Origin of the sequence: Stenotrophomonas sp. ZAC14D2_NAIMI4_7 (genome assembly GCF_003086675.1) — a bacterium.
Lineage (GTDB): Bacteria > Pseudomonadota > Gammaproteobacteria > Xanthomonadales > Xanthomonadaceae > Stenotrophomonas.
The window spans coordinates 1,324,838-1,380,616 of sequence record NZ_CP025995.1; the positions used below are offsets into that span (position 1 = coordinate 1,324,838).

The 55,779-nt window shown below is 67.2% G+C and carries 54 protein-coding genes (2 of these 54 only partly in view); 29 read left to right on the forward strand and 25 right to left on the reverse strand.

The features are described 5' to 3' along the window. Positions 1–317, forward strand: partial view of a hypothetical protein gene (locus C1922_RS06165; protein WP_159091873.1) — the 3' portion only. The gene continues 970 nt to the left of window position 1, outside the view; 317 of the gene's 1,287 nt are visible here — the last part of the coding sequence; its start codon lies beyond the left edge, outside the window; its stop codon occupies positions 315–317. 35 nt (positions 318–352) lie between these two features. On the opposite strand, the gene C1922_RS06170 is transcribed toward C1922_RS06165, so the two are convergent. The 3 genes from C1922_RS06170 to C1922_RS06180 all read right to left on the reverse strand — a co-directional run bounded on the left by C1922_RS06170 (position 353) and on the right by C1922_RS06180 (position 1,860). Continuing rightward, positions 353–712: a hypothetical protein gene (locus C1922_RS06170; protein ID WP_108748960.1), complete on the reverse strand. Its 360-nt coding sequence runs from the start codon at positions 710–712 to the stop codon at positions 353–355. Positions 713–750: 38 nt separating this feature from the next. Further along, on the reverse strand, positions 751–1,107 hold the full coding sequence (locus C1922_RS06175; protein WP_108748961.1) for a hypothetical protein: 357 nt from the start codon (positions 1,105–1,107) through the stop codon (positions 751–753). A 414-nt stretch (positions 1,108–1,521) separates the two neighbouring features. Beyond that, positions 1,522–1,860: a hypothetical protein gene (locus C1922_RS06180; protein WP_108748962.1), complete on the reverse strand. Its 339-nt coding sequence runs from the start codon at positions 1,858–1,860 to the stop codon at positions 1,522–1,524. A 338-nt stretch (positions 1,861–2,198) separates the two neighbouring features. Between C1922_RS06180 and cyoA the strand changes: the two genes are divergently transcribed. The 4 genes from cyoA to cyoD are packed head-to-tail and all read left to right on the forward strand — an operon-like array spanning position 2,199 to position 6,215. Continuing rightward, positions 2,199–3,239: a ubiquinol oxidase subunit II gene (gene cyoA / locus C1922_RS06185; RefSeq protein ID WP_108748963.1), complete on the forward strand. Its 1,041-nt coding sequence runs from the start codon at positions 2,199–2,201 to the stop codon at positions 3,237–3,239. A gap of 2 nt (positions 3,240–3,241) precedes the next feature. Continuing rightward, on the forward strand, positions 3,242–5,239 hold the full coding sequence (gene cyoB / locus C1922_RS06190) for a cytochrome o ubiquinol oxidase subunit I (RefSeq protein WP_108748964.1): 1,998 nt from the start codon (positions 3,242–3,244) through the stop codon (positions 5,237–5,239). After that, positions 5,236–5,874 (forward strand): cytochrome o ubiquinol oxidase subunit III, encoded by a 639-nt coding sequence (gene cyoC / locus C1922_RS06195; protein ID WP_108748965.1) that lies wholly within the window; start codon positions 5,236–5,238, stop codon positions 5,872–5,874. Before cyoB ends, cyoC begins: the two co-directional genes overlap by 4 nt. After that, complete coding sequence (gene cyoD / locus C1922_RS06200) at positions 5,874–6,215, forward strand: cytochrome o ubiquinol oxidase subunit IV (protein WP_108748966.1); 342 nt, start codon at positions 5,874–5,876, stop codon at positions 6,213–6,215. The genes cyoC and cyoD overlap by 1 nt, the downstream gene beginning before the upstream one ends. Positions 6,216–6,332: 117 nt before the next feature. Here the strand turns inward: cyoD and C1922_RS06205 are convergent, their stop codons facing one another. Next, entirely contained in the window at positions 6,333–8,390 is a 2,058-nt protein-coding gene (locus tag C1922_RS06205; RefSeq protein WP_108748967.1) for an EAL domain-containing protein, read from the reverse strand. 206 nt (positions 8,391–8,596) lie between these two features. Between C1922_RS06205 and radA the strand changes: the two genes are divergently transcribed. The 3 genes from radA to C1922_RS06220 all read left to right on the forward strand — a co-directional run bounded on the left by radA (position 8,597) and on the right by C1922_RS06220 (position 14,407). Beyond that, positions 8,597–9,973, forward strand: a complete 1,377-nt coding sequence (gene radA, locus C1922_RS06210) for a DNA repair protein RadA (protein WP_108748968.1) — start codon at positions 8,597–8,599, stop codon at positions 9,971–9,973. 218 nt (positions 9,974–10,191) lie between these two features. Further along, positions 10,192–12,048, forward strand: coding sequence for an ATP-binding protein (locus C1922_RS06215; protein ID WP_108748969.1), 1,857 nt, complete (start codon positions 10,192–10,194; stop codon positions 12,046–12,048). 52 nt (positions 12,049–12,100) lie between these two features. Beyond that, positions 12,101–14,407 carry a tetratricopeptide repeat protein gene (locus C1922_RS06220; protein WP_108748970.1) on the forward strand — a complete coding sequence of 769 codons (2,307 nt, stop codon included), beginning with the start codon at positions 12,101–12,103 and terminating at the stop codon, positions 14,405–14,407. Positions 14,408–14,522: 115 nt separating this feature from the next. Here the strand turns inward: C1922_RS06220 and ccsA are convergent, their stop codons facing one another. Then, on the reverse strand, positions 14,523–15,317 hold the full coding sequence (gene ccsA, locus C1922_RS06225; protein WP_108748971.1) for a cytochrome c biogenesis protein CcsA: 795 nt from the start codon (positions 15,315–15,317) through the stop codon (positions 14,523–14,525). Between the two features lie 122 nt (positions 15,318–15,439). Between ccsA and ffh the strand changes: the two genes are divergently transcribed. The 10 genes from ffh to C1922_RS06275 all read left to right on the forward strand — a co-directional run bounded on the left by ffh (position 15,440) and on the right by C1922_RS06275 (position 22,446). Then, the gene (ffh, locus tag C1922_RS06230; RefSeq protein WP_108748972.1) at positions 15,440–16,816 is read left to right on the forward strand and encodes a signal recognition particle protein; all 1,377 of its coding nucleotides are present in this window, start codon (positions 15,440–15,442) and stop codon (positions 16,814–16,816) included. A gap of 91 nt (positions 16,817–16,907) precedes the next feature. Continuing rightward, positions 16,908–17,984, forward strand: a complete 1,077-nt coding sequence (locus tag C1922_RS06235; RefSeq protein ID WP_108748973.1) for a nitronate monooxygenase — start codon at positions 16,908–16,910, stop codon at positions 17,982–17,984. Further along, on the forward strand, positions 17,981–18,793 hold the full coding sequence (locus C1922_RS06240; RefSeq protein WP_108748974.1) for an aminotransferase class IV family protein: 813 nt from the start codon (positions 17,981–17,983) through the stop codon (positions 18,791–18,793). Before C1922_RS06235 ends, C1922_RS06240 begins: the two co-directional genes overlap by 4 nt. A 97-nt stretch (positions 18,794–18,890) precedes the next feature. Continuing rightward, positions 18,891–19,151: a 30S ribosomal protein S16 gene (gene rpsP / locus C1922_RS06245; RefSeq protein WP_108748975.1), complete on the forward strand. Its 261-nt coding sequence runs from the start codon at positions 18,891–18,893 to the stop codon at positions 19,149–19,151. Between the two features lie 45 nt (positions 19,152–19,196). Beyond that, positions 19,197–19,709 (forward strand): ribosome maturation factor RimM, encoded by a 513-nt coding sequence (rimM, locus tag C1922_RS06250; RefSeq protein WP_108748976.1) that lies wholly within the window; start codon positions 19,197–19,199, stop codon positions 19,707–19,709. Positions 19,710–19,717: 8 nt separating this feature from the next. Then, a complete protein-coding gene (gene trmD, locus C1922_RS06255; protein WP_108751498.1) occupies positions 19,718–20,476 on the forward strand; it encodes a tRNA (guanosine(37)-N1)-methyltransferase TrmD in 759 nt (252 codons plus the stop codon). 154 nt (positions 20,477–20,630) lie between these two features. Then, the gene (gene rplS / locus C1922_RS06260) at positions 20,631–21,032 is read left to right on the forward strand and encodes a 50S ribosomal protein L19 (protein WP_005408597.1); all 402 of its coding nucleotides are present in this window, start codon (positions 20,631–20,633) and stop codon (positions 21,030–21,032) included. A gap of 82 nt (positions 21,033–21,114) precedes the next feature. Then, entirely contained in the window at positions 21,115–21,495 is a 381-nt protein-coding gene (locus C1922_RS06265; RefSeq protein ID WP_108748977.1) for a DUF6404 family protein, read from the forward strand. A 78-nt stretch (positions 21,496–21,573) separates the two neighbouring features. Further along, positions 21,574–22,005, forward strand: a complete 432-nt coding sequence (locus tag C1922_RS06270; protein WP_108751499.1) for a DUF1801 domain-containing protein — start codon at positions 21,574–21,576, stop codon at positions 22,003–22,005. A gap of 42 nt (positions 22,006–22,047) precedes the next feature. Continuing rightward, complete coding sequence (locus tag C1922_RS06275) at positions 22,048–22,446, forward strand: DUF1801 domain-containing protein (protein ID WP_108748978.1); 399 nt, start codon at positions 22,048–22,050, stop codon at positions 22,444–22,446. An 80-nt stretch (positions 22,447–22,526) separates the two neighbouring features. On the opposite strand, the gene C1922_RS06280 is transcribed toward C1922_RS06275, so the two are convergent. Continuing rightward, complete coding sequence (locus tag C1922_RS06280) at positions 22,527–23,984, reverse strand: MATE family efflux transporter (protein ID WP_108748979.1); 1,458 nt, start codon at positions 23,982–23,984, stop codon at positions 22,527–22,529. 62 nt (positions 23,985–24,046) lie between these two features. On the opposite strand from C1922_RS06280, the gene C1922_RS06285 reads away from it, so the two are divergent. The 3 genes from C1922_RS06285 (at position 24,047) to C1922_RS06295 (ending at position 26,054) form a co-directional block, all read left to right on the forward strand. Beyond that, the gene (locus tag C1922_RS06285; RefSeq protein ID WP_108748980.1) at positions 24,047–24,286 is read left to right on the forward strand and encodes a hypothetical protein; all 240 of its coding nucleotides are present in this window, start codon (positions 24,047–24,049) and stop codon (positions 24,284–24,286) included. A gap of 9 nt (positions 24,287–24,295) precedes the next feature. Continuing rightward, positions 24,296–24,703, forward strand: a complete 408-nt coding sequence (locus C1922_RS06290; protein ID WP_108748981.1) for an RNA-binding S4 domain-containing protein — start codon at positions 24,296–24,298, stop codon at positions 24,701–24,703. A 157-nt stretch (positions 24,704–24,860) separates the two neighbouring features. Beyond that, positions 24,861–26,054, forward strand: a complete 1,194-nt coding sequence (locus tag C1922_RS06295) for a cellulase family glycosylhydrolase (RefSeq protein WP_234413470.1) — start codon at positions 24,861–24,863, stop codon at positions 26,052–26,054. 290 nt (positions 26,055–26,344) lie between these two features. On the opposite strand, the gene katG is transcribed toward C1922_RS06295, so the two are convergent. From katG to C1922_RS06315, 4 genes are all read right to left on the reverse strand, one after another. Further along, positions 26,345–28,585 carry a catalase/peroxidase HPI gene (gene katG / locus C1922_RS06300; RefSeq protein WP_108748982.1) on the reverse strand — a complete coding sequence of 747 codons (2,241 nt, stop codon included), beginning with the start codon at positions 28,583–28,585 and terminating at the stop codon, positions 26,345–26,347. Positions 28,586–28,728: 143 nt separating this feature from the next. Next, positions 28,729–29,328 carry a DUF937 domain-containing protein gene (locus tag C1922_RS06305; RefSeq protein WP_108748983.1) on the reverse strand — a complete coding sequence of 200 codons (600 nt, stop codon included), beginning with the start codon at positions 29,326–29,328 and terminating at the stop codon, positions 28,729–28,731. Positions 29,329–29,441: 113 nt separating this feature from the next. After that, positions 29,442–32,033: a DNA mismatch repair protein MutS gene (gene mutS / locus C1922_RS06310; protein WP_108748984.1), complete on the reverse strand. Its 2,592-nt coding sequence runs from the start codon at positions 32,031–32,033 to the stop codon at positions 29,442–29,444. Between the two features lie 112 nt (positions 32,034–32,145). Further along, the gene (locus C1922_RS06315) at positions 32,146–32,550 is read right to left on the reverse strand and encodes a barstar family protein (protein WP_108748985.1); all 405 of its coding nucleotides are present in this window, start codon (positions 32,548–32,550) and stop codon (positions 32,146–32,148) included. A gap of 154 nt (positions 32,551–32,704) precedes the next feature. Here C1922_RS06315 and C1922_RS06320 point away from each other — a divergent pair, with 154 nt between their 5' ends. Continuing rightward, positions 32,705–33,067, forward strand: a complete 363-nt coding sequence (locus C1922_RS06320; protein WP_108748986.1) for a glycine zipper 2TM domain-containing protein — start codon at positions 32,705–32,707, stop codon at positions 33,065–33,067. Between the two features lie 129 nt (positions 33,068–33,196). Continuing rightward, positions 33,197–34,582 carry a hypothetical protein gene (locus tag C1922_RS06325; RefSeq protein ID WP_108748987.1) on the forward strand — a complete coding sequence of 462 codons (1,386 nt, stop codon included), beginning with the start codon at positions 33,197–33,199 and terminating at the stop codon, positions 34,580–34,582. Here C1922_RS06325 and C1922_RS06330 read toward each other — a convergent pair. From C1922_RS06330 to C1922_RS06345, 4 genes are read right to left on the reverse strand one after another with little or no spacing between them, the layout of a single operon-like run. Beyond that, positions 34,579–35,700: an ABC transporter permease gene (locus C1922_RS06330; protein WP_108748988.1), complete on the reverse strand. Its 1,122-nt coding sequence runs from the start codon at positions 35,698–35,700 to the stop codon at positions 34,579–34,581. The genes C1922_RS06325 and C1922_RS06330 overlap by 4 nt on opposite strands. Next, positions 35,697–36,884 (reverse strand): ABC transporter permease, encoded by a 1,188-nt coding sequence (locus C1922_RS06335; protein ID WP_108748989.1) that lies wholly within the window; start codon positions 36,882–36,884, stop codon positions 35,697–35,699. The genes C1922_RS06330 and C1922_RS06335 overlap by 4 nt, the downstream gene beginning before the upstream one ends. Beyond that, positions 36,869–37,882, reverse strand: coding sequence for an efflux RND transporter periplasmic adaptor subunit (locus C1922_RS06340; RefSeq protein ID WP_108748990.1), 1,014 nt, complete (start codon positions 37,880–37,882; stop codon positions 36,869–36,871). The genes C1922_RS06335 and C1922_RS06340 overlap by 16 nt, the downstream gene beginning before the upstream one ends. After that, positions 37,875–39,224 carry a TolC family protein gene (locus C1922_RS06345; protein WP_234413505.1) on the reverse strand — a complete coding sequence of 450 codons (1,350 nt, stop codon included), beginning with the start codon at positions 39,222–39,224 and terminating at the stop codon, positions 37,875–37,877. Before C1922_RS06345 ends, C1922_RS06340 begins: the two co-directional genes overlap by 8 nt. A gap of 169 nt (positions 39,225–39,393) precedes the next feature. Between C1922_RS06345 and C1922_RS06350 the strand changes: the two genes are divergently transcribed. Next, the gene (locus tag C1922_RS06350; RefSeq protein WP_108748991.1) at positions 39,394–39,945 is read left to right on the forward strand and encodes a hypothetical protein; all 552 of its coding nucleotides are present in this window, start codon (positions 39,394–39,396) and stop codon (positions 39,943–39,945) included. A gap of 177 nt (positions 39,946–40,122) precedes the next feature. Then, positions 40,123–40,791: a hypothetical protein gene (locus tag C1922_RS06355; protein ID WP_108748992.1), complete on the forward strand. Its 669-nt coding sequence runs from the start codon at positions 40,123–40,125 to the stop codon at positions 40,789–40,791. Here C1922_RS06355 and map read toward each other — a convergent pair. The 8 genes from map to C1922_RS06395 form a co-directional block, all read right to left on the reverse strand. Next, the gene (map, locus tag C1922_RS06360) at positions 40,788–41,570 is read right to left on the reverse strand and encodes a type I methionyl aminopeptidase (RefSeq protein WP_199912253.1); all 783 of its coding nucleotides are present in this window, start codon (positions 41,568–41,570) and stop codon (positions 40,788–40,790) included. The two genes, C1922_RS06355 and map, sit on opposite strands and share 4 nt — an antisense overlap. A gap of 9 nt (positions 41,571–41,579) precedes the next feature. Continuing rightward, positions 41,580–41,792 carry a ParD-like family protein gene (locus tag C1922_RS06365; RefSeq protein WP_108748994.1) on the reverse strand — a complete coding sequence of 71 codons (213 nt, stop codon included), beginning with the start codon at positions 41,790–41,792 and terminating at the stop codon, positions 41,580–41,582. Between the two features lie 122 nt (positions 41,793–41,914). Continuing rightward, positions 41,915–43,045 (reverse strand): metallophosphoesterase, encoded by a 1,131-nt coding sequence (locus C1922_RS06370; protein WP_108748995.1) that lies wholly within the window; start codon positions 43,043–43,045, stop codon positions 41,915–41,917. A gap of 67 nt (positions 43,046–43,112) precedes the next feature. After that, positions 43,113–45,320: a TonB-dependent siderophore receptor gene (locus C1922_RS06375; protein WP_108748996.1), complete on the reverse strand. Its 2,208-nt coding sequence runs from the start codon at positions 45,318–45,320 to the stop codon at positions 43,113–43,115. A gap of 17 nt (positions 45,321–45,337) precedes the next feature. Beyond that, positions 45,338–45,637, reverse strand: a complete 300-nt coding sequence (locus C1922_RS06380; protein ID WP_108748997.1) for a DUF3325 domain-containing protein — start codon at positions 45,635–45,637, stop codon at positions 45,338–45,340. Continuing rightward, positions 45,634–47,223, reverse strand: coding sequence for a PepSY-associated TM helix domain-containing protein (locus C1922_RS06385; RefSeq protein ID WP_108748998.1), 1,590 nt, complete (start codon positions 47,221–47,223; stop codon positions 45,634–45,636). Before C1922_RS06385 ends, C1922_RS06380 begins: the two co-directional genes overlap by 4 nt. Continuing rightward, a complete protein-coding gene (locus C1922_RS06390; protein ID WP_199912235.1) occupies positions 47,220–47,555 on the reverse strand; it encodes a DUF3649 domain-containing protein in 336 nt (111 codons plus the stop codon). The genes C1922_RS06385 and C1922_RS06390 overlap by 4 nt, the downstream gene beginning before the upstream one ends. 93 nt (positions 47,556–47,648) lie before the next feature. Further along, the gene (locus tag C1922_RS06395) at positions 47,649–48,077 is read right to left on the reverse strand and encodes a helix-turn-helix domain-containing protein (RefSeq protein WP_108748999.1); all 429 of its coding nucleotides are present in this window, start codon (positions 48,075–48,077) and stop codon (positions 47,649–47,651) included. 77 nt (positions 48,078–48,154) lie between these two features. Here C1922_RS06395 and C1922_RS06400 point away from each other — a divergent pair, with 77 nt between their 5' ends. After that, positions 48,155–49,321: an MFS transporter gene (locus C1922_RS06400; RefSeq protein ID WP_108749000.1), complete on the forward strand. Its 1,167-nt coding sequence runs from the start codon at positions 48,155–48,157 to the stop codon at positions 49,319–49,321. Between the two features lies 1 nt (position 49,322). Here the strand turns inward: C1922_RS06400 and C1922_RS06405 are convergent, their stop codons facing one another. Continuing rightward, positions 49,323–50,738, reverse strand: coding sequence for a diguanylate cyclase (locus C1922_RS06405; RefSeq protein ID WP_108749001.1), 1,416 nt, complete (start codon positions 50,736–50,738; stop codon positions 49,323–49,325). Between the two features lie 201 nt (positions 50,739–50,939). Here C1922_RS06405 and C1922_RS06410 point away from each other — a divergent pair, with 201 nt between their 5' ends. Then, the gene (locus tag C1922_RS06410; RefSeq protein WP_108749002.1) at positions 50,940–51,905 is read left to right on the forward strand and encodes a cation diffusion facilitator family transporter; all 966 of its coding nucleotides are present in this window, start codon (positions 50,940–50,942) and stop codon (positions 51,903–51,905) included. A gap of 64 nt (positions 51,906–51,969) precedes the next feature. Next, complete coding sequence (gene gpmA / locus C1922_RS06415; protein WP_108749003.1) at positions 51,970–52,719, forward strand: 2,3-diphosphoglycerate-dependent phosphoglycerate mutase; 750 nt, start codon at positions 51,970–51,972, stop codon at positions 52,717–52,719. Between the two features lie 127 nt (positions 52,720–52,846). Here gpmA and C1922_RS06420 read toward each other — a convergent pair whose 3' ends face one another. Beyond that, positions 52,847–53,269, reverse strand: coding sequence for a hypothetical protein (locus tag C1922_RS06420; protein WP_159091875.1), 423 nt, complete (start codon positions 53,267–53,269; stop codon positions 52,847–52,849). 104 nt (positions 53,270–53,373) lie between these two features. Here C1922_RS06420 and C1922_RS06425 point away from each other — a divergent pair, with 104 nt between their 5' ends. Next, positions 53,374–55,467 (forward strand): M13 family metallopeptidase, encoded by a 2,094-nt coding sequence (locus C1922_RS06425; RefSeq protein ID WP_108749005.1) that lies wholly within the window; start codon positions 53,374–53,376, stop codon positions 55,465–55,467. A 131-nt stretch (positions 55,468–55,598) separates the two neighbouring features. Here C1922_RS06425 and C1922_RS06430 read toward each other — a convergent pair whose 3' ends face one another. Further along, on the reverse strand, positions 55,599–55,779 hold the final stretch of the coding sequence (locus tag C1922_RS06430) for an HD domain-containing phosphohydrolase (RefSeq protein ID WP_108749006.1). The gene runs 425 nt beyond the window's last position; only the last 181 of its 606 coding nucleotides appear in the window; its start codon lies off the right edge, out of view; its stop codon occupies positions 55,599–55,601.

Consider the following 55,779-nt stretch of genomic DNA (forward strand, 5'->3'; position numbering starts at 1 on the left):
TGCGCGATGGCAAGGAGTACAGTTCGGTAATGCTGCTCGCCATTGACCGCTTGTATGCCATCAAGCTGCGCTACAGCGTGCCGACTGCAACGGTGAACCGTAAGGCGGCGCGCGGCGAGGTTGAAACCTTTGCTGCGGCCCTCTTGCCGCAGCTGGATATCAGTAATTCCGGTGGCTGTGGCAGTGTTCCCGTTACCGCACGTGATCGACTGCGCCTGGGCTGCACCGGCACCGACCCGGTGCTACCGGTGGTAGGCGAGGGGCAGCGGGAAATGCGCTTCGAATACCCACCGCCACGTGAGGCCGCGCGGCACTGAAGCAGGCTGGGCAGCTCCCTACTCGCCACCTATCTTCACCCGCCGGCGCCATGCCGCACGAACTGACCACGCTGGCGCATGGCCCGCCACCATTCATGTTCCAGCTCCCACAGATCCGGTACATGCTCGCGCGAATTCTCGAACACGATAATCACCATGCGCTTCGGCGAGTTATCGACCAGTAATACCGGTTTATCCCCGGCATAGAGTTCGAAATGGCGCGCCCCGCGCGCGGCGGGGCTGACGCGCAGCCCGTCGGCGCTGCGTTCCTGCGCAAACTGCGCGGCTTCCTGCCACATCTGCAGGAAGTTCGGCACGGTCTGCTTGCTGTAGCTGTTTACGCGGAGTGCCGGTTCCGGCAGATACAGATGGCCGGCAAGCAGGCCTAGCAGCATCACGACGGCTGTCGGAATGGACGCCGCCGCGCCCCCGGCTACGGTTGCACCTGCAGGCAGGTGGCCGCATGCGCGGTCAGTGCAATGCAGGCCAGCATCAAACCTTCCATGCTGCGGTCGCCCAGCGTGTCTCCGGGCTGGCCGGCCTGCCGGGTGCGCTCGGCCGCCAGCAGCATCTGCTGCACGGTAGCCAGGCCGGCCAGGGCGCAGTCGGCGTCGGCCAGTTGCAGGCGCCGGCCGGGCGGCAGGGCGCGTTCGGGCCAGGGCTGGCCATTGGCGGCCGCACCGGCCTGGATGCGCCGCAGCGTGGGGATGAAGGTGCTGGGGTCGGTGGCGGGTTCGCCAACGGGCGCCGCGCGGCGGGCGTTCAGATCAGGAAATTCCGATGCGTTCATGGCAGATGCTCCGTGCAAAACACAAAGCGCCACCGCAGGGGTGGCGGACGGTACGTGGCGGCAAAAACCGGGTCTGACGAATCCGGCGGGTGCATGCGAACACGCACCCCCACGCACCGCCCGCCAAAGAACGCGGACGGATTGCCAGCCGGCGCCACGCAGAGGTGGCGCCGACTGGCAAGCGTAAACACTCGTCAGACATTGGGTTTGCCGACCCGGCCACTCGCTTTCAGTGGCATGCCATGGTGTGCACAGCCCGCGAGCGGCTGCCAAGGGCAGATTGCGTCAACGCAGGGGTGCTTTACGCTTCGGCGGCATTTTGGCACGCCGGCCCGCCGCCCGAAACGCCCGCCCGGCAAGGCCGGGGGCTATCAGGCCCGGTTCAAAAGGCCAGCGCCGCCCGCATCGAACAGGTCAGCCCGCCCGGCGAACCCAGAGCCCAAACCCAAGGCGATCACGACAAAACGGCGCCAACTGCCGCAGATAGCCGCCCGCGGCCCCGGCCAGTGCGCCGCAGGCCAACCGCCCCGCGACCCGCAGCCCGCGCCCGGCGTGCAGCCGCAGCCAGGGCAGGGTGGCTAGCAGTTGCGCCCCCAGCAGCAGCGCCAGCACGTCCAGCCCCAGCACATCCATCAGCCCCAGCAGCGGCGCCAGTTCCGGGTTGCAGGCCAGCAGTACCACCAGCGCGGCGCCCAGCAGGGCAAGGGTGCGGCGCACGGCGGGTGTGCTGAGCCAGCGGAGCAGGGCAGTCATCAGGGCATCCTTGCGAAGAGGGGCATCTGTCACGCAGTCTTGGTGCGGCAGCGGCTCAGTTCAAGTACGCTGAACAGGTTCAGCATACTTTGCCGAATCCGGTCCCCAGCGCCCGCAAACGGGGCGCCCTGCGCGCGGTGCGACAACGTGTCGCAGCGATATCCGGCCGATTCCTGCGCTGGATCATTGTCAATGCCTTTCTTAAATGATGCGTGACGGCCTAAAATTGAAAGGCTGACTCGACCCCACCTCACTGCCTGTCTCAACCACAGGCGGGACCGGCTTTTGCCGGAGCGGGCAGGACGGGGAACGGCATTCCCTCGCAATTGGATCGACCGATGATTCCGTTGAAAACCCTTGGGCGCTGGTTGCGCCCGGGCCTGCTGCTCGCACTGCTGGTGATGCTCACCGGCTGCGATGCCGTGGCCATCCTCAGTCCGAAGGGCCAGATCGGCCAGGACGAGAAGACCCTGCTGATCACGGCTGTCGTGCTCATGCTGCTGGTCGTCGTCCCGGTCATCGTCATGACCCTGACCTTCGCGTGGAAGTACCGCGCTTCCAACACCAAGGCCCGTTACGAGCCGAAGTGGTCGCATTCCACGGCGATCGAGGTGGTGGTGTGGTCGATCCCCTGCATGATCGTGCTGGTGCTGGCGGTCCTGACCTGGCGTTCGTCGCACGCACTGGACCCGTACAAGCCGCTGGAATCGGACGTCAAGCCGGTCACCATCGAGGCGATCTCGCTGGACTGGAAGTGGCTGTTCATCTATCCGGAAGAGAAGGTTGCGGTCGTCAACGAGATCAAGTTCCCGGTGAACACCCCGCTGAACTTCAAGATCACGTCGGACACGGTGATGAATGCGTTCTTCATTCCGCACCTGGGCAGCATGATCTATTCGATGGCGGCGATGGAAACCAAGCTGCACCTGATCGCCAACGAAACCGGTGAATTCCCGGGCATGTCCTCGCACTACAGCGGCGCGGGCTTCGCCAAGATGCATTTCACCGCCTATTCGGTAACCGATGCCGAGTACCGCCAGTGGCTGGACCAGGTACGTGCCGGCGAGCAGACCCTGGACAAGACCAGCTTCAAGGCCCTGGGTGATGCGAAGAATTCCGAGTGGTACCCGGTCACCTACTTCGGCAAGACCGAAGAAGGCCTGTTCGACTGGGTCATTGCCAAGCACATGGGCGACAACCAGCACTACGGCATGAAGCATTCGCATGCCGGTGCGGCTTCCGCCGATGCTGCCAGCCATGAAGCGCACGAGGGGCACACCCCCAGTGACGCGCATGATTCCAAGGAATCGGGTGAAAACCTGGATGCCACCGAACACGAACACGCAGGCCATGCCGGCCACGCGGGTTCGGGAGAATGAACATGTTGGGAAAACTCTCTCTTGAGTCGATCCCCCACGATCCGATCGTCCTGACGACGTTGATCGGTGCAGTGCTGGGTGGTCTGGGCGTGATGGCCCTGATCACCAAGTTCAAGCTGTGGGGTTACCTGTGGAAGGAGTGGTTCACCTCGGTGGACCACAAGAAGATCGGCGTGATGTACCTGATCGTCGCCTTCGTCATGCTGCTGCGCGGCTTCTCCGACGCCATCATGATGCGTACCCAGCAGGCGCTGGCAGTGGGCGGTTCGGAAGGCTACCTGCCGCCGCACCACTACGATCAGATCTTCACCGCCCACGGCGTGATCATGATCTTCTTCGTGGCCATGCCGCTGATCACCGGCCTGATGAACCTGGCCGTGCCGCTGCAGATCGGCGCGCGCGACGTCGCGTTCCCGTTCGTGAACTCGCTCAGCTTCTGGCTGTTCGTGGCCGGTGCGGTGCTGATCATGCTGTCGCTGTGGATCGGTGAATTTGCCGCCACCGGCTGGCTGGCGTTCCCGCCATTGTCGGGCATCGAATACAGTCCAAGCGTCGGCATGGACTACTACATCTGGGGTCTACAGGTCGCAGGCCTGGGTACCACGCTGAGCGGTATCAACTTCTTCATTACCATCCTGAAGATGCGTACCCCCAGCATGAAGCTGATGCAGATGCCGGTGTTCACCTGGACGGCGCTGGTCACCAACGTGCTGATCGTCGCCGCCTTCCCGGTGCTGACCATCACCCTGGTGCTGCTGACTCTGGACCGTTACCTGGGTACGCACTTCTTCACCAATGATGGTGGCGGCAACGCCATGCTGTACATCAACCTGATCTGGATCTGGGGCCACCCGGAAGTCTATATCCTGGTGCTGCCGGCCTTCGGCGTGTTCTCCGAAGTGATCGCGACCTTCTCGCGCAAGGCGCTGTTCGGCTACAAGGGCATGGTCTACGCCACCGCCTGCATCGGCGTGCTGTCGTTCATCGTGTGGCTGCACCACTTCTTCACCATGGGTTCGGGTGCCAACGTCAATGCCTTCTTCGGCATCACGACGATGATCATCTCGATTCCGACCGGCGTGAAGATCTTCAACTGGCTGTTCACCATGTTCCGCGGTCGAGTGCAGTTCACCACGCCCGTGCTGTGGACCATCGGCTTCATGGTCACCTTCACCATCGGCGGCATGACCGGCGTGATGCTGGCGATCCCGGCCATCGACTTCGTGCTGCACAACAGCCTGTTCCTGATCGCCCACTTCCACAACGTCATCATCGGCGGCGTGGTGTTCGGCATGTTCGCCGGTATCACCTACTGGTGGCCGAAGATGTTCGGCTTCCGCCTGAACGAGTTCTGGGGCAAGTGCGCCTTCTGGTGCTGGTTCATCGGCTTCTATGTGACCTTCATGCCGATGTACGTGCTGGGCTTCATGGGCATGACCCGTCGCCTGCAGAGCACCGTGAACCCGGCCTACGAGCCGCTGCTGCTGGTGGCTGCCGCAGGTGCCTTCATCGTGGGTGCCGGCATCCTGTGCCAGATCATCCAGGTGGCTGTGTCGATCCGCGACCGCAAGAAGACCGCCGATTTGACCGGCGACCCGTGGGATGCCCGTACGCTGGAGTGGGAAACCTCTTCGCCGCCGGCCTTCTACAACTTCGGCAGCCTGCCGGAAGTCACCGAACTGGATGATTTCTGGGAGCGCAAGCAGCGTGGTGAAGCCTGGCCGAAGCCGGCCAAGTACACCGATATCCACATGCCGCGCAACACCGGCACGGGTGTGGTGATCGGCGCCTTCAGCCTGGTGTTTGGCTTTGCGATGATCTGGCACATCTGGTGGCTGGCCATCGTCGGCTTCGTCGGCATGATCGCCACGTTCATCTACCGCACCTTCGACCAGGACGTGGACTACTGGGTCCCGGCCGCCGAGGTGGAACGCATCGAGAACGAACACCGCAAGCACCTGGAAGCCCAGGGCCTGGTGAAGTCGGAGCTGAAGGCATGAGCACCAATACCTCGACCCTGAGCCACGGGCACGCCGCGCACGCGGCGGCCCATGGCCATGACGACCACGAGCACCACGACACCGGCGGCAACACCGTCTTCGGTTTCTGGGTGTACCTGATGAGCGACTGCCTCATCTTCGCCTCGCTGTTTGCCACCTACGTGGTGCTGGTGGGCGGAAATGACGGCGGCCCGACCCCGAAGGATCTGTTCGAGCTGCCGTTCGTGGCGTGGGAAACCGCGCTGCTGCTGACCTCGTCGCTGACCTTCGGCCTGGGCATGATTGCCATGCACCGCAAGCAGGTGGGCCAGATGTACCTGTGGCTGGCCATCACCTGGCTGCTGGGCTTCGGCTTCATGTGCATGGAAGTGTGGGAGTTCAACCACCTGATCCACCAGGGCTACGGGCCTGACCGCAGTGCCTTCCTGTCGGCGTTCTTCGCCCTGGTCGGTACCCACGGTCTGCACGTGAGCGCCGGCCTGCTGTGGCTGGCGGTGATGTTCGTGCAGCTGAAGAAGTACGGCCTGACCCCGACCAACAAGACCCGCATGGCGTGCCTGAGCCTGTTCTGGCACTTCCTGGACCTGATCTGGATCGGCGTGTTCTCCGTCGTCTACCTCAATGGAGCGCTGTAATGGCACATGACAACCATGCACACGACCACGGCACCGGCGGCGAAAGCCACGGCAGCGTGAAGTCGTACCTGATCGGCTTCGTGCTGGCGGTGGTGCTGACCGTCATCCCGTTCTGGGTGGTGATGTCGGGCGACTTCTCGCGCACCGTAAGCGGTGTGGTGATCGCGGTTTCCGCGGTGCTGCAGATGCTGGTGCACCTGGTGTTCTTCCTGCACCTGGACCGTTCTTCGGAAAGCCGCTGGAACGTCAACGCTGCTGCCTTCACCGTGGTGGTGATCGGCATCATCGTGGCCGGTACCCTGTGGGTCATGCACAACATGAACGTGCACATGATGCACTGACGTCTTCGCGACGTTGCCACACACGAAAAGGCCGCCCTTCGGGGCGGCCTTTTTCGTTGGCAGGGGGAAGGGGTCGGATCCCTTGCCAGCGGCAAGGGCTCTGACCCCATGCGCGGTTCAACCCACCTTGCGCAGGAATTCGTCGGCGGCCATCGGCCTGCCCAGGTGGTAGCCCTGCAGCTGATCGCAGCCCAGCCCGCTCAGGTAATCCTGCTGTTCCTTGGTCTCCACGCCCTCGGCCACCACTTGCAGCTGCAGCGAACGGCCCAGCGCCACGATCGACGACACGATGGCCGCGTCTTCGGCGTTCTGCTCCAGCTCGCGCACGAATGCGCGATCGATCTTCAGCTCGGTGGCCGGCATGCGCTTCAGGTACAGCAGGCTGGAATAGCCGGTGCCGAAGTCATCAATGGCGATATGCACGCCCATCGCGGTCAGGTCGTTCAGGATCACCAGGCTGGCTTCCACGTCCTTCATCGCCGTGGTTTCGGTGATCTCCAGCGTCAGCCGCTCCGGCGCGATGCCATGCCGCTGCAGCGCAGCGCGCACGCTGTCCAGCAGGGCCGGCGAGGAGAACTGCAGCGGCGACAGGTTCACCGCCATGGTCCATTCGTGCTGCCCGGCATCGTGCCAAGCGCGCAGCTGCGCGCAGGCCTGGTCCAGCACCCAATCGCCAATGGGCAGGATCAATCCGCTGCGCTCGGCAATGGGAATGAACACGTCCGGGCTGAGCATGCCCAGTTCCGGGTGCTGCCAGCGCAGCAGCGCTTCGGCGCCCACCGCCGGGGTGCCGGCGGCCACGAACTTGGGCTGGTAGTGCAGCAGCAGCTCGCCGCGCTCGGTGGCCCGGCGCAGGTCCTGCAGCAGGCGCAGCTGGCGGTTCGCGCTGACCTGCATGGACGGGGTAAAGAAGGTGTAGCCGTTCCGGCCGCCTTCCTTGGTGTGGTACATGGCCGCGTCGGCATGGGCCATCAGCTCGCGTTCGCTGGTGGCATCGTCCGGGTACAACGCAATGCCCAGGCTGGCGCTGACCTGTAGTTCGGCCGCATCGATCAGGAACGGTTCGGCCACCGCGGCAATGATGCGCTCGGCCACCACCACCGCGTCGTCGGGTTCGTCGATGGCCAGTACGATCACGAACTCATCGCCGCCCAGGCGGGCGAAGGTGTCCTGCGGGCGCAGCAGCGCGCTGACGCGCTGGCTCATCTTCACAAGCAGGCGATCACCCAGTTGGTGCCCGTAGGCATCGTTGACCGCCTTGAAGCCGTCCAGATCGCAGAACATGACTGCCAGCGCATGGCCGCGGCGGCGCGCCTTTTCGATCGACTGCTCGATGCGGTCCTGCAGCAGCATGCGGTTGGGCAGCTGGGTAAGCGGGTCATGCAGGGCGGCCTGCAGCAGCTTGTCGTTGGCCTTTTCCAGCGATTCGGCCAACAGCCCGGTGCGCACGCGCATCTGCCGGTCGAACAGCGAGGCCACCAGCGCGATGCCGATCACGCCCAGGGTGGTGACGATCACCAGCACCGCCAGCCAGTGCGATTCAATGCCGCCGTCGATCACCGCGCCGCAGATGCTGCCGGCCGGGAAGCTGGCGGCGGCCATGCCGGTGTAATGCATGCCGACAATGGCCAGGCCCATCACCGCCGACGCGGCAATGCGCAGCGGCAGGGTGCGCTGGTCTTCGCGGCGCAGGCGGAAGGCGATCCACAACGCCGCGGTGCAGGCGCCGATGGCCACGGCGATGGACAGCGCGAACCACAGCGGGTCGTAGTCGATGCCCGGCTGCATGCGCATGGCACCCATGCCCAGGTAATGCATGGTGGCCACGCCCAGGCCCATCAGCGTGCCACCGGCCAGCAGGCGCCGGCGCGGCAGTTCCGGGCGCGAGACCAGCCACAGCGCGTAGGCCGAGGCGGCAATGGACACCGCCAGCGAGTACAGGGTAATGCCCAGATCGAAGCCGATGGGGATCGGCAGTTTGAAGGCCAGCATGCCGATGAAATGCATCGACCAGATGCCCAGGCCCATGGCCGACGCGCCGCCGATCAGCCACCAGCGGGCCACCCGGCCCTGCGCGGTGGCCAGGCGGCCGGCCATGTCCAGGGCGGTGTAAGAAGCGAGAATGGCCACCAACAGCGAGAAAGCAACCAGGCTCTGGCTGTAAGTGCCAGTCATTGCGGGTCCTTCAGGAGAAAGCGGGGGAGGGCAGGCATGAAGCCGCGAACTATAGCGGCGGCAAGGGGCTGAACCTTAGCAGTTAAAAAGTGTGATGTTCATCCCGTATTTGGAGATGTGTAGGCGGCATGCCCGGGGGCGGCTGTCGCAGCACCTGCGACCGCGCTCGGCTATCCTCCTTCACCGTTCACCACGCAGGATTTCCGATGGCCAAGGCCCGCACCGCTTACGTCTGCAACGAATGCGGCGCCGATTCCAGCAAATGGCAGGGGCAGTGCCCGGAATGCGGGGCGTGGAACTCGATGTCGGAAATCGTGCTGGAAAGCGCCGCAGCGGCGAAGGCCCCGGCGGCCCGCCGTAACGGCTGGGTGGGCAAGATCGATCCGCCGAAGATCACCGCGCTGAAGGACGTGCAGCAGACCGAGCACCGCCGGGTCAGCACCGGCATCGGCGAGTTCGACCGTGTGCTGGGCGGCGGCCTGGTGGAAGGCGCCGTAGTGCTGGTCGGTGGCGACCCGGGCATCGGCAAGTCGACCCTGCTGCTGCAGGCGGTGGCCAAGATGGCCGCCGAACTGCCGGTGCTGTACGTGACCGGCGAGGAGTCGCTGGCGCAGGTGGCCGGCCGCGCGCACCGGCTGGAGCTGCCGCTGGATGGGGTGAATGCCTTGGCCGAGACCGGTGTCGAGTCGATCATGCAGCACGCCAGCAAAGCCGGCCCGCGCCTGATCGTGGCCGATTCGGTGCAGACCCTGTGGACCGAAACCCTGACCGCCGCGCCGGGGTCGGTCAGCCAGGTGCGCGAAAGCGCGGCGCGGCTGGTGCGCTTTGCCAAGGAAACCGGCACTGCCGTGTTCCTGGTCGGCCACGTGACCAAGGAAGGCGGCATTGCCGGCCCGCGCGTGCTGGAACACATGGTGGATGCGGTGCTGTACTTCGAAGGCGAAAGCGGCAGTCGCTTCCGCCTGCTGCGCGCCTTCAAGAACCGCTTCGGCGCGGTGAACGAACTGGGCGTGTTCGCCATGGGCGACAAGGGTCTGAAGGAAGTGTCCAACCCGTCGGCCATCTTCCTGTCCGGCAGCAGCGCGCACCAGCCTGGCAGCTGCGTGATGGTCACCCGCGAGGGTACCCGCCCGCTGCTGGTGGAAGTGCAGGCGCTGGTGGATGCCTCGCCGCTGTCCAACCCGCGCCGCGTGGCCGTGGGCCTGGAGCAGAACCGCCTGGCCATGCTGCTGGCGGTGCTGCACCGCCATGGTGGGGTGCTGGTGGGCGACCAGGACGTGTTCGTGAATGTCGTCGGTGGCATTCGCGTGCAGGAGACCGCCGCCGACCTGCCGGTGCTGCTGGCGGTGCTGTCGTCGCTGCAGGACCGGCCGCTGGCGGAAAAGACCATTGCCTTCGGCGAAGTGGGGCTGTCCGGTGAGATCCGCCCGGTGCCCAACGGCGAAGACCGCCTGCGCGAAGCGGCCACCCATGGTTTCAAGCGCGCCATCGTGCCCAAGGCCAACGCACCGAAGGGCGGCAGCGTGAAGGGCATGGAAGTGATCGCCGTGGAGCGGCTGTCCGAGGCGATCGACGCGGCGTGACATCCGTACTGTAGCGCCGAGCCTATGCTCGGCTGCCTTTTGTAGAGTCGAGCCATGCTCGACTGCTTTTCTGTTCCGCCAAGGGCGGTCGAGCATGGCTCGGCCCTGCAAAGAGCTGCACGCCTCCGATGCAGCAACGGTCAGCGTGCCTGTGCTAGTTTTCCCGGCTCGACGATGGCGCCCCGCGGCGCCTTGTGTGGCAAGGAGTAACCGATTACATGCAGGACCCGACGCTGACCACCCCCGCCGCTGAAATCCGCCGGGCCGGGGTCGATCTCAATGGACTGATGACGGTGCTGGGCAAGCACCTGTATTCCACCCCGATGGTGGCGCTGCGCGAACTGGTGCAGAACGCGCACGATTCCATCATCCGCCGCCGCATTGAACAGAGCGGTGGCGATCTGCCCTCGCGCATCGATGTGCAGGTCGATGCCGCCGCCGGCGTGCTGCGCATCATCGATACCGGCGCCGGCCTGACCCGCCAGGAAATCCACGATTACCTGGCCACGGTGGGCGTGGGCTACACCCGCGGCCTGCGCCAGGGCGGCGATGACCAGGACGGCCTGATCGGCATGTTCGGCCTGGGCTTCCTGTCGGCCTTCGTGCTGGCGCGGCGGGTAAGCGTGCGCACCACCTCGTACCAGACGCCGGACCTGGGCCACCTGTACGTGTCCAGCAACGCCGAGCAGTACACCGTGAGCGAAGTGCCGGCGCGTGCGGTCGGCACCGAGGTGGAGCTGGAGCTGCACCCGGATTTCCTGCCGCTGGCCAACGAGGCGCGGCTGTACGAAGTGCTGGGCCGCTACTGCGCGCTGCTGTCCGAACCGATCTTCATTGGCGCCGCTGCCGAAGCGTTGAACCCCGAGCCGCCGCCGTGGCGCGCGCAGGGCGAGGTGGCGCTGCACCCGGTGCAGGCGCGGCGCCAGGCGCTGCAGTTCGCCGCACGCTTCGAACATGACTTCGAACCCATCGTGACGGTGCCACTGCGCGCCGATGCGGAAAGTGACGCCACTGGCCTGCTGTGGGTGCAGGATGGCGCCACCTACGGCACCAGCGACAACCGCAACCTGTCGGTGTTCGTGCGCGGCATGCTGCTGGACGACGATGCGCGCGACCTGCTGCCGCCGTGGGCCGGCTTCATCGGCGGGGTGATCGAATCGTCCCGGCTGACCCCCACCGCCAGCCGCGAGGATCTGCAGCGGGACGACCATTACCGCGCCGTGCAGCACGCGCTGCTGGAAGCGCTGATTGACGGTCTGGCCGACGTGGCGCGGCAGCAGCCCGAAGCCTGGCGCCGTGTTCTGAGCCGCCACAACGAGGCCCTGCTGGGCGCGGCGCTGTGCGACGACCGCCTGTTCGACCTGCTGCTGGAACACGTGCGCGTGCCGACCTCGCAGGGCGACCTGCCGGCCAGCGCGCTGCCGGCGCGTGGCGCGGTGCACGTGATCCTGGACAATGGCGGCGGCTTCGAGGAAATGCTGTTCCGTGCCATGGGCGTGCCGGTGGCGCATGGGCACCGCTATGCGGTGGTGCCGTTCCTGCGCCGCTGGACCCAGGCCAAGGGCCTGCGCCTGGTGGAACTGGGCACCGAACAGGGCAACCGCGCGCTGTTCCGCAGCGACGACAGCCTGGACGAGGCGCAGTTGGCCTGGCTGCGCGAACACCTGGGCGATGGCGAACAGCTGCTGCCGGCGCGCTTCAGCCCCGAAGCGCTGCCGGTGGTGGTGGTGCCCGACCGCGAGGCGGAGCTGAAGCAGCGCCTGGAAGACGATGAGAACGACAAACGCGTGTCGATGGCCGCGCTGCGCCTGGCGCGCCAGTTCACCGCCCGCATCGAGGCGCGCGCGCCGTCGCGGTTGTACGTGAACCTGGACAATCCGGCGGTGCAGGCGCTGCTGCAGGCGCAGCGTGCCGGCCACGCGCAGGCCCCGGCCGCCGCACGCCTGCTGCGTTCGCTGAAGATCATCGTGTCCGCGCAGGGGCGGCCGCTGGCACGCGACACCGGCGCCGCCACGCCCGATCTGAACGCCGCCTTCGCCGATATTGCCGGTGCCCTGCAGCAGATGCTGCGCTGAGGCACCGCTCACTTTCTCATCCAGCCTTCGCTAGACAGGAGACTTGCACATCATGGAAATCTGGAACTGGGTTGAAAAACTGCAGGAAGACCTGCGCCAGGCCGGGCAGGCGCAGAACGCGCACCTGCTGACCCGCCTGGCCGACGAGGTCAGTGAGCTGCAGGTGGACCGCGTGGATGCGCTGCTGCCCGAGGCGCGTGCGCTGGGCAAGGCGCTGGACAACCCCTGGGTGGATGTCTACGTGGGCCACTGGGCGCTGCGCAACCGCGTGGGCAACCGCGTGGAAGGCGAGAGCGCGCTGGGCGAGGCGGTGGCGCTGTTTGAGCGCGCCCACCGTGCCGACACCCTGGACTGCCCGCAGTCGATCTGCGTGACCCAGGATCTGGCCGCCTGCTACGGCAACATTGACGGCCCGGGCTGGGTGCCCGAGCGCATTGAAGTGTGCGATGAGACCCTGGCCCGCATTGATCCCAGCTGGGCGTGCTTCCAGTGCCTGAGCTGCGAAAAGGCCGATGCGCTGCTGGACGATGGCCGCGGCCAGGACGCGCTGGACTACCTGCAGGCGCAGGCCGATGCGATCAAGGCGCGCGGCAAGGAAGTGTTCGACAGCTTCCCGGAAATGCAGATCAAGGTGCTGCTGGCCACCGGCCGTGCCGACGAAGCGCTGGTGCTGATCGAGCAGCGCGAGGCCGAAGTGGCCGCCGCCGGCGAGTACGAACCGGCCAACTGCACCGTGCCGCGCCGCCTGTCGCGCGCCTGGGCGCTGGCCCAGCTGGGCCGCGACGAAGAAGCGCTGCAGCAGCTGGTGCCGTGGAGCGAGCTGACCCCCAATACCTGGCGCATGTGGGCGAACACGGTGGCAATCCTGTGCCAGCGTGATCCGGCGCGCAACACCTGGGATCTGGGTACGCGCTTCAACACGATCATCGAACACTTCTCGCGGGTGGGCGCGCACCGGCTGGTGATTGAAATGGCCGCGCTGAGCCTTGAGCTGGCGCTGCAGCGTGGCGCCCGCTGGGTCGCGCAGCGGCAGCTGCGGCTGGCGCGCACGCACCTGGCACAGCTGCGCCAGGACCGCGGTGCGGCCGAGCAGGTGGCCGCGCTGGCCGCGCGCATCGATGCGCTGCCCGAGGCCGCGCCGCTGCCGGTGGCCGCCGCCGAGCTGCTGCCGTGGCTGGAAGCGCAGGGCCAGCAGAACCAGTCGCGCGACCCCGAGCGCGAGGCGCAGTGGTTGCTGCAGGGCCATGCACAATGCCCCGACGATGAAGGGCTGGCCGAAGTGGCTGCCTCGGCGCTGTACGCCTGCGGTGCGCAGGACGAAGCGCGCGCGCTGCTGTGGCAGTTCGTGCGCGCGCATGTGCAGGAAGACGGCCCGGCCGCCTATACGCTGATGCGCTGGCTGGCCGAGCAGGGTGATGACGAGGGCCTGCGCCAGCTGGCCGATGTATACCGCGGCAGCGTGCCGGTGTTCGCGCACTGGTGCGATGTGCAGCGGGCACGACGGGTGTCCGACTGGCCGGCGCTGGAACAGGCGGCCACGCAGCTGCTGGCACTGTCGCCGGGCTCCCACGGCGCGCGTGGCACGCTGGCGCGCATGTACATGGAAACCGGCCGCTTCAGCGACGCGCAGGCCTGTTACGCGCAGTTGGTGGAGCTGCAGGAGGACCCCAGCGCTGCGCACTGGGACCACATGAGCGCCGCCAGCGCCGCGCGCGACTGGGATGCCGTGCGCCGCTCGGCCGCGGCCATCGGCATGGAGCTGTCCAGCCAGGAAGGCGTGGTGGAAGAGCCCTGGGGCTGGGTGATCATCCGCAGCGAGGAGCAGGGTGAGCCGATGGAATACTACGCACGCCGTACCGGCCCAGTGACCGCGCGCATCGTGGAAAACGCACCAGCCAACCGTGCCCAGCAGGTGGGCGATTGGGTAGTGTTCGACGCCGCGCTGGTGCATCCCGCACCGGAAGATGAAGAGGCCCGCCAGCACTTCATTCCCACCTACGCGCAGGTGCATGTACTGGAGCGCGGTGGCTTCGCGCGCAGCTGGCTGATTGATGGTGCGCACCCCGGCGAAGCCGCGTGGGATGCGCTGGTGGAAGCGGCGCAGGCGCAGGGCTGGCAGATCTGGGGGCACAGCCGTGCCGACTACACCGTGACCGACCCGGACGCGGAAGAGGGCACCCTGCCGGGGCTGCTGTTCACCGTGGCCCTGCCGCAGGACCACGCGCCGCTGGCACTGCATCGTTTCCTGCAGCAGCACACCGCGCAGTGGCAGCACCCGCACTGCTGGCTGCGCCTGGCCGAAGCCTGCGACCAGGAACGCCAGCCGCACCTGGATGTGATCGAGCGGTACGGGTTGTAAGCCCCCGCAGCGCCGTGCACCGCCGGGCCATGCCCGGCGGTGCCTTCGCCGCAGGTAGATCCACGCGATGCGTGGATGCGCTGCCGGTAGGTGCCGACCGTTGGTCGGCACGCCTTTATCGGGTATGCCCGAACACCAGTTCAATGGCGAACTGGCTGCCGAAGAACGCCAGCAGCAGCAACAGCATCGCGCTCAGCGTCCAGTGCACGGCCTTCACCCCGCGCCAGCCGTAGCGGCGGCGGCCGACCAGCAGCACGCCGAACACGATCCACGACAGCACGCTGAGCACGGTCTTGTGCACCAGTTTCTGTGCCAGCAGGTCGTCCACGAACAGCACGCCGGTCACCAGGGTCAGCGTCAGCAGCGCGAAACCCACGGTGATGACCCGGAACAGCAGCGATTCCAGATCGGCCAGCGGCGGCAGGGCACGCAGCCACGGGCGGAACTCGCGGCGGCGCAGTGCGCGCTCCTGCAGCCACAGCATGATGGCCAGCAGGGCGGCGATGCTCAGCGTGGCGTAGGCCAGCAGGGCCAGCCAGGCGTGGCTGGCCAGGCGCCAGCCCAATACCTTGCTGGGGGCGTGGCCATAGCCGTGGTACACCGCCAGCAGCAGCGCGGCCAGCGGGAATACCACCACGCCCAGCGCCGACATGCGCCCGCGTGCGCCCACCAGCGAGGTCAGCCAGGCCATGCCCAGGCCGACCAGCGACAGCGCTGCGAAGAAATGCATGTCCGGCCCGCCACTGGTGCGCAGCGCCACCAGCACGTGGTAGCCGCCGTGCAGCAGCATGGCCGGCAGTGCCGGCCACAGCCAGGTGGGCGAACCCATTGCCTCGTCGCGGCCGAGCGCGCGCACCAGCAGGACGCTGGCGGCCAGGTACAGCAGGATCGCGATGAGAACGATTGTCATCGTGGAAGTTTCGCATACCCCCGGGAAGCTGGCGACGGCCGCAGCGTCGCAGGCCGGGAACCGGGACGGACCCGCTATACTGTCTGCCTTATTGTCCCCCGCTTTCAGACAGGTTGCGCCGCATGTTCGAGTCCCTGACCCAGCGCCTTTCCGGCACCATCGAGCGCCTGCGTGGCCGCGGCCGCCTGACCGAGGAGAACATCCGCGAGGCAACCCGCGAGGTGCGCATCGCGCTGCTGGAAGCCGACGTGGCGCTGCCGGTGGTGCAGGCCCTGATCGAGCGCATCAAGGTGCGCGCGGTCGGCCAGGAAGTGCTGAAGTCGCTCACCCCGGGCCAGGCCCTGATCAAGGTGGTGCGCGACGAGCTGACCGCGGTGATGGGTGCCGAAGCCAGCGACCTCAACCTCAACGTTCCCGCCCCGGCCATCATCCTGATGGCGGGCCTGCAGGGCGCCGGCAAGACCACCACCGTGGGCAAGCTGGCCAAGCACCTGAAGGAAAAGCGCAAGAAGAAGGTGATGGTGGTGTCGGCCGACGTCTACCGTCCGGCCGCGATCGAGCAGCTGAAGACCCTGGCCGAACAGGTGGGCGTGCTGTTCTTCCCGTCCAGTGCCGACCAGAAGCCGGAGGCCATCGTGCGCGCGGCCATCGACGATGCGCGCAAGTCGTTCGTGGACGTGCTGCTGGTCGATACCGCCGGCCGCCTGGCCATCGACGAAGCGATGATGGCCGAGATCAAGGCCCTGCACGCGGCGGTGAACCCGGCTGAAACCCTGTTCGTGGTCGATGCCATGACCGGCCAGGACGCGGCCAACACCGCCAAGGCCTTTGGTGATGCGCTGCCGCTGACCGGCGTGGTGCTGACCAAGACCGACGGTGACGCCCGCGGCGGTGCCGCGCTGAGCGTGCGCTACATCACCGGCAAGCCGATCAAGTTCGTCGGTGTCAGCGAAAAGCCCGAAGGCCTGGATGTGTTCCATCCCGACCGCATCGCCAGCCGCATCCTGGACATGGGCGACGTGCTGTCGCTGGTGGAGCAGGTCGAGCAGCAGGTGGACAAGGACAAGGCCGCCAAGCTGGCCGAGAAGGTTGCCAAGGGCAAGAAGTTCGACCTGAACGACATGCGCGACCAGCTGGAGCAGATGCAGAACATGGGCGGCATCGGCGGCCTGATGGACAAGCTGCCGGGCTTGGGCAACATTCCCGAGCACCTGAAGCAGCAGGTCAGCCAGGGCAAGGAAGTGCCGCGCATGATCGCCATCATCAATTCGATGACCAAGAAGGAACGGCGCAACCCGAACCTGCTGAACGGCTCGCGCCGCGCGCGCATCGCCAAGGGGTCGGGCGTGACCCCGGCCGACGTCAACAAGCTCATGAAGCAGTACATGCAGATGGAAAAGATGATGAGCAAGATGGCCGGCGGCGGCATGAAGGGCATGATGCGCAGCATGAAGGGCATGATGGGCGCCATGGGCGGCCGCGGCATGCCGTTCCGCTGATGCGTTGACGGGGCCGGCGCGCATGGCGATCCGGCCCCGGTCGCAATGACTGGCGTATGCTGGGCGGCGACTTCTCCAACAGGTATGTCGCGTGAACGCATCGCCGATTCTTGAACGCGCCGACACCTTCTGTCGGCGTTTTTCATTGCAGCTTCCGATCCTGCTGGCGCCGATGGCTGGCGCCTGCCCGGTGCCGCTGTCTGCTGCGCTGGCCAACGCCGGCAGCATGGGCGCGATGGGTGCGGTGCTGTCGCCGGCCGCCGACATCGGCCGCTGGATGGATGACTTCCGCGCTGCTTCCGCCGGCCCGGCGCAGGTGAATCTGTGGCTGCCGGACCCGGCGCCCGCCCGCGATGTGGCCGCCGAAGCCGCCAGCCGCGCCTTCCTGACCCAATGGGGCCCCGAGGTGCCGGCCAGCGCCGCCGATGCCACCCCGGCCGATTTCGATGAACAATTCGCCGCGCTGCTGGCCGCGCGCCCTGCGGTGGCCTCGACCATCATGGGCGTGCTGTCGCCGCGCCATGTGCAGCAACTGAAAGACGCCGGCATTGCCTGGATTGCCTGCGCGACCACGCTGGCCGAGGCACGCGCAGCGCAGGATGCCGGTGCCGATGCGGTGGTGGCGCAGGGCGTAGAGGCCGGTGGCCATCGCGGCGCCTTCGATCCGGCGCTTGCCGAACGGCAACTGGTCGGGCTGTTCGCCCTGCTGCCGCGCCTGGCTGACCACCTGCAGATTCCGGTGATCGCCGCCGGTGGCATTGCCGATGGGCGTGGCATTGCAGCCGCGCTCACCTTGGGCGCCAGCGCCGTGCAGATCGGTACCGCCTTCCTGCGTACGCCCGAAGCGGCGATTGCGCCGGCCTGGGCCGATGCACTGGCAGTGACCGAACCCGAAGACACCTGGCCGACCCGCGCCTTCAGTGGCCGCCTGGGTCGTGGCCTGGCCACGCCCTATGTGCGTGCCGCCGCCGCGGACGGTGCCCCGGCGCCGCGCCCGTACCCGGTGCAGCGCGGCCTGACCGCGCCGATGCGCAAGCAGGCGGCGCAGCGCAATGAACTGGCGGCGATGCAGGCCTGGGCCGGGCAGTCGGCGTGGATGGCACCGGCGCGACCGGCCGCCGAGGTGCTGGCCGACATGTGGCGCGACGCGCAGGCCCTGCTGCGGTGACCGTGACCTGCAATGGCCAGCCCGCGCATGCCGACGACCTGCTGCCGGCGCTGGTGAACTACGGCCACTTCACCTCGTTGCAGGTGCGTGGCCATGCCGTGCAGGGGCTGGATCTGCATCTGGCGCGGCTCTCGCAGGCCACCCACGAGCTGTTCGGCAGCGAGCTCGATGTCGCGCAGGTGCGGGCCTGGATGGCGCAGGCGCTGCAGCAGGCGGGACAGGGCGATGCCTCGCTGCGGGTGACGGTGTTCTCGCGCCGCTTCGATTTCCGCAACCCGCTCGCGGCGGTGCCGGTGGACGTGCTGGTGGCGGTGTCCGGACCGGTGGCGCTGACCGCGCCGAAGCGCGCGCGCAGCGTGGTCTGGCAACGCGAGCTGCCGCAGATCAAGCATGTGGGAACCTTCGGTCTGTTCGCCCAGCGCCGCGCTGCGCTCGCTGCGGGTTTTGACGATGCGCTGTTGCTGACGGCCGATGGTCAGATCAGCGAGGGCAGTACCTGGAACCTGGCCGTGCACGATGGCGAGCGCCTGATCTGGCCGCAGGCGCCGGCACTGCGCGGCACGGCGGAGGCGCTGCTGCAGCGGCACTGGCCCGGGGCGCAGGCTATCCAGCCCTTGGTGCTGGCCGATCTTGCTGCTGTGAAGGCGGCCTTTGCCTGCAATGCCAGTGGGGTATGGGCGCTGGAGGCGATCGATGGACAGGCCCTGCCGGGGTCGCAGGCGCTGGCTGAACAGGGCAGGGCGGTGCTGGCGGGCGTGCCGTGGGACGTGTTGGGGTCAGAGCCCTTTTGCGCGGCAAAAGGGATCTGACCCGTCAATTGGCCCAGGGGTTGGCCAGGCCGCCATCTGCCGCTATAATCGCCCGCTTACCTCGCCATTCCGGCGACTGGGCAATAGGAAAAACACCATGGTCAAGATTCGACTGACCCGCGGCGGCGCCAAGAAGCGTCCGTTCTACCACATCATCGTGACCGACGTGCGCAGCGCGCGCGACGGCCGCAACATCGAGCGCGTTGGTTTCTACAACCCGGTCGCCCAGGGCGGCGAGAAGCGCATCGAGCTGGACCTGGCCCGCGTTGACCATTGGGTCAAGAACGGCGCCCAGCCGACCGAAAAGGTCCGCAACCTGATCAAGGAAGCGGCCAAGACCCAGGCCGCTGCGGCCTGATCCTGACGGGCCGCGCTCTGGCGCGGCCCATCTGATTGAACGCAGATGAAAGATAACGAGCGCCGCATCCTGCTGGGCAGGATTGTCGGCGCTTTTGGTGTGCGCGGCGAAATAAAGCTCGAGTCCTGGACCGAGCCGCGTTCCGCTATTTTCCGTTACCAGCCGTGGATCCTGCGCAGCCCCAACGGGCAGGAATCGACGCTTGAAGGCGCTCGTGGCCGCGACAGCGGCAAGCATCTGGTGGCCCGGTTCCCCGGCATCGAAGATCGCGACACGGTCGAGGCCATGCACGGCACCGAGATCTACGTGGCCCGCAGCGCGCTGCCGCCGCCGAAACCCGATGAGTATTACTGGGTGGATCTGGAAGGCCTGGATGTGAAGACCGTCGAGGGCGTTGCCCTGGGCCAGGTCTCGCACCTGTTCAGCACCGGCGCCAACGATGTGGTCGTGGTCCGTGGCGATCGCGAGCGGATGATTCCGTTCGTGCTGCCGGATTTCGTCAAATCGGTCGACTTCGAGGCCAACCTGGTCGTGGTCGATTGGGACCCCGAGTTCTGAGTGTGAGCATGCGCTTCGACGTCATCACCCTGTTCCCTGACTTCCTGTCCCAGTCCGCTGGGCTGGGCGTGGTCGGCCGGGCGCAGGAGAAGGGGCTGTTCAGCCTGCACGGCTGGAACCCCCGTGATTACGCCGAAGGCAACTACCGCCGGGTGGATGATCGTCCGTTCGGTGGTGGTCCCGGCATGGTGATGCTGATCGAGCCGCTGCAGGCCTGCCTGCAGGCGATCCGCGACGCCGACCCGACCCCGGCGCGGCTGATCTACCTCAGCCCGCAGGGCGCGCCGCTGACCCAGGCCAAGGTGCGGGAACTGGCGGCGCTGCCGCGCGTGGTCCTGCTCTGTGGCCGCTATGAAGGCATCGACGAACGCTTCCTGGAAGCCAACGTTGATGAAGAGGTTTCCCTGGGCGACTACGTGCTGTCCGGCGGCGAACTGGGTGCGGCAGTCATCATCGATGCCGTGGCCCGCCTGCAGGACGGCGCTCTGAACGACGCCGAATCGGCCGCCCAGGACAGCTTCGAAGGCGACCTGGGCCTGCTCGACTGTCCGCATTACAGCCAGCCGGCCCAGCACCCGCTGGGTGACGTGCCGGACGTGCTGCGTTCGGGCAACCACGCGGCCATTGCCGCCTGGCGCCGGCAACAGTCGCTGCTGCGTACCGCCGAACGGCGCCCGGACCTGCTGGATGAACAGGCGCTGGGCAAGGCCGACCGCAAACTGCTGGAGCAGGGCCGCCAGGCCCAGAAACACAAGGCCAGCCCCTAGCGCAGGGCTGGCTTTATCGGCTATCATGGCCAATTCCCGCCAGCCCCGGCCGGCGCGCGCAGTACCCACAACAAACGTGCAGCACAGTTCCGTGACTGCATGAGCCTACGTTGTCAGAACGACACGCCCACCCGAACAAGAATCGGTGTAACCCATGAGCAAGCTGAACAAGTCCATCGTCGCGGAATTCGAATCCGCCCAGATCACCCGCGAACTGCCGAAGTTCAGCCAGGGCGACACCGTTGTCGTCAACGTGAAGGTGAAGGAAGGCAGCCGCGAGCGCGTGCAGGCCTATGAAGGCGTTGTGATCGCCACCAAGAACGCCGGCCTGAACTCCTCGTTCACCGTGCGCAAGATCTCGCACGGCTACGGCGTCGAGCGCGTCTTCCAGACCCACAGCGCCATCATCGACTCGGTCGAAGTGAAGCGTCGTGGTAAGGTCCGCGCCGGCAAGCTGTACTACCTGCGTGGCCTGGAAGGCAAGGCTGCCCGCATCAAGGAAGACCTGGCTGCCGCTGCTGCCGCCAAGGCTGCCCGTCTGGCCGAAAAGGCCTGATAGACAACTTCGGTTGTTGCCGCGACGGCCACCTTCGGGTGGCCGTTTGCGTTTGTGCTGCCGTATCGGCCACGATCAGGGCATGAATGAGATCAGCCCGCGCTACCCGACCCGCATCCAGGCCGCGCTGCGCTACCTGGACCGGCAGGGCCTGCCCCGCGCACAGGCTGCGCCCTTGCTGCATCGCACGCTGTGGCGCCTGGGCGTGCCCCTGCCGCCGCCGATCCTGGCCGGTTTCGGGGTGAATGCGCTGATGCAGGGCCTGCTGTTCGGCCTGTTCTGGACCGGCCTGATGTGGGTGCTGGTCTGGCAGGGCAGCGAACGCCCGTTGCCGTTGCTGTTGGCCGCCGGTCTGCTGGCCGGTGCCCTGTTCGGCCTGGTGATGGCCGCGCTGATGCGCTCGCTGCGCAACAGCCGCAAGCTGCCCGACTGGCGCGGTTTCCTCGCCACGCTGAGGGGCTGAGCCGATGGCGCGCTGCGCCATGACCGACCTCCGTTGGACGCGCTAGGCTGCACGTACCTGCCGCTGCCGCTGCCGCCGATGCCTGCCACGCGATCCGCCTCCGCTGCGCCGAAGCTGTTGTCCGGTGGCAACCCGCAGATCGCCAAGGGCGAGGGCGATGGGCCGGTGCAGGCCTACATCGCCGCCATGCCCGGCTGGAAACAGACTGTGGGCGCGCGCCTGGATGCCCTGGTGGAACAGGCCGTGCCCGGCGTGCACAAGGCGGTGAAGTGGAACTCGCCGTTGTATGGCGCAGCGCCTGGTGAAGGTTGGTTCCTCAGCCTCCATTGCTTCAGCCGTTACATCAAGGTCGCGTTCTTCCGCGGCGCCGCCCTGCACCCGGTGCCGCCGGAGCCCTCCAAAAGCGCCGATACGCGTTACCTGCACATCTTCGAAGATCGCCCATTGGATGAAACCCAGTTCCTCGACTGGGTGCGCCAGGCGGCCGCATTGCCCGGCGAACGCATGTAATTCCACTGCAGATGGTCCCACCCACGATGGAGTGCTCCCGTCATGCCCCGCCATTCGCCTGATCCCGCCGATGCCGGCATTGCCGCCGCCGAACTGATCGATGCGCGCATCGCCGAACTGGGCGATTGGCGCGGCGATACGCTGGCCCGCGTGCGCGCGCAGATCCACCAGGCGCTGCCCGACGTGGAAGAAACCTGGAAATGGCGCGGCACGCCGGTGTGGGAACACAACGGCATCCTGTGCACGGGCGAAACCTACAAGCAGGCAGTGAAACTGACCTTCGCCCACGGCGCCGCGCTGCCAGACCCGACGGGCCTGTTCAATGCCAGCCTGGAAGGCAAGACCCGGCGCGCGATCGACATCCACGAAGGAGAGATGCCTGACGCCACGGCGTTCAAGGCCCTGATTCGTGCTGCGGCCACGCACAACGCTGCGAAGTAGAACGGTAGCGCCGGGCCGTGCCCGGCGAGCGCAGCGGAGGTCAGACATCGGCCGGGCGTGGCCCGGCGCTGCCGGCGGGGTTACCGGGTCACGGCATCCGGGTCGGCTACCGGCGAGGGCGGGCAGGCTGGCACTTCCGACGGCGTGGCCAGCACTTCGGCCGGCGCTGGCGGGGTGATCATCCGCGCCTTGCGCCAGCCACCCCAGCGGTAATACGCCAGCGACAACAGCATGGACACCAGCGAACCGGCGGGGAAACTCCACCAGATCGCATCGGCGCCCCAGTAGGGCTGCAGGAATTCCGCAAACGGTACGCGCACGCCCCACAGCGAGGCGGCCAGGATCAGCAGCGGCGGAATGACCGCACCGGTGGAGCGCACCACGCCGGAGATCACGAAGCTGACACCGAAGAACAGGAAGGAGCCGATCACTACGTGGTTCAAATGGCGGGCGATCTGCAGCGATTCGCTGCCCTGCGGCAGGAACAGCGCCAGCGAATACTGGTCCAGCGCCACCAGCGGCAGGATCAGCGCACCGGTCAGCAGGAAGTTGAACAGCACGCCCTGCCGCGCCGTGCCGCGCACGCGGTCCCAGCGCTGCGCGCCCACGTTCTGCGCGGCCATCGACGAACACGCCGCACCGATGGCCATGGCCGGCATCTGCACGTAGTTCCACAGCTGCAGCGATGCGCCATAGGCGGCCGCGGTGTCGGTGCCGTACTGGTTCACCATGGTCATCAGCATGATGACCGACAGCGAGATCAGCACCATCTGCAGGCCCATCGGCACGCCCTTGACCACCAGCGCGCGCAGGATGGTGAAGTCGAGCTTGAACAGGTGCATGTCGGCGCGCCCCAGCCACAGCGTGTGGCGCTTGTGCCGCATGTACAGCAACAGGCCGGCCAGCGACAGCGTCTGCGACACCAGCGTGGCCCAGGCCGAGCCGGCAATGCCCAGTTCCGGGAGCGGGCCCAGGCCGAAGATCAGCACCGGGTTCAGTGCGATATCCAGCACCACCGATACCAGCAGGAAGCGGAACGGCGTGCGCGAATCGCCAGCACCCCGCAGCGCGGCGCTGAGGAAGGCGAACGCGTACAGCGTGGGCATGGCCAGGAAGATCACACGCAGGTAGGCCTCGGCCAGCGGCAGCGAGGCGGCCGGCGTGCCCATCGCTTCCAGCAGTGGGTGGGCCAGGAACCAGCCGGCGATGGCAATGACCACCGACAGGCCGATGAAGAATGTGGCACTGGTGCCGACCACGCGCCGCGCCTGGCCGATGTCGCGCGCGCCGATGGCCTGGCCGATCAGGATGGTGGCGGCCATGCCGAAGCCGAACACTGAACCGATCAGGAAGAACATGATGTTGTTGGCGTTGGCGGTGGCCGTCAGCGCGGCCTCGCCCAAGAAGCGCCCGACCCACACCGCATTCACCGAACCGTTCAGCGACTGGGCGATGTTGCCCGCCAGGATCGGCAGCGCGAACAGCAACAGGTTGCGGCCGATCGGGCCGGAAGTCAGGTCAAGAGGCGCTTTGGCCATGGGCTGGAGATCGAATGCCGGGAGGCGCACACTAGCACCAAGCCGGTTTGCGGGGTGTGGCAATGCATCAGCAACAGCAGGGGGTGTGCGGGATCGCGCTGGCCTTGATCGTGGCCGTGCTGCCCGCATGTTCCATGGACGACCGCCTGGGCGACACCCAGATACGGCCGACCGACCGACCCGAATGCCTGGTGGGCAGCCAACGCCAGGACCTGGCCTCTGGTGTGAAGCCGTTGATCGGCGGCACCGGCTGCCGGGTCGACCCGGACAACCCGCGTCCCTTGAATCGACCCCCGGAGTAGTTTCCGCCGATGCATGCGCTTTCCCCGCTGCCGCCCAGTGTCCGCCTGGATATCTGGCTGTGGGCGGCCCGTTTCTTCAAGACCCGCAGCCTGGCCAAGCAGGCCATTGAAACCGGCAAGGTGAGCGTGGCCGGGCAGCGCCCGAAATCCTCACGCGCGGTGCGTGTGGGCGAACACCTGCAGGTGGACCGTGGCGAGGAGCATTTCGAGCTGCAGGTGCTGGGCATCAGCGACCAGCGTGGACCGGCGCCGGTGGCGCAGCAACTGTATGCCGAAAGCGAAGCCTCCAAGGCGCGCCGTGCCGAACAACGTGCGCTGCGCATCGCCGCCCGTGATGGTTTCCAGCCGCCGGAGCACAAGCCGGACAAGCGCGCACGAAGGTTGATCCGCGCGTTGGGTGATCTGGACGCGCTTTGACGGTAGTCGCCCACCTTGGTGGGGCGTTTTGCCGCGTGCGAACCAAGGTTGGCATCTACCGGTTCAGGGCCGCGCCACGTGCGCGGCCCCGCCGGCACTCAGCCAGCATTCGGTTTTCACCGCGCACGTTGGATCTTCCTCTTCATGGAAGATCCTCATGTTCCTGCGCCGCACGCTGCTGTGCCTGACCCTCGCCACCGCCGCCCCGGCGTTCGCCGCCGACATCACCTTCTGGGACACGCCACAACGCGGTGGCAACAGCTTCAACGAAAATCCGCCCGACCGCGCCTACTTCCAGGCGCTGCGTGGCACCGGCGCGACCTGGGTGCGGCTGAGCCCGGACAAGTGGAAAAGTGCCGGCGGCCGCGACTTCCTGATGGGCGATGCCGACCACTACCAGGGGCTGGTGCCCGCCGACGTGGTGACCCTGCGGCGTGCGCTGGATGACGCGGATGCCTCGGGCCTGAAGGTAGTCCTGGTACCGCTGTCGCTGCCCCTGCTGCGCTGGAAACAGAAGAACGATGGCAAGGTCGATCAGCGCCTGTGGCAGTCGATGGACAACCACCTGCCGGCGCAGCGTTTCTGGCGAGACCTGGCCACGGCGTTGAAGGGACACCCGGCGCTGGCCGCCTACAACCTGATCAACGAACCGGCACCCGAGTACGGCACTGCGCTGGCCGAACATGCATCACGCGCGGCGATGCAGCAGTGGTACGCCAGCGTAGAAGACGGTCCACGTGATCTGCGCGTGCTGTACCGCGGGCTGATCGCCAGCGTGCGTGCGGTGGATGTGAACATGCCGCTGATGCTGGATGCCGGCTGGTACGCGGCGGCCGATGCCTTCGATTACTGGCCGGCCCCGCTGGACGATACGAAGCTGTTGTACAGCGTGCACATGTACGAGCCGTACGCGGCGACCAGTGCGCCGAACCAGAAGCGCGCCACGCCGTACCGCTACCCGGCCACGGTGCCGTTCGGGCCGGCCAGGCAGCGCTGGGATGCATCGCGCGTGCGCAGCTACCTGCAGCAGCCGATGGACTGGGCCAGGACCCATGGCATCGGTGCCAACCGGATGGTGGTCGGTGAGTTCGGCTGCATGCGGCGCTGGCCGGATTGCGCAGCCTACCTGCGCGATGTGCTGGCGGTGGCCGAGCAGCAGCAGGTGCACTGGGCGTTCTATGCCTTCCGTGAGGATGGTTGGGATGGGATGGACTACGAGCTGGGCGACAAGGCGCTGCCGTGGTCGTATTGGCAGGCGGTGGAGAAGGGCGAAACGGTGCAGCCACCGCGTTCGCCGAGGACGCCGTTGTTTGCGCCGATCCTGCAGCGGTTGCAGGACGGGGCGCCGTAGGCGCCCTGGTAGTCGCCCACCTTGGTGTGCGATTTTGCTGCATGCCAACCAAGGTTGGCATCTACCGTCGTATTGCCCTGGTAGTCGCCCACCTTGGTGGGCGGTTTTGCTGCATGCCAACCAAGGTTGGCATCTACCGTCGTATTGCCCTGGTAGTCGCCCACCTTGGTGGGCGGTTTTGCTGCATGCCAACCAAGGTTGGCATCTACCGTCGGATTGCCTTGGTAGTCGCCCACCTTGGTGGGCGGTTTTGCCATGTGCCAACCAAGGTTGGCACCTACCAGATCCGGTCAGCCGTGCAGGTCGTAGCGGTCCAGTTCCATCACCCGGGTCCAGGCGGCGATGAAATCCTGCACGAACTTCTTCTCGCCATCGGCACTGGCATATACCTCGGCCAGGGCGCGCAGCACGGCATTGGACCCGAACACCAGGTCGGCGCGGGTGCCGGTCCAGCGGGCGGCGCCGTCGTTGCGGCCACGGCCTTCGTAGCTCTCGCGGCCCGTAGCCTTCCACTGCGTACCCATGTCCAGCAGGTTCACGAAGAAGTCGTTGCTGAGCGTGCCCGGGCGCGCGGTGAGCACGCCGTGCTTGCCGCCGTCGGCATTGGCGCCGAGTACGCGCAGGCCACCGACCAGGGCGGTCATCTCCGGTGCGGTCAGGGTCAGCAGCTGCGCCTTGTCGATCAGCAGCGCCTCGCCCGGCACGCTGTAGGCGCCCTTGAAGTAATTGCGGAAACCATCCGCCGCCGGTTCCAGCACCGCAAACGATTCGACGTCGGTCTGTTCCTGGCTGGCATCGGTGCGGCCCGGGGTGAATGGCACGCTCACCTCATGGCCACCGGCCTTGGCCGCCTGTTCCACGCCCACGCCACCGGCCAGCACGATCAGATCGGCCAGCGACACCTGCTTGCTGCTGCCGGCATTGAACGCGGCCTGCACCTTTTCCAGCGCGGCCAGCACCTTGGCCAGCTGCTGCGGCTGGTTCACCGCCCAGTCCTTCTGCGGGGCCAGGCGCACGCGTGCACCGTTGGCACCACCGCGCTTGTCCGAGCCGCGGAAGGTGGAGGCCGACGCCCAGGCGGTGGACACCAGCTCGGCCACGCTCAGGCCGCTGGCGGCGATCTGCTGCTTCAGCGCGGCGATGTCCTTGGCGTCGATCAGCGGGTGCTGCGCTTCCGGCAGCGGGTCCTGCCAGATGAACTGTTCGGCCGGAATTTCCGGGCCGAGGTAACGCGCGCGCGGGCCCATGTCACGGTGGGTCAGCTTGAACCAGGCGCGGGCGAAGGCATCGGCGAAGGCCTGCGGGTTTTCCAGGAAACGGCGCGAGACCTTTTCGTAGGCCGGGTCCATGCGCAGCGACAGGTCGGTGGTCAGCATGGTCGGGCGATGCTTCTTCGACGGATCGTGCGCATCGGGAATGACCGCGTCGGCATTCTTGGCCACCCACTGGTGGGCACCGGCCGGGCTCTTGGTCAGTTCCCATTCGTTGCCGAACAGGATCTCAAAGAAGTCGTGGCTCCACTGCGCCGGGGTGCGCGTCCAGGTCACTTCCAGGCCGCTGGTGATGGTGTCGCCGCCCTTGCCGCTGCCGAAGCTGCTGGCCCAGCCCAGGCCCTGGTTTTCCAGACCGGCGGCTTCGGGTTCCTTGCCGACGTTGTCGGCCGGGCCGGCGCCGTGGGTCTTGCCGAAGCTGTGGCCACCGGCGATCAGGGCGACGGTTTCCTCGTCGTCCATCGCCATGCGGGCGAAGGTATCGCGGATGTCATGCGCGGCCAGCACCGGGTCGGGGTTGCCGTCCGGGCCCTCCGGATTCACGTAGATCAGGCCCATCTGCACCGCCGCCAGCGGGTTTTCCAGCTTGCGCGAATGCACATCGCCGTCGGCATCGTCATCGGACACCAGCACGCCGTGGTCTTCCTGCACGCCTTCGGAGCCGTGCTTGTAGCGCACGTCGCCGCCCAGCCAGGTGGTCTCGCGGCCCCAGTACACGTCCTGGTCCGGTTCCCAGGTATCGGGGCGGCCGCCGGCGAAGCCCAGCGTCTTGAAGCCCATCGATTCCAGCGCGACGTTGCCGGTGAGGATGAGCAGGTCGGCCCAGGAAATGGCCTGGCCGTACTTCTGCTTGATCGGCCACAGCAGGCGCCGTGCCTTGTCCAGGCTGACGTTGTCCGGCCAGCTGTTGAGCGGAGCGAAGCGCTGCTGGCCGCGACCACCGCCACCGCGGCCATCGCCGATGCGGTAGGTGCCGGCGCTGTGCCAGGCCATGCGGATGAACAGGCCGCCGTAGTGGCCGAAGTCGGCCGGCCACCAGTCCTGCGAATCGGTCATCAGTGCCTTCAGGTCGGCCTTCAGCGCGGCGTAGTCCAGGCCCTTGAAGGCCGTGGCGTAATCGAAGCCCGCATCGAGCGGATTGGAGCGGCTGGAGTGCTGGTTGAGCAGGTCTACCCGCAACTGGTTCGGCCACCAGTCGCGATTGGTTGTGGCGTCACCGACCACGGCATGGTTGAAAGGGCACTTGGCTTCGCTTTTCATGGGTATCTACCTGTGGGCTGGCGAAATGGGAATCGGGTTCAAGCCCACGATAGGCAGGGCCTGATGATCGGTAAATTCGATTGATTCAACCAATGCGATAGTGGTGGCCTATGGTGCCGTCTGGCTAGGACGGTCGTGGCCGATCAGCGCTTCAACAGGCCTGCGCCCAGCTTCATCAGGTCGCTGGCGCCGAACTGGCCATCGCCGTCCTGGTCCAGGGCGCCGCCCAGCAAGCTGCCCAGACCGCCGCCGCTCTGCGTTTCCTGCCCCAGCGCACTGCTGAGTTCGCTGGCATTGCCCTGCTGGGCAAATCGCTGCGCCAAAAACGACATGACGATGGGGGCGAGGATCGCCAGCAGCTTGCCGGAGGTGCCGCTGTCCAGCCCGGTCCTCTGGCCAAGGGCCGCGGCCGCCTGTGGCTGCTGGCCGCCGAACACGTGGCCGAGGATGCCGGCGCCGTCGGCGGCACCGCTGCCGCCGCCGCCCATCACCGCGCCAAGGATGCCGCCCAGGTCGAAGCCGCCGCCGCCACTGTGGTCGCGCTGCAGGGCATTGAGCAGGGACTGCGCGCCTTGCGGCTCACTGGCGTTCTGGCCCATGGCGCCCAGCAGCAGGGGCAGGGCGCTGCCCACGGCCTGGCGGGTCTGCGCGCTGTCCAGGCCAAGCTGCTGCGATACCTGCTGCAGGCCCTGGCCCTGCTGCAGTTGCTGGAACAGGGATGCGGCGAGGGATTGGGTATTCATGGCGGTCTCCGTTCAGTGAAGGAAGGACCGCCCGAGCATAACGCCGGGTACACGACGGAAATGCGAAGGGTTCATGGCGCCGGGCGAGGGGCCCGGCACCACGTCAAATCTGCTTACAACAACGTCTTCAACCGGTACAGCGCTTCCAGCGCCTGCTTCGGGGTCAGCTCGTCCGGATCGATCGCCGCCAGCGCTTCCTGCGCTTTGTTCGATGGCGCGGCGAACAGGCCGAACTGCTGCGGTGCATCCAGCGCCTGCGGGGCCACGGCGGCCGCATGGCTTTCGCCACCGCGCTGTTCCAGTTCGGCCAGGCGGCGCCTTGCCTGCGCCACGGTGGCGCGCGGCAGGCCGGCCAGCGCAGCCACCTGCAGGCCGAAGCTGCGGTTGGCCGGGCCGTCCTTCACCGCGTGCATGAACACCAGGGCTTCGCCGTGCTCGACGGCATCCAGGTGCACGTTGGCGATGCCGCTGCGGCCGCCTTCGTGCTGCTCGTCGGCCAGTGCGGTCAGTTCGAAGTAGTGGGTGGCAAACAGCGTGTAGCAGCGGTTCTGGTAGGCCAGATGGCGCGCCACCGCATCGGCCAGGGCCAAGCCGTCGTAGGTGGACGTGCCACGGCCGATCTCGTCCATCAGCACCAGCGAATGCGCGGTGGCGTGGTGCAGGATGTAGCTGGTCTCGGCCATTTCGACCATGAAGGTCGACTGCCCGCGCGCGAGATCATCGCCGGCGCCGATGCGGGTGAGGATGCGGTCGATCGGGCCGATCAGCGCACGGCTGGCCGGCACGAAGCTTCCGATATGGGCCAGCAGCACGATCAGTGCGTTCTGCCGCATGTAGGTGGATTTACCACCCATGTTCGGGCCGGTGATGACCAGCATGCGACGGTCCGGGTGCAGGTCCAGATCGTTGGGTTCGAAGGGCTGTTCGCGCACCGCTTCCACCACTGGGTGGCGGCCGCGTTCGATCTTCAGGCAGGGCTCGGCCTGCAGCTCCGGGCGCGCCCAGTCCAGCGCCTGCGCGCGTTCGGCGAAGGCGGCCAGCACGTCCAGTTCGCTGAGCGCGGCGGCGCATTGTTTCAGCGGTTCCAGCTGGCTGCCCAGCGTGTCCAGCAGCTGCTCGTACAGGTATTTTTCGCGCGACAGCGAACGATCGCGCGCGGACAGCACCTTGTCCTCGAACGCCTTCAGTTCTTCGGTGATGTAGCGCTCGGCATTGGTGAGCGTCTGCCGGCGGGTGTAGTGCACCGGCGCGCGGTCGGACTGGCCCTTGCTGATTTCGATGTAGTAGCCGTGCACGCGGTTGTAGCCCACCTTGAGGGTGGGAATGCCGCTGCTCTCGCGCTCGCGCAGTTCCAGGTCGACCAGGAACTGGTCGGCGTGGGTGGACAGGCGGCGCAGCTCGTCCAGTTCGGCATCGAAGCCATCGGCCAGCACGCCGCCATCGCTCAGCTTCAGCGGCGGCATTTCGGCGATGGCGCTGGCCAGCAGGTGCGCGCACTCGTCATGCTCGCCCAGCGCGGCGTGCAGGGTCTGCAGGCGCGGCGAATCCAGCGGTGCCAGCACCTCGCGCACGGCCGGCAGCAGGCCCAGACCATCGCGCAGGGTGGAAAAATCACGCGGGCGCGCCGAACGCAGCGCCACGCGGGTAAGAATGCGTTCCAGATCACCCAGGCGGCGGAACTGTTCGCGGATGTCCGCATCGCTGCCGCGGTCGATCAACGTTTCCACCGCATGGTGGCGCTGTACCAGCACATCGCGCAGACGCAGCGGACGGTGCAGCCAGCGGCGCAGCAGGCGGCCGCCCATCGGCGTCACCGTGCTGTCGAGCACGCCCAGCAGTGTGTTGCGGGTGTCGCCGTCCACGCGCGTATCCAGTTCCAGATGGCGGCGGGTGGCGGCATTCATCGCGATCGCCTCACCGGCGGTTTCCATCGCGATCGAGGTCAGGTGCGGCAGGCGCTGCTTCTGGGTTTCTTCGACATAGCCGAGCAGGGCGCCGGCGGCAGCGGTGGCACGCGGCTTGTCGTCGATGCCGAAGCCGCTCAGGTCGTGCAGCTTGAAGAAGGCCAGCAGCTGGCGGCGGCCACTGTCGGCATCGAACAGCCACGGCGCGCGGCGGCGCACACCGGTGCGCTGGCGCAGGAATTCGGGCCAGTTTTCTTCGTCGGGCACCAGCAGTTCGGCCGGCTCCAGCCGGGCCAGTTCGGCTTCCAATGCGTCGTCGGTCTCGACTTCGTTGACCAGGAAGCGGCCACCGGCCAGGTCGGCCCAGGCCAGGCCGTAGCCCTGCTTCGTGCGCGAAAGGGCCATCAGCAGGGTGTCGCGGCGCTCGTCCAGCAGCGCCTCGTCGGTGACGGTGCCGGGGGTGACGATGCGCACCACCTTGCGTTCCACCAGGCCCTTGGCCAGCGCCGGGTCGCCGATCTGTTCGCAGATGGCCACCGATTCGCCCAGCGCCACCAGCCGCGCCAGGTAGCCTTCGTAGGCGTGCACCGGCACACCGGCCATCGGAATGGGCGCACCGCCGGAGCTGCCGCGCTGGGTCAGGGTGATGTCCAGCAGCCGCGCCGCCTTGCGGGCGTCGTCGTAGAACAGTTCGTAGAAGTCGCCCATGCGGAAGAACAGCAGCAGGTCCGGGTAGTCGGACTTGGCTGCGAAGAACTGCTTCATCAGCGGGGTGTGTTCGGCGGACTTGTCTTTGGACATGGGGCTCGTGGATCAGGGGTGTCCGCCGCGGGCAGGCCGCAGGGCGGAGACGGGTACAGGGCTGCCCATGGTAACGGCTAGGGGAGGCTCGGCGCGCCCCCGCCAGGCGCCCTCATTCCATCCGCAGGCTGATGTTCGGATGCCCGGCAAAGATCTCCATCACGATCTCGAAGTAGCTTTCGCCTTCGCCGCGCTGCAGTGCCCGTAATTGTCGCTCGACGGTCGCCGTATTGAACGTGGCCGTGTTGTCGAGCTTGTCCTGCAACCATGCCCAGGTGGTAGCTTCACCCAGCGCGTGGCGCGTGTGGGCGATGTCCTTCCAGACCAGTGTTGCCGTGGCGTGCCCGGCCAGCACCCCGTAGCCGCCGTACAGCAGGTCATCCAGCGCATCCAGGCTTGGCCCCAGCTGCCAGTCTTCGCCCGTCATGAAGACGCGGTTGATCTCGGCGTAGAAGCTGGCGATGTCATGCACGGCACTGCCTTCCAGCACCAGTTCCAGCGGAACGTCGTTGTCCATGCACGGGCCTCTTTTCAAGGTCTCGTCACTGTAGCAACGCAGCGCGGCGTAGATGAACCGCACATGGCCGTTCAGCGCGCAGTGATCTGGATTTCACCTGTGGTTGCCACCGCCCACGAGACACTTGCGCCATACCGCAACACAGGAGACCGCCATGAATACTTCTATCCGCGTACTGCTGCTGGGCAGCCTTCTGGCAGCGTCGTCGGTTGCCGGTGCACAGACCTATGGCCCGCGCGATGAAGGCCGCAAGTTCAACGACGGCAGCCGCGTGGTCTGCAAGAACGTAGAAGTGCAGCGCAATTCGCGTGACCCGAACCGCATTACCGGTACCGCGACCGGTGCGGTGGTGGGTGGCCTGCTGGGTAACCAGGTGGGCGGCGGCAACGGCAAGAAACTGGCCACCGTGGCCGGTGCCGTGGCCGGCGGTGCAGCGGGCCGCCAGATCCAGGGCAACCACCAGAACAAGACCGGCGACCGCGTGGTCGAGCGCCGCTGCGAACGCGTGTACCGATAAACCCTTTGTAGTCCCTTCCACCTGCAGTACCCGAACGCCGGCCTCGTGCCGGCGTTCTTCGTTTGCGCGGGCGTACCACGGGGCCGGGCGGCGCCCTATACTGCGCCAACTTCCAAGGATGAACGCGCTGTGAACGAATCCCCGGTTACTGCGCCGCAGGCCGTGCCCGCACCCACCCACGCCGAGCCGGAAGCGAACACCCGCTTCAGCCGGCTGCGCGAGCGTGCCGATGAACTGGAGCTGTTCATTTCCGGCCTGCTGGCGTTCGCCCTGCTGGCCGTGCCCGGGTACCTGTTCGATGCCTGGGCGCGCAGCAGCCTGCATACCGAAGGCATGTACTTCCAGCTGCTGTGGTTTGCCTTCAGCACGGTGGTGGGCATGTGCTACGTGCTGGCGGTGGCGTTGATCGCGCACCTGACCGTGCGTGGTTACTGGATCGGCCTGGTTGGGCTGAAATCGCATTTTCCCGAAGGCATCGACTGGGCCGCGCTGCAGAAGATGGGGCCGGTGTCGCGTGCGTTCCTGCGCGCGCGCGATGGCGGCCTGGACAGCAGCATCCAGCGCGCCGACCGGCTGGCCACGCTGCTGTTTTCCACCACGCTGATCTGCGTGCAGACCCTGGCCGGCACCCTGGTGCTGGCAATGGTGACCTTGGCCATTGCGATGTTGATCGCGTTCCTGACCGGTGGTTCGGACCAGGTGGCGATGGCGGTGGTGGGCGCCTGCCTGGCAAGCCTGCTGGCGCTGGCGTTTGTGCCGTTCGCGCTGGAAAAAGCCATCGCCCGGCGCCACGCACGTGGCCGCGCCAGCGAGGGGCTGGAACGCGCGCTGCAGCGCTTCTTGGCCGGCATGCAGCGGGTGCCGCTGCTGCGCTTGATGCAGACCATGCAGCTGACCATCCAGAGCAACCTTCGCTCGCGCTCGTTCATGGTGGGCTACCTGCTGGCCATCTGCGTGGCGATGGTGCTGGCGGCTGTGCAGGTGGCCGGTTCGGTGAAATTCTCGCTGTTCAACCGCTACCAGGTGCTGACCGAGCAGGCGGTGGACAGCGGCATGCTGAGCGCGCACTACGAGTCGCTGCGCTCGACGCACGACCAGCTGCTGGCCTACCCGATGATCCCGGCCGATACGATCAGCAGTTCGCGCCTGCGGCTGTTCATTCCGCATCGCCCGCAGCGCGACAATCCGCTGGCACGGCGCTACTGCACTGCCTTGCCCGGGGGCGAGAACAGCGCCGAGGGCGCGCCTGCGGCGCGTGCGGCTGTGGACTGCCTGGCGTTGATCTGGACCGTTACCCTGGACGGCAAGCCGGTAAACCTGGCCGAATTCGTGCCGTTCGAGCGCCGCGATCTGGAAATGCGCGGGCTGGTGGGCTACCTGCCGTTGCAGGGCCTGGCGCCGGGCCGGCATGACCTGCACCTGGTCTGGCACGCGCAGGGCGAACGCACCGGACCCGACCGCCGCCGTGAGTACCGCATTCCGTTCTGGTACACGCCGGAGGAGAGCAAGGACTAGTCGCCGCCGCGCGGCGCTGCGCCGTGCAGGCGCCGGTAGGCCAGCGTGCCGTACAGCAGCAGCAAGCCACCGAGGGTGATCAGTTCGTGGCGCACATCGGCCAGGCTGGCGTCCATCTGGGTCAGGCGCACCATCAGGTTGATGCCCGCAGTGGTGGGCAGCAGCTGCGACAGCCAGACCAGCGGCGTTGGGGTCATCACCGCCGGCCATGACAGGTTGGCCAGGAAGAACAGCGGGATGGAGGTGGCGATGACGTACTGGAACGCGCGTTCGCGGGTGCGGAAGAAGCTGCCGACGAACAGGCCGAAGGCCACCGTGGCGGCGATGAACAACGTGCCGCCGAGCAGTTGCCCCAGCGGGTTGCCGCCACGCGGGTAGTCCTGCACCCAGGCAGTGAAACCGGCGTAGTAGAACAACCCGAACAGGCCGATGAGGCCGAAGCCCAGCGCCATGCCCAGCAGGGTGGCGCGGTCGAAGCGCAGGCGCCGCCCGAGCGCCAGGCGGCGGCCGCCCAGCAGCACGCCGATGCCCATCAGCAGGGTCTGGTGCACGATCAGTTCGGCCACGCCGGGCACGATGGCGCTGCCGTAACCTTCCTGGGTGTTGTACAGCGGCCGCTGCACCAGGGTGACCGGTGGTGCCTGCGGCGCGCCCATGAAGGCTGCCTGGGTGACGGCGGCATCGCGACCGAACGCGCCCAGCGCATCGGCCACGCTGCCCAGCACCCAGCTGGCGCGGCCCAGATAGGCGCCATTGCCGAGCAGCACCAGTTTGGCGGGATGGCCGCGCAGGATGTCGCGCTCCAGGTTCGCCGGTATCAGCACGATGCCTTCGGCGTGGCCGGCTTCCAGTTGCTGGCGTGCGCTTTCGATATCGGCCGGTTGCCCGACCACCCGCGCAACGCGCAGCGCATCCAGCGTGCGCAGCAGTTCGCGGCTGGTGGCGCTGTGGTCTTCGTCCACAACCAGCACCGGCAGGTCGCCGGCCACCTGGTGGCGATACGCGGCCGGGTAGAAGAACGAGTACAGGATGACCGCGCCGACCATCACCACGATGGCGTAGCGGTCCAGCAGCACGGCCATCAGGGTCTGCCGCAGGCTGCGCCACACTTCGTTCATGCGCTTGCCCTGGCCGCTTGCGCGGCCGGTGCGCTGCGGGCGAAGGCGATCAGCCGTGCGCCGCCGATGCCGCCGGCCACCACGATCATCAGCAGCAGCGTGGCCAGTGGCCACAGCGATACCGCCAGCGGCGCGCCGACGAACTGCTGCTGGGTCTGCAGCTTGATGTAGGCGCTGAGCGGCAGCAGCAGGTGCCAGATGCGGGTGAACAGCGGTGCATCGATGACCGGAAACGTGGCGCTGGAAAAGGCCAGTGCAGTGCCGATGCTCAGGCCCACCGCCGACAGTGCGGTGCCCATGTCACGGGTAACGCCGACGAAGAACAGCGCGTAGCTGGCGGTGGCCAGGTAGAACAGCGGCTGTGCCAGCAGCAGCAACACCACGCTGCCGGCGATGCCATCGCCGCGCAGCCAGGCCAGGTAGGCGACACCGGCGGCGCCGTATACGGAGAACAGCAGCACGTAAGGCGCGATCTTGCCCAGCAGCGCCGACCACGGTGTGCGCCCCAGCCAACCGCGCAACGTGCCATCGCGGATCTCGCGGCCCAGGCTGCCGGCCACGGCCAAGGCCAGTACCAGTGACAGCACCGCCGGGAAGATCAGCGGCAGCAGGAACAGTTCGTAGCTGCGCGCCGGGTTGTACAGGATGTCCGACTGCACGGCGATGGGCGCGGCGCGCAGCTTGCCGGGGCCGACCTGCAGGCCGATGCGCTCGCGCAGCAGGCGCGCGCCCCAGGCCGATACCGCATCGCCGATATCGCGCGCGGCCGACTGGCCGGTGGTCATGTAGGTGGCGTTGTAATAGGCGAACACCGTGCCCTGGCGCCCGCGCAGGGCCTGGCGGGTGACATCGCGCGGCACCAGCACCACCGCAAACACCTGCAGGCTGCGCAGCTGCGCCTGTGCTTCGTCCAGGCTGACCGGCTGCGTGGCCACGCGCACGCCGGGGCTGGCATCGAGCATGCGCAGCAGCAGGCGGCTGTCGCTGCTGTGGTCCAGGTCGACCACGGCAATGGGCACATCGCGCATGACCGATGCGGAAAACATCCAGGCCATCACCGCCAGCATCAGCAGTGGCAACAGGGTGACCAGGGCCAGGTCGGCACGATTGCTGCGCAGCGCACGCAGTTCGCGCCGCCATGCAGCGCCGATGCCGGTGCTGTCCGGGTTCAGTCCTGCGGCCATGCGAACAGCACGCTCATGCCGGGCCGGAAGCCTTCGACACGTTGCACCGGACGTACCCGCACCTCGAAGCTGCGCACGTCGTAGCCCGACGATTGGCGCGTGCTGCGCCAGGTGGCGTAGTCGCCGGCCGGATTGATGAAGTACACCTCGAAGGCGGCATCTTTTTCCAGCGCGGGAATCCGGCCCTGCAGGCGGCTGCCGACCTTCAGGCCCTGCATCTGCGATTCACGCAGGTTCATCGACACCCACATGCGATCGATGTCGACCAGGGTGAACACCGGGAAGCCCGCCGGCACCAGTTCGCCCGGGTCGGCCATGCGCTTGTTGATCTCGCCGGCCACGGGGGCGCGGCCCTCCACTTCGGCGCGGGCGGCGTTGACCTCGGCCACCGCGCCCTGTGCCTGTTGTACCTGGCCCTGTGCGGCACGCTTGTCCTGTTCGCGTGCGCCGGCCAGGGCCATGTCGTACTGCGCGCGCGCGGCACGGGCCAGTTCGCGCGAGCTCGTGGCCTGGGCGTGGGCTTCGTCGCGCTTCTGCCGGGTCATCACGCCTTCGTTGAACAGGTTCTGCACGCGGCCGGCGGTGGCCTCGGCCAGGGTGGCACCGGCTTCGGCGCGCTTCCAGTTGGCTTCGGCGGCACGGATGTCTTCGCGGCGCGCGCCTTCGTCGGCCTTGTCGGCCACTGCCTGGGCGGCGGCCAGCGCACCGTGGGCCTGCTGTTCCTTGGCCGCCACTTCCGGGCTGTCCAGCAGGAATACGATCTGCCCGGCCTGCACGCGGTCGCCTTCGCGCACCTTCAGTTCGGCCACACGGGCGGTGATCTTGGCGGCCACGTTCAGCGTGTCCGCGTCGGCCATGCCCTGGATCTGGTCGGCCGGGCTGCGCCAGGCCAGCCACAGGCCCAGCACCACCACCAGCAGCAACACCACCAGCAGGATCACGCCGGTACGGCGCTTGCCCGGCGGTGTTGCCGCGTCATCGTGCAATACATCACTCATGGTCGATCACCTCGTCCGCGCGCCGCCGGTAGTCTTCGAAACGGTCCATCTGGCCACTGATCTCCAACAACTGCGCCAGCGCCACGTCGTACTGGTAGGCCGCCTGCGAGCGCTCGACGCGGGCACCGCCCAGGCCCAGCCGCGCGTCGATCACGTCCAGCGATGTGGCCTGGCCTTCGCGGAACGCCAGTTCCTGCAAACGCAGGTTTTCCTGTGCCTGGGCAATGCTGCTGTCCAGCAGCACGAACTGCTGGCGCGCCGTTTCCAGTTCGTTCCAGGCCTTGCGCACGCCCAGCGCGACCTGGTTCTCGGCTTCGCGCAGGCCGGCCTCGGCCTGCTCCTGCTGCGCACGCGCTGCACCGATCTGCGCCGGCCGCGAGCTGGGCGACAGGAAGGTGTACTTCAGCCCGATGCCGAACGCCCAGTCCGGGTCGGTCAGCATTTCATCGCGGCGGCGGAAGTCGTATTGGCCGAATGCGAAGATCTGCGGTTTCAGCTTTGCCTGCTGCACGCGCACGCCCTGTTCGGCCTGCGCCACCAGCGCACGCAGGCGTGCGATCTGCGGTTGCCGCGCCTGCGCGGTACGTTCGAAGCTGGCCACCGGTTCCAGCGGCGCGCGCTGAACGAACAGCGGCGAAGTGGGGCGAACCTGGCCGCCACTGCGCAACAGCGTGGCCAGCCCGGCCTGCAGCGTGGCGAGGTCGTTCACGCTCTTCTGGTATTCGCGCTCGGCCTTGTCGCGGGCCACGGTGGCCTGCAGGCGCTGGGCCCGCGTGGCGAAGCCTTCGCGTTCCAGCTTCTGTGCATCGGACAGATGGCGGTCCAGGCCGTCGCGCACATCGCGGCGCACGTCCACCGCCTGCTCGGCCAGGCGCTGGCCGAAATAGGCCTGCGCCAGCTGCACGGTGATCGATTGGCGCTGCGCTTCGCGCTCGGCGCTGGCCTGTTCGCTGGCGGCGCTGGCCGCGCGCTGCGCCGCGGGAATCACCCCGCCGGTATACAGCGGCAGTACAGCGGTCACCACCGGGCGGGTGCGCCAGTCGCGTTCGGTGAAGGTCAACGGCGAGTCGATGCCATAGGCCTCGGCCACCGGCGCCAGTGAGCCCAGGGGCAGGGTAAGGGTCTTCTGGAACTGCAGGCGGCGCACTTCGCCGGTGATCTCGGGCAGGCGCAGCAGGCGGGTAGCTTCCTGCAGTTCCTGTTTGTTGCGCACGCCGGCATCGGCGGCAGCCAGCGCGTCGGATACCTGTTCCAGCCGTTGCCGCGCCTGTTCCCAGTCCAGTGCCGGTGGTGCCGCGTTGTCAGGCAGGGACTGCGCGCCGCCGGCTGTGGGCAGCCACAGCGCACAGATCAGCAGGGGCGCGCCTGCACGCTGCAGCCACGGGGTGGGGCGATGCCGATGCACGTGGGTCCGTCATCCGTAAAGTGTCCGGCAAAAATTAGTCGGTATGCCGTGAAGCCGTTGTAGGTGAGGGCGTTCTAATGTCGGGAACTGCAGTACAGTCGCCGCCATGGAACAACGCGCCCGCCACCGTCGACCTGCCTGCCTGATTACTGCGGCCCTGCTGGTGATGGTGCAGCCCTTTGCGCTGGCCCAGGCCGAGCCCACCGGCAAAGATGCGCAGCCGGCCATCGTTGCCGTGCAGGTGCAGGGCGTGGGCCAGTTCGCGCACGGCGCGCGCGTGCCATTGCCGCGCGTGCTGCAGGCGCTGGGGGCGCCGCTGCAACGCGAGGCGTCGCCATACGAATGCGGCAGTGCATACGACGACGGCGATATCCAGCTGCTGAGCTGGGCCGGGCAGGCCTGGGAAAGCGATGGCCAGACCGCAGTGCTGCGCCGCTTCGAACCTGGTCGGGCAGGCGCGCTGCTGCTGTCCAATGGGCAGCGGATCGATCTGCGCAGTACCGGGGCCAGTGTCATGCAGCGGTTGCCGCGCGCGCACGCCAGCGAGGACACCGTGCATGTGACTGCCGATCCGCGCGGACGCTTCGAGGAGCGCTATGACCTGCGCTTCGATGCGCAGGGGCGGTTGTTCCAGGTCGATTACTGGATTGCCTGCTGACACCGCGCGCTGCATGCGCGGGCGGACCTCTCCATTCCATTGGTGCGGTCGTCAGGCACGGTGTTTAACGAGACAATAACGAACCGCCGCGACTCGCCGCGTGGGCCCGTTCGTGGACCCGCCCCCTGTCGCCTTTGTTTTCCGTAGTTTCGCCGCTTCCGGCGCAGGTAGTACGTAATGAAGAATGATCTCCGCCTCCTGCTGTCCCACCTGGGACGCACCTTCCTTTTCGGCTTCATGGTGACTCTGCCACCCTTGCTGGCCTGGCTGGACATCCATTGGCTGGGCGACGCGGTAGGCGAGTGGTCGCTGGTGGAACTGACCCAGGAAGGCTTCCTGGCGGCCAGCGTGCTGGCGTTCGCGCGGCTGGCATGGCGCCGCGCCGAGGACCGGAGCTTTGCGGTGCTGGCCGCCGCCCTGTTCGCCTGCATGTTCCTGCGCGAGATGGACGAGGCGCTGGACCTGATCGCGCACGGGTTCTGGAAGTATCCGGTGACCCTGCTGATCGTCGGTTCGCTGGCCTGGGCCAGCCGTGACTGGCGCGGTGCCGTGGCCGGTCTGGTGCGCTTCCTCACCTCGCGCGCCGGCACGGTGATGACCATCGGCCTGGTGCTGCTGCTGTTCTACTCGCGCCTGATCGGCATGACCTCGTTGTGGACGGGTCTGCTGGGTGACCAGTACATCCGCGTGTTCAAGAACACCATTGAAGAAACCACCGAGCTGCTGGGCTACACCTTCATCCTGGCCGCCAGCCTGGGTTACCTGGCACAGCGCGTACGTGAGCCGCTGGCCCTCCGCGCGCGTTTTGAAAGTACTGCTGCGCCGATGCAGCAGCGCCCGCTTTAAGGCGCATCCACGCGGCACAGCGAGCGTTCGCCCGGGCGCAGTGTCAGCACGCGCACGCCGCTGGCGGTCACCGCCACGGTGTGTTCGAACTGCGCCGACAGTTTGCCGTCGCGCGTGTACACCGGCCATTCGTCAGGCTGCTGACGGATGGACGGCTTGCCCTGGTTGAGCATGGGTTCGATGGTGAACACCATGCCTTCTTCCAGCGCCATGCCGGTGCCGGCGTGGCCGTAGTGCAGGATCTGCGGCTCTTCGTGCATTTCCTGGCCGATGCCGTGGCCGCAATACTCCTTCACCACGCTGTAGCCGTGGCTGCGCGCATGGCGGGCGATGGCGTGGCCGATATCGCCCAGCCGCGCGCCGGGGCGGACTTCGCCGATGCCTTTCCACATGGCCTGGTAGGCCGTGCTGACCAGCCTGCGCGCAGCGTAGTCGACCTCACCCACCAGGTAGGTGGTGCTGGAATCGGCGATGTAGCCGTTTTTCTCCAGGGTGATGTCCAGATTGACGATCTGCCCGTTGCGCAGCACGTCATCGGTACTGGGCACGCCGTGGCAGATCACGTTGTCGATGGAGGTGTTGAGCACGAACGGGAAGCCGTACTGGCCCTTGCTGGCTGGCCGGGCCCCAAGTTCATCGACGATCATGCGTTCGACGAAATCGTTGATCTCCATCGTGCTGCGGCCCAGCAGCGGCAACGCGTCGAGTGCGGCGAACACCTGCGCCAGCAGGCGCCCGGATTCGGCCAGCAGCACGATCTCGTCGGGGCGCTTGATGATGCCCATCGCTCAGGCCTGGCCGGGTGCCAGCAGCGGCGGCTGCACGCCGGCGGCGCGCAGTTCGCTGGCCACGATGTCCTGGAAGCTCAGGGTCGGGTTCAGTTCGCACAACATGCCCACGCGGATCCAGAAGTTGGCCTGGGCGTTGATGGAGCGGCTGGACACGGAGCATGCACGGCGCAGCTGGTCGTGCAGGGTGTCATCGATGTTGACGATGCCCATGGCGGGTTCTCGATAGGGAATATATGAAGCATATATGTTTCATATATTCCCGTTCAAGGTCCGCGTATCGTTGCCGGTGGAGTGCTCGACTCTACGGGGCTGTGCGGTGGAGATTGCCGGGGTCAGCCATCGACGCCGGGAACGCCTTCGGCCAGCGGTACGCGACTTCCATCCAGCAGGCCGCGGCTCAGCGTGCCGTTTTCGATGAACAGCAGTTCGCCGTTCTCGCCGTTCTTGATGCTGCTGTCGATGGCGATCACCCGGCCGCCGTGGAAGGTGCTTACGTGCGGCATGGAGGTGTGGCCCACCACGATGCGCTTCAGCTGCAGGCGGTCCAGCACGGCCTGCACGCCCGACGCATCCAGGCGCCCGTCGAAATAGCCGCGGTACCAGATCGGGCTGGTCTTGCCGTCGTACAGCGGGGCGGTGGCCGGATTGGCCTTTACCTCTGCCTTGGGCGTGCCCAGCGAGGCCTGGTAGGCGCGGTTGGTGGCGGCCGGGTCCAGCGCCAGTTCCACCGCATCCGGCGAAATGCCACCGTGCAGGAACAGGGTATCGCCGATCTTCAGCAGCACCGGCCGCGTGCGCAGCCACTGCCCGATCACCGAATCGGCGCCGTACAACTGCGGGTAGCTGCGGCCGAGCAGTTGCGCGCTGCGCAGGTACTTGGCGTTGACGTAGCGCAGGTCGTCATAGAGCACCATCGTTTCGTGGTTGCCCAGCACGAAGTGCACCGCGCCCCCTGCGGCCGCGGCCTGCTGCTGCAGGCCGTACAGCAGCCAGAATGCCTCGGTGACCTGCGGGCCGCGGTCGAACACATCGCCGGCAATCACCAGGGTGTCGGTGCCCAGCGCCCAGCGGTCCTGCGCATCGATCACCTTGTTGGCGCGCAGCAGGCGCACCAGCAGGCCGTACTGGCCATGGATATCGGACAGGGCAACGATGCGCGGCGCGGCCGGCAGCACCGAGACCGACGGTGCCGACGGCGCTGCCACGTGCACGCTGTGGGCGTAGCCGCACTGCGGACTGAAATCGGTGCCGCTGGCAGCGGCGGGCAGGGTGCGCATCTGCACCTGGTCGCCACAGATCCACTGCGCGTGCAGCTGCTCGCCCACGCGGAACACGTAGGGGCCATCGGCATCGACGTGCTCGGACGGTGTGGCCACCTCGCGGGCCTGCAGCAGCGGCGTGCCCAGCAGCAGGGCCAGTGGCAGCAGCAGGCGGGCAGGGCGGGACAGGGCACGGTGCAGCATGGGGTGTTTCCTTGGCGGGCAAAAAAAAGGCGGACCCGAAGGCCCGCCCCTGATGCTACGCCGTTGCTCAGAACTTCGCGCGCAGGTTGAACAGCACGCGGCGCGGTTCACCCCAATAGCCGGCGTTGAAGAAGCCGACGTTGCGGTAGTAGACCTTGTCGAACAGGTTGGTGACGGTCACGCCCACGCTCAGGTTGTCGTTGATGCGGTAGCGGCCCATCAGGTCGAACAGCACGTAGCCACCCTGGCTCATCTTGCCGGTGGCCGTGACCGGCGCACCGCTGGCGGTGAAGCGGCCGGTGGGGATGGGCTGCATCTGGTAGATCTCGCTCTGCACGCTGACACCGCCGCCCAGCGTCCACTGGCCATGGGTCCAGGTGGTGTTGAAGCGGGCCAGGTGCATCGGGCTGGTGCTGGCGAAGCGGCTGCCATCGGGGTTGCTGCTGTAGCTGTAGGTGTAGCCGCCGGTCATGCTCCAGTGGTCGTTGATCGAACCGGAGACTTCGAATTCACCGCCCTGGGTGGTGATGCCACGGCTGGCGATGTACGGCGAACTGCCGTCGGGCAGTTTGATCTCGCCGCCGTTCGGGTCCAGCTCGGCCACGTTGTCCTGCTTCATGTAGAAGCCGTTCAACGCCGCGTACAGGCGGCCGCCGAAGAAGTCGGCCTTCAGGCCGTACTCGTAATTGCCACCGGTGGTGGGGTCCAGCAGCTGGTTGTTGATGTCGCGGCGCGCGGTGGCCTGGAACACGTCCGAATAGCTGGCAAAGGCGGTGATGCTGCTGCCCAGGTCGTACAGCACGCCCACGTACGGGGTCAGCTCATGGGCGGTGGTGCGCGCGCTGCGGCTGGTGAACACACCGTCGGTGTTGTAGTTGTCGGTGGTGGTGCGGTAATCGGAATAGCGCGCGCCGGCGATGATCTTCAGCGGGTCGATCGGGTTCAGGCGCACAGCGGCGTAGTAGCCGGTCTCGGTGGTGTTCACCGTGCTGGACGGAATGCCGTAGTTGTAGGTGGTCGGCTTGCCGATGTTGCCGTCCCAGCTGAAGATGCTGGGGAAGGCGGCCACGTTGTACGGGCGCGAGGTGATGCCGGCGCGGATGGTGTCCAGGTCACGGTCGTAGTGGTTGATGCCCACCACCAGTTCGTGCGAACGGCCGAACAGCTGGAACGGACCGGACGCGTACAGGTCGAAGGCATCTTCGCGGGTTTCCGACACCGAATAGGTATCGGCAATGCGCAGGCCCAGGCCGGTCACTGCATCGGCCCAGTTGCCGGTGTTGGAACCGGCCAGCAGCAGCGAATCGGTATCGGTGGCGCGGTGGTTGTAGGCCAGGCGGCCACTCCAGCCGGCGCCGAACTGCTGTTCCAGGGTGGCGAAGTAGTTGGTGCTTTCGCGGTTCCATTCGTTCCAGCGCGCGGCGGCGCTGTAGGAGCGCGGCATGTGCGCGCGGCTGCCATCACGGAAGTACAGCGGCGAGGCGCTCCAGGCGCCACCGTCGGAACCGGTCTTCAGGTAATCGATGCCCGCGCGCAGGCGGGTGCTGTCGGTCAGGTCCGCTTCGATCACCCCGTACAGGCTGGGCGACTTGTCATGCTGGAAACGCACCCAGCTTTCCTTGTCGGTGTACGCGCCGACGAAGCGCCCGCGCACGCGGCCACTCTTGCTGAGCGGGCCGGACACATCCACTTCGGCGCGCTTGTAATCCCACGAACCGGCGCTGAGGCTGGTGCTGGCCTGGAAGGTTTCGGTCGGGCGCTTGCGCACCATGTTCACCGTGGCCGACGGGTTGCCCGAGCCGGTGACCAGGCCGCTGGCGCCGCGCACCACTTCAATGCGCTCGTAGATGGAGGTGTCGCTGAGGATCGAGTTGCCGCCGGCGCCGGTGGTGTAGTTGGTGGGAATGCCATCGAACATGAAGTTGTTGATGGCAAAGCCACGCGCGTTGAACAGCGTGCGGTTGCTGTCATACGACTGGATGGTCACGCCCGGCGTCTGCTGCAGCACTTCGGAAATCGTGATGAGGTTGAAATCCTCGATGCGCTGGCGGGTGAACACGGTCAGCGACTGCGGCGTCTCGCGCAGGGTCAGCGGCAGCTTGGTGGCGGTGTTGGTGCCATAGACCTGGTAGCCCTCGGTGCGCTGGGTCACCATCACCCGGTCCAGTTCGGTGGTGGTCGGCGCGGTGTCCTGGGCGAATGCCGGCACGGCGGCACAGGCGAGTGACAAGGCGAGGGCGTTCCGGCGCAGGGCGCCAGAGTGCGTGTGCTTCATGGAATGACCTTTCTAGTTCAGGAACGGGAAGACGGGCGTGGCGCCGGCTTGGCCGGGCTGCGGAAACTGAGCCAGAGCACCATGGCGCCGGCGCCGGCGGCGAGCACGCCACACCAGCCCACGAACCCTTGGGCAACGCCCCAGGCCGCGATGCTGGGTGCCAGGCTGGCCGCCAGCGCGGCCGCGCCCAGCAGGCGCAGCACGCGGCGGCGCGGCGCGGCCGGCGCATGGCCGGTGATGTCGCGATGGTGGCGTTCCATCGCCAGCGCCAGGCAGACGAAGCCGAAGGCCGCCAGCAGCAGGGCGAGCGCGCTCATGCGCTGGCCTCGGCCGCCGGGGCCGCACGTGCGGCGCGTGGCTTGCGTTGTGCCGGCACGAAACGATGCACCTTGCGCGCGGCCCACAACAGGCTGGCGCCGATCAGCAGCAGGCCGATGTCGATGCCGGCCCGGGCGCCATCACCGTTGGCCAGCGCAGTGATCGCGCCACCCTGCCAGACCACCAGGTTGTACAGCGGCAGGCCCAGCGCCAATACGCCGGCCACGGCCAGTTGCTCCACCCAGCCGCGTCGGGCCGGGCGCAGCAGCGCGTGCAGCAGGCAGGCCGCCCATGCGTAGAAGAACACCTTCACTTCGGCATCGCTGCGGTTGGCCAGTTCCACCGGCAGCAGGCGGTTGCCCCACAGGAAGGCCAGCATGGCCACCGGCAGGCCACTGACGAAGCCGATGTTCAGCCGTTCAACAATACGGAAACCCAGGTGCGGACGCGCAGGATCGGGCAACTGGGTGCGACGCTTCACCGTCCACAGCACCAGCCCGGTGGCGACCATCAGCGTGCCGGCCACGCCGGACAGGAAGAACAGCCAGCGCATCGTGGTGGGTGCGAAACGTGCCGCGTGCAGGCCGATCATGCCGTCGCGGGTGACCACGGCGGCCGAGCGCGGCGGGGCAGCATCCAGCAGTTCGCCGCGCGCGTCGAAGATGAGCGTGTCGTTGGCCCCGGCAATCTGGTCGGCCTGCTGGCGGCGCACGGCAATGCGCATGGATGCATCACCGGGCTGGTCGATCTGCAGCGACGCCGCGTGGCCACCGCCCCACTGCAGTTCCGCACGGCGCAGCACCTGGGCCAGCGCGGGCGGCACAGCGGCCACGCCACTGGGCTCGACCTTTTCCGCACGCGGGAACAGTTCGGCGAAGAACGCATCGCGGCCACCGGGGTAGTTCGCATCCACCGCCCACGGCATGTACAGAGTCATCAGGGTGATCAGACCGGTGTAGGTGATCATCAGATGGAACGGCAGCGACAGCACCGCCAGCGCGTTATGGCCGTCCAGCCAGGTGCGTTGGCCCTTGCCACGGCGGAAGGTGAAGAAGTCGGCGAAGATCTTCTTGTGGGTGATGACACCGCTGATGATCGCCACCAGCATCAGCATGGAACAGGCACTGATGAACCAGCGCGCCCACAGCACCGGCACGTAGTGCAGATCGAAATGCAGGCGGTAGAAGAAGTTGCCGCCGCGTGTTTCGCGCACCTGCACGGGCGTGCCGTTGGCATCCAGAGTGGCCTGGTTGGGATTGCGCTGGCCGCGCCGGCGTTCCTTCTCGCCCTTGGGCTGCCAACTGACCGCGGTGGCGCTGCTGCGCGAATCGGGCAGTTCGATGCTCCAGCGCTGCGCGTCCGGTGCCGTGCGCGCCAGGAACTGCTGGGCCTGGTCCACGGCGGTGCTGGCATCGGCGGGCAGGCCGATTTCCGGCTGCATCCAGCGGGTCAGTTCTTCCTTCCAGTACGAGGCGGTACCGGCAATGAAGATCAGGAACAGCACCCAGCCGACCACCAGGCCCGACCAGGTGTGCAGCACCGATTGCGATTGGCGGATGCCGCCCAGGTTGCCGGCGCTGCTCATGCGATGTTCCCGCGCAGCAGCCAGGCGATAAACGCAGCGAGAGCGCCCGCGCCCAGCAGACCCACGGCGGCACGCAGGGTACTGCGCGCGGCGTAGGCCCAGATGGCGGCCAGTGCGTAGACCACGAACGCGGCCATGGTGGCCACCAGGGTGGCATCGGCCTTGGCACCGGGCAGCAGACGCGCCAGTGCGGCGGCCCAGCAGGCGGCCACGGCGTAACCGCCCAGCAGCGCCAGCAGCCCGCGTGCCCACAGCAGGCCATGACCATTACCGCGCGCCACGCGCTTGGCCGGCGCAGCGCCGGCGGCAGAAGGAGAGGTAGGAGCGGCCATCGCCGATGTCAATGAGAACCGTATGCAATTGCAATTGAATGCTATTTGACACCGGTGACCCTGTCGAGCCCCCCATTCGGGGGATGCCACTGTTTACAGCTTGCGCACCACGGTGGCGTGCGCAGGCAGCGGTTGGCCGGTGTGATCCCGCGGTTGCATGTAGGGCAGGGCGTGGCCGTTGCCGCGCTCGGTCAGCAGCGAATGCGCTTCGCCGGCCGCGAAGCAGTGCCGTTCGCCCCACTGGCGCAGGGCCACCAGCACCGGAAACAGGTCCTGGCCTGCAGCCGTCAGCACATAGTCGTGATACGCGCTGCCATCGGCGGCGGGCTGCTGCTGCAGCAGGCCAGCGTCGAGCAGGCGCCGCAGGCGGTCGCTGAGGATGTTGCGGGCCGCCCCCAGACTCCGCTGGAAGTCGCTGAAACGGGCCACGCCGTCGAAGGCATCGCGCAGGATCAGCAGGGCCCAGCGGTCGCCGAGCAGATCGACGGTGCGGGCAACGGGGCAGGGGCTGTCAGCGTGCATGGGCGGCTCCGTAATCTGGTTGCAGTTTAAAACCAGAATCGCTACCGTGCATCTGGTTGCAAATTGAAACCACTAGCATGCATTCCGCTCCTTCTTCCTCGCTGCGGGGGCTGCTGGCCCTCGCCGCTGGCGCCAGCGTGGCCAATGTCTATTACGCGCAGCCCTTGCTGGCGGAGCTGGCGCAGGCCTTCGCACTGGCGCCTGCGCTGGCCGGGTGGGTGGTGGCGGCCACCCAGGTCGGCAGCGTGCTGGCCCTGCTGGTGCTGCTGCCGTTGGCCGATCGGCTCGATCGCCGGCGATTGCTTCGACTGCAGATGGGCGCGCTGGTGCTGGCGCTGCTGGGTCTGGCAGCGGCGAACAGCTCCATAGGGCTGCTGCTGGGCATGGTGCTGGTGGGGCTGCTGGGTACGGCGCTGACCCAGGGGCTGATTGCCTGCACCGCCAGTCTGGCCGCCGGGCACGAACGGGGGCGTGCGGTGGGCGTGGTGCAGGGCGGGGTGTTCATCGGCCTGTTGCTGGCGCGCGTGGTGTCGGGTGCCGTGGCCACGGTGGCTGGTTGGCGCGCGGTGTATCTGCTGTCGGCGGTGTTGGTGGCGACGGTGGGGCTGCTGCTGTGGCGGCGGCTTCCGGCCATGCCAGCACCGGCGGTGCTGCCGTCCGTACGTGCGTTGTATGCCGGCATGCTCGCCATGCTGCGCGGCAACCCGGCGCTGCGCGAACGCGGTCCGCTGGCGCTGCTGTTGTTTGCGGGGCTGAACGTGTTCTGGGCCGCGGTGCCGCTGCCGTTGTCGGCCCCAGCGCTGGGTTGGTCCACCGCCGCCATCGGTGCGCTGGGTCTGGCCGGTGCATTCGGTGCCGTGCTGGCCGCGCGCGTGGGCCAGTGGATGGACCTTGGCTTCGCCCATCGCGTGAGCCTGGCGGCGTTGCTGCTGATGCTGCTGGCGTGGTGGCCGCTGCTGGGCCTGCCGCAGTCGGTGGCATTGCTGCTACTGGGCGTGGTGGTGCTGGATCTGGGTGGCCAGGCCCTGCACGTGTCCAACCAGGCACTGCTGCTGCGCGCGCCGCCACAGCAGCATGGGCGCCTAGTGGCGCTGTACATGCTGTTTTATGCGCTGGGCAGCGGCGTGGGCGGGGCGCTGGGCCCTTGGTTGCAGATGCGCTGGGGCTGGGCCGCCGTGTGTGCGGCGGGCGCGGCCATTGCCCTGCTGGCGCTGGGCTGGTGGGCGTTCTGGCGCCGCGTCTGATTCAGCGAGGTTGCGCCTGCCGTCCCGGTGGTTCGGGCAGCGCGGCGTCGGCCACCACCACGCGGTTGCGGCCGCCCCGTTTGGCCGCATACATCGCCGCGTCCGCACGTGCCATCAGGCGTTCGTAATCGGGGTGCCCATCGTGGCCGGCCACGCCGATGCTGGCGCTCAACGGCAGCACGGTGCCATCGGCCAGCGCGACCGGCGATTGCGCAATCTGCCGGCGCAGGCCTTCGGCAATGACCGCCGCCTGCGACTGGCTTGCCGCCACCAGCACCACCACGAACTCCTCGCCGCCGTAGCGGAACAGGTAGTCGCTGCCACGGGTGGATTGGCTGAGCAGCGTCGCCACGTGCTGCAGGGCGCGGTCGCCGGCATCGTGGCCGTGGCCATCGTTGATGGCCTTGAAGTGGTCCAGGTCCAGCAGCAGCAGCGAGAACGGGGTCTGGTGGCGGGTGGCCAGTTCGATCTCGCGGCGCAGCACGGTGGGCAGGAAGCGGCGGTTGAGCAGGTTGGTCAGGGTGTCACTGCCGGCGTCCAGTTCACCGATGCGCTCGAACAACAGAGTCATCAGCGTGCGGATGCTGGCCAGGTCCTCGCGGATGGCCGGCAGCTGCGCCAGACGCTGTACAGGGTTGTCTGCGATGGCGTGCTGCAGCCCGCTGTCGATGCGGGCGATCAGCTGCCCCACCTGCTGGGTTTCGCTGCTTTCACCAAAGCTGGGAATGCCCTTGTGGGTGAACCACAGGCCGAATTCGGAGGTGGCCAGGCTGGCGCTGTCGCTGCTGCTGGCGTGGCCAGCCAGCGTGTACAGCAGGGTGTTTTCCCAATCCAGCAGCAGGGCGCGCTGGCGCTCGCGTTCGGTGCTCACATTCTGCACCAGCGAGAACAGGCGATAGGCCGCATCGGTACGCGAAGAACGCTCGCGGGCATGGGTGTAGGCCAGGGTCATGCCTTCCATGGCAATGTCCATCACCGTGCTCAGGCAGGTGATGGCAGCAAACGCGGTGGCGCTGTCGCTGGCCTGCGCCTGCAGTCGTGCGAACAGATCGTGTTTCAGTACCCGTGCGCCGCGGGTGACCAGGTCCACCGGAATGCCCACGCGTGCGTGCACATCGCCGATCACCCGCTGCGCCGCAACGCCGCTGGCGACCGCGCCGGCGTCAGTGGTGAGCAGCTGCACCAGCCAGCGCTGCATGGCCGGCTGCAGGCGATGCTTCACCTGTTCGTGGGACAGGAAGCGACGGGCGCGCGCATCGTCCAGCAATACTTCATAGAAGCGCTGCGCCAGCAGCGGCGGGGCGTCGCTGGCCACGCGATGCAGCAGTGCGGTGGCAGCCGGGCCGGCCTGCTGCAGGCTGTGCTGCCAGGCCTCGGCCAGCGGTTGGCTGGCATCGTCCAGATGGGGTGTGTCCACGGTGTTCTCGTGCGGTGTAAGGCGGCGTAGCGGTATCGGCTGCGGGCGTGCGCGGTTGAGCGCAGTTGCGCAGCCAGTTTACGTGCGGTGCAGCCTGCGCGGCGCGCGTGAGGGGTAGCGCGCACTGCAATGTTATAAACAGCGTAATAGTCTCCCGCGCCTGCGCGGCGTAGCCTGACCGCATTGCACAGGAACTTCGCCATGGGCCACGACCACGATCACCTGCCGTCCGAGATCCGCCATGAAAAGCCGCTGTGGTGGGCGCTGGGGCTGACCACCACCTTCCTGCTGGTGGAAGTGGTGGGCGCGTTCTGGACCAACAGCCTGGCGCTGCTGTCCGACGCGGCGCACATGGCCACTGATACGCTGGCGCTGATGATCGCGTTGGTGGCGGTGCGCCTGAGCCGGCGGCCACCGGATGCGCGGCGCACCTATGGCTATGCGCGGCTGGAAGCGCTGGGGGCGATGATCAACGGCGCCATGCTGTTCGTGGTGGCTGCCTACATTCTGTGGGAAGCGATCGAGCGCTTCCGCCAGCCGCAGGAGATCGCCTCGACCGGCATGCTGGTGATCGCCGCGATCGGGTTGGTGATCAACCTGATTTCCATGCGCCTGCTGCAGGCCGGCAGCGGCGAAAGCCTGAACGTGAAGGGCGCCTACCTGGAAGTGTGGGCCGACATGCTCGGTTCGGTGGCGGTGATCGTGGGCGCGCTGCTGATCCGCTGGACCGGCTGGAAGCCGATCGACCCGATCCTGGCCGTGCTGATCGGCCTGTGGGTGCTGCCGCGTACCTGGGTGCTGATGCGCGAGGCGATCAACGTGCTGCTGGAAGGCGTGCCCAAGGGCATCGATGTGGCGCGGGTGCGCGAACGGCTGGGCGACCACGATGCGGTGCTGGATGTGCACGACCTGCACATCTGGGCGCTGGCTTCCAGCACGCCGGCGCTGACCGCGCACGTGGTGATGGGCGAAGGCAGCGATGCCGACGCCCTGCGCCGCACGCTGAGCGACCGCCTGCATGATGAATTCGGCATCGAGCATGTGACCCTGCAGGTGGAGGCAGACCATTGTGGCGAGGCCTGTGGGCAACCGGCGAAGCACGACCATGCCCATGACCATGACCATGACCATGATGCGCAGGGCCATCACGGCCACGTGCACCGGTAGCGGCGGGCCCGGCCCGGCGGGGCTACAATGCCCACCTGCCTTTCCTCGCGTTGGAGACCCTGCAGTGACCCGTAAACTCGTACTGTTGCGCCATGGCCAGAGCCAGTGGAACCTGGACAATCGCTTCACCGGCTGGGTCGATGTCGACCTGACCGACCAGGGCCGCAGCGAAGCCGCCAACGCGGGCCGCCTGATGCGCGAGGAAGGCCTGCAGTTCGACGTCGCCCACACGTCGGTGCTGAAGCGCGCCATCCACACCCTGCAGGGCGCGCTGGCCGAACTGGGCCAGGACTGGCTGCCGGTGAACAAGTCCTGGCGCCTGAACGAGCGCCACTACGGTGGCCTGCAGGGGCTGGACAAGGCCGAGACCGCTGCCAAGCATGGCGAAGACCAGGTCAAGGTGTGGCGCCGTTCCTATGACATCCCGCCGCCGCCGATGGAGCTGGACGACCCGGGCCACCCGATCCACGACCGTCGCTATGCCGGCCTGGACCGCAACGCCCTGCCGGGCACCGAATCGCTGGCCACCACCCTGGACCGCGTGCTGCCGTACTGGCACGACGCCATCGCGCCGCAGCTGAAGGACGGCAAGACCGTGCTGGTCACTGCCCACGGCAACTCGCTGCGCGCGCTGTACAAGTACCTCAACAACGTGTCGCGCGAGGAAATCCTCGAGCTGAACATCCCGACCGGCATTCCGCTGCTGTTTGAACTGAACGACGACCTGACCGTGAAGTCGTTCCGCTACCTGGGCGACCCGGAAGCGGCGCGCAAGGCTGCCGAAGCCGTAGCCAACCAGGGCAAGGCGAAATAAGAAACAGAAGGCCGGCGCAAGCCGGCCTTTCCTTTTGTAGCGTCGAGCCATGCTCGACGGCTTGCCAACAGCAGTCGAGGATGGCCCGACGCTGCAGAAGCGCCACCACCCATGGGTAGCTGCGCCCTCAGCAGTCATACCCCCAGTCTTCCACATCCAGCGCACACCCCAGCAGATCCCCCAACGGCGCGCGCTGCCCAAGCAGTCCATCAAGCGCCGCCTGATCGAACGTATCGCTTCCCAGCACATCGAGCATCTGGGCGTCGTCCGTGCGCACGAACAGGGTGATGAAGCCGCGGCCTTTGGCTGGCCGCATGCTGCCAATTCCGGCGCTGGGCACGGGCAGCGGCAGCACCAGGGTGCGACTGTCCTGGCTGAACCCTGCGATCCCGGCTTCCGCTGCGGACCATGCCAGCAGCTGCCCGCGTGGCGCATCGGCCATCTGCGCGGCAATGGTGCCTGGCAGGTGTTCAACCCCCACCAGCTGAGGATTGTTGGCATGAAGTCGTAGCGGTGCGTCCGCGCCTGTGGAGAGCGTGAGGGTCTTCATGGCCGACGATGGTAACGGCCCGGCATACGCCCTGTGACCTTTGGCCGGTCCACCGCACCTGCGGCCCGGCTAGGCTTGAGGATTCGCCGTCGGAGAGAGACTCCATGAACGTCCGCAACCTGGTCCCGCTGGGCCTGACCATCGCCATCGCCGCTTCGCTGGCCGCCTGTGGCAAGAACGAAACCGCTCCGGCGGCCACCGCCGATGCCAAGCCGGCCTTCGATCTGTCGCAGATCAAGACCCCGCTGATCTCGCTCAACAGCGCCGACCTGGACCCGTCCATCGCCGCCTGTACTGACCTCAATGGGTTCGTCAACAGCAAGTGGTTGAAGGCCAACCCGGTGCCGGGCGACCAGACCACCTGGGGCAGCTTCGAGATCCTGCGCGAGCGTTCGCTGGAAGTGCAGCACGCGCTGGTGCAGCAGGCGGCCGCCAGCCAGGCCAAGGCCGGTTCGGTGGAAGCCAAGATCGGTGACATCTGGAAGACCGGCAACGACGAAGCCAAGATCGAGGCCGCCGGCCTGGCACCGCTGCAGCCGCAGCTGGACAAGATCGCCGCGCTGAACGACACCACGGCCATCACCCAGTACCTGCGCGACAGCCAGGCCGAGGGCAAGGGCGTGCTGTTCTCGCTGTTTGCCAATGCCGATTACAAGGATTCGGCCAACGTGATCGCCTACGTCGGCCAGGGCGGTCTGGGCCTGCCGGAAAAGGGCTACTACTTCGACGAGGCGCAGGCCAAGATCCGCGATGCCTACGTGGCCTACATCGCCCAGGTGCTGACCCTGTCCGGCGTGGACGCTGCGCAGGCCGCTGAGCAGGCCAAGGCCGTGATGGCCTTCGAAACCCGCCTGGCCAAGGCGTCGATGTCGCGCATCGAAATGCGTGACCCGGCCAAGCGCTACAACCCGCTCAGCGCTGCCGACGCCGACACGCTGACCCCGAACTTCAGCTGGACCGCGCTGTTTGACACCCTGAAGGTGCCGGCCGCGCAGAAGTTCTCGCTGGCCCAGCCGGGCTTCTTCGGTGAAATGGACAAGATGCTGGCCGACGTGCCGGCCAGCACCTGGCAGGCCTACCTGCGCTTCCACACCATCGACGATGCCTCGCCGTACCTGAGCAGCACCTTCGAAAAGGCCAACTTCGATTTCTACGGCACCACCCTGCGTGGCCAGAAAGAAATGCAGCCGCGCTGGAAGCGCGTGCTGGAATCAGTGAACGGTGGCATGGGTGAAGCCCTGGGCCAGCTGTACGTCGATGCGGTGTTCCCGGCCGAATCGAAGGTGGCCATGCAGCACCTGGTAGAAAACCTGTCGCAGGCGCTGAAGGCACGCCTGGAGCAGCTGCCGTGGATGGGCGAGGAAACCAAGAAGAAGGCGCTGGAAAAGTGGGCCAGCTTCACTCCGAAGATCGGTTACCCGGACAAGTGGCGTGACTGGGCGGGCCTGCAGACCAACGGTGACAGCTACCTGGGCAACATGCAGGCGGCACGCGCGTTCAACTACCGCTACATGCTGGACAAGATCGGCAAGCCGGTGGACAAGACCGAGTGGGGCATGACCCCGCAGACGGTGAACGCCTACTACAACGCCACCAAGAACGAGATCGTGTTCCCGGCCGCCATCCTGCAGGCGCCGTTCTTCGACGCCAAGGCCGACCCGGCGCTGAACTACGGCGGCATCGGTGCGGTCATCGGCCACGAAATGATGCACGGCTACGACGATTCGGGCAGCCAGTTCGCCGCCAACGGCAACTTCGACAACTGGTGGACCGACGCTGACCGCAAGGCCTTCACCGAACGCACCGACCAGCTGGTGGCGCAGTTCGACGGCTACGAATCGGTGCCGGGCGTGTTCGTGAAGGGCAAGCTGACCCTGGGCGAGAACATCGGCGACCTGGGCGGCCTGACCGTGGCTTACGACGCGCTGCAGATGGCGCTGAAGGAAGACCCGAAGGCCAATGTCGAAGTCGATGGCCACAGCCAGGACCAGCGCTTCTTCATGAACTGGGCCACCGTGTGGCGCCGCAACTTCACCGATGGCGAGCTGCGCGTGCGCCTGAACACCGATCCGCACGCACCGGCCAACTTCCGTGCCAACGGCGCGCCGTCGAACATGCCTTCGTTCGCTGCGGCGTTCCAGTGCAAGGCCGGCGATGCGATGGTGCGCGCCGACGACAAGCGCGTGGTGATCTGGTGATCCCCACCGCAGTGGCGTAGTTGCAGAAAGGCCCGGCGAAAGCCGGGCCTTTTGCATGGCGGGGGTGGAGAGCGGGTAGAGTCGACTCTACCCAGTCGGCTCTACCCCACAACATCCACCGTCGCGGTCGATCAGGCCAGCGCTGGTTCGCGCTTCAGCATGCCGTGGAAACGCTTGAGCACATACGGATCGATCAGTCCGCCGGACTGATCTTCCAGGATGCGCAGCACGGCGTCATGTTCCATCGCGCCGCGGTAGGGGCGCGCGCTGGTCATCGCGTCGTAGGCATCGGCGATGGCCACGATGCGCGCG

Excerpts from the sequence above, each read along its gene's own strand:
- C1922_RS06170 (WP_108748960.1), bottom strand. The coding sequence starts at position 712 with ATGCTGCTAGGCCTGCTTGCCGGCCATCTGTATCTGCCGGAACCGGCA.
- C1922_RS06175 (WP_108748961.1), bottom strand. The coding sequence starts at position 1,107 with ATGAACGCATCGGAATTTCCTGATCTGAACGCCCGCCGCGCGGCGCCC.
- C1922_RS06180 (WP_108748962.1), bottom strand. The coding sequence starts at position 1,860 with ATGACTGCCCTGCTCCGCTGGCTCAGCACACCCGCCGTGCGCCGCACC.
- cyoA (WP_108748963.1), top strand. The coding sequence starts at position 2,199 with ATGATTCCGTTGAAAACCCTTGGGCGCTGGTTGCGCCCGGGCCTGCTG.
- cyoB (WP_108748964.1), top strand. The coding sequence starts at position 3,242 with ATGTTGGGAAAACTCTCTCTTGAGTCGATCCCCCACGATCCGATCGTC.
- cyoC (WP_108748965.1), top strand. The coding sequence starts at position 5,236 with ATGAGCACCAATACCTCGACCCTGAGCCACGGGCACGCCGCGCACGCG.
- cyoD (WP_108748966.1), top strand. The coding sequence starts at position 5,874 with ATGGCACATGACAACCATGCACACGACCACGGCACCGGCGGCGAAAGC.
- C1922_RS06205 (WP_108748967.1), bottom strand. The coding sequence starts at position 8,390 with ATGACTGGCACTTACAGCCAGAGCCTGGTTGCTTTCTCGCTGTTGGTG.
- radA (WP_108748968.1), top strand. The coding sequence starts at position 8,597 with ATGGCCAAGGCCCGCACCGCTTACGTCTGCAACGAATGCGGCGCCGAT.
- C1922_RS06215 (WP_108748969.1), top strand. The coding sequence starts at position 10,192 with ATGCAGGACCCGACGCTGACCACCCCCGCCGCTGAAATCCGCCGGGCC.
- C1922_RS06220 (WP_108748970.1), top strand. The coding sequence starts at position 12,101 with ATGGAAATCTGGAACTGGGTTGAAAAACTGCAGGAAGACCTGCGCCAG.
- ccsA (WP_108748971.1), bottom strand. The coding sequence starts at position 15,317 with ATGACAATCGTTCTCATCGCGATCCTGCTGTACCTGGCCGCCAGCGTC.
- ffh (WP_108748972.1), top strand. The coding sequence starts at position 15,440 with ATGTTCGAGTCCCTGACCCAGCGCCTTTCCGGCACCATCGAGCGCCTG.
- rpsP (WP_108748975.1), top strand. The coding sequence starts at position 18,891 with ATGGTCAAGATTCGACTGACCCGCGGCGGCGCCAAGAAGCGTCCGTTC.
- rimM (WP_108748976.1), top strand. The coding sequence starts at position 19,197 with ATGAAAGATAACGAGCGCCGCATCCTGCTGGGCAGGATTGTCGGCGCT.
- trmD (WP_108751498.1), top strand. The coding sequence starts at position 19,718 with ATGCGCTTCGACGTCATCACCCTGTTCCCTGACTTCCTGTCCCAGTCC.
- rplS (WP_005408597.1), top strand. The coding sequence starts at position 20,631 with ATGAGCAAGCTGAACAAGTCCATCGTCGCGGAATTCGAATCCGCCCAG.
- C1922_RS06265 (WP_108748977.1), top strand. The coding sequence starts at position 21,115 with ATGAATGAGATCAGCCCGCGCTACCCGACCCGCATCCAGGCCGCGCTG.
- C1922_RS06270 (WP_108751499.1), top strand. The coding sequence starts at position 21,574 with ATGCCTGCCACGCGATCCGCCTCCGCTGCGCCGAAGCTGTTGTCCGGT.
- C1922_RS06275 (WP_108748978.1), top strand. The coding sequence starts at position 22,048 with ATGCCCCGCCATTCGCCTGATCCCGCCGATGCCGGCATTGCCGCCGCC.
- C1922_RS06280 (WP_108748979.1), bottom strand. The coding sequence starts at position 23,984 with ATGGCCAAAGCGCCTCTTGACCTGACTTCCGGCCCGATCGGCCGCAAC.
- C1922_RS06285 (WP_108748980.1), top strand. The coding sequence starts at position 24,047 with ATGCATCAGCAACAGCAGGGGGTGTGCGGGATCGCGCTGGCCTTGATC.
- C1922_RS06290 (WP_108748981.1), top strand. The coding sequence starts at position 24,296 with ATGCATGCGCTTTCCCCGCTGCCGCCCAGTGTCCGCCTGGATATCTGG.
- C1922_RS06295 (WP_234413470.1), top strand. The coding sequence starts at position 24,861 with ATGTTCCTGCGCCGCACGCTGCTGTGCCTGACCCTCGCCACCGCCGCC.
- katG (WP_108748982.1), bottom strand. The coding sequence starts at position 28,585 with ATGAAAAGCGAAGCCAAGTGCCCTTTCAACCATGCCGTGGTCGGTGAC.
- C1922_RS06305 (WP_108748983.1), bottom strand. The coding sequence starts at position 29,328 with ATGAATACCCAATCCCTCGCCGCATCCCTGTTCCAGCAACTGCAGCAG.
- mutS (WP_108748984.1), bottom strand. The coding sequence starts at position 32,033 with ATGTCCAAAGACAAGTCCGCCGAACACACCCCGCTGATGAAGCAGTTC.
- C1922_RS06315 (WP_108748985.1), bottom strand. The coding sequence starts at position 32,550 with ATGGACAACGACGTTCCGCTGGAACTGGTGCTGGAAGGCAGTGCCGTG.
- C1922_RS06320 (WP_108748986.1), top strand. The coding sequence starts at position 32,705 with ATGAATACTTCTATCCGCGTACTGCTGCTGGGCAGCCTTCTGGCAGCG.
- C1922_RS06330 (WP_108748988.1), bottom strand. The coding sequence starts at position 35,700 with ATGAACGAAGTGTGGCGCAGCCTGCGGCAGACCCTGATGGCCGTGCTG.
- C1922_RS06335 (WP_108748989.1), bottom strand. The coding sequence starts at position 36,884 with ATGGCCGCAGGACTGAACCCGGACAGCACCGGCATCGGCGCTGCATGG.
- C1922_RS06340 (WP_108748990.1), bottom strand. The coding sequence starts at position 37,882 with ATGAGTGATGTATTGCACGATGACGCGGCAACACCGCCGGGCAAGCGC.
- C1922_RS06350 (WP_108748991.1), top strand. The coding sequence starts at position 39,394 with ATGGAACAACGCGCCCGCCACCGTCGACCTGCCTGCCTGATTACTGCG.
- C1922_RS06355 (WP_108748992.1), top strand. The coding sequence starts at position 40,123 with ATGAAGAATGATCTCCGCCTCCTGCTGTCCCACCTGGGACGCACCTTC.
- C1922_RS06365 (WP_108748994.1), bottom strand. The coding sequence starts at position 41,792 with ATGGGCATCGTCAACATCGATGACACCCTGCACGACCAGCTGCGCCGT.
- C1922_RS06370 (WP_108748995.1), bottom strand. The coding sequence starts at position 43,045 with ATGCTGCACCGTGCCCTGTCCCGCCCTGCCCGCCTGCTGCTGCCACTG.
- C1922_RS06375 (WP_108748996.1), bottom strand. The coding sequence starts at position 45,320 with ATGAAGCACACGCACTCTGGCGCCCTGCGCCGGAACGCCCTCGCCTTG.
- C1922_RS06380 (WP_108748997.1), bottom strand. The coding sequence starts at position 45,637 with ATGAGCGCGCTCGCCCTGCTGCTGGCGGCCTTCGGCTTCGTCTGCCTG.
- C1922_RS06385 (WP_108748998.1), bottom strand. The coding sequence starts at position 47,223 with ATGAGCAGCGCCGGCAACCTGGGCGGCATCCGCCAATCGCAATCGGTG.
- C1922_RS06390 (WP_199912235.1), bottom strand. The coding sequence starts at position 47,555 with ATGGCCGCTCCTACCTCTCCTTCTGCCGCCGGCGCTGCGCCGGCCAAG.
- C1922_RS06395 (WP_108748999.1), bottom strand. The coding sequence starts at position 48,077 with ATGCACGCTGACAGCCCCTGCCCCGTTGCCCGCACCGTCGATCTGCTC.
- C1922_RS06400 (WP_108749000.1), top strand. The coding sequence starts at position 48,155 with ATGCATTCCGCTCCTTCTTCCTCGCTGCGGGGGCTGCTGGCCCTCGCC.
- C1922_RS06410 (WP_108749002.1), top strand. The coding sequence starts at position 50,940 with ATGGGCCACGACCACGATCACCTGCCGTCCGAGATCCGCCATGAAAAG.
- C1922_RS06420 (WP_159091875.1), bottom strand. The coding sequence starts at position 53,269 with ATGAAGACCCTCACGCTCTCCACAGGCGCGGACGCACCGCTACGACTT.
- C1922_RS06425 (WP_108749005.1), top strand. The coding sequence starts at position 53,374 with ATGAACGTCCGCAACCTGGTCCCGCTGGGCCTGACCATCGCCATCGCC.